Source organism: Pantoea sp. Lij88 (assembly GCF_030062155.1).
Classification (GTDB): Bacteria; Pseudomonadota; Gammaproteobacteria; order Enterobacterales; family Enterobacteriaceae; genus Pantoea.
In genome coordinates this window covers 394,523-450,096 of record NZ_CP118267.1, presented here as the reverse complement: position 1 = coordinate 450,096, position 55,574 = coordinate 394,523, and the positions used below count along the sequence as shown (strand labels likewise).

The following is a 55,574-nucleotide window of genomic DNA, read 5'->3' as shown; positions in this document are numbered from 1 at the left end:
ATAAGTGCCGGGTTGCTGGCCGCCCTCACGGGCAAAATAGTGGAGATCGGCGGCGTTATGCTGGTCGGATGAAAACTCCAGCGCCGCCGGATTAAAGTAGTCATCCGCGCGCGCGCCGCGTAGCGGGCAGAACAGAATCAGCATCAGACCCGGAACGCCAGCCAGCCAGGGAGAGGCATAAAACGGTTTCACGCGCCTGGTCTTTCCCATTTGAGCGTGCTGAGTGACTTTCACTTTTGATATCCCGGATTCAAATCAAAATTAATGACTAGCGCGTACGTTGTTCAGTGATGCCGCCATAATCATTAATGGCCGACCAGGTCACTGCGCCAGACTCCGCGACGTTCCACTGGCGATCTTCGCCTGGGCCAATCATGCCAGGATCTTTGATGTCGTGATGACTCACGCTGAGCGAATAAAATGAGACAAAGTAAGGCGTTGGGTTATGCGCGATCAGCTTATTGTCTTCATGGCGGAACGAGAGTTGTTGCCAGGCCTCAGCAGGATCCCCCGCCAGTCCTTCAGGCCGGTAAAAGAGTTTGAATTTTGATTTAATATTGACCTGCAGCTGATTACTTTTATCGCGCGGGGTGGGTGAAATAGATTTCACATTCAGCCAGAATACCGATTCCCGATCTTTCGGCAGCGGTATCCCCAGATAATTAATCCTTAACAGATTCTCTTTTCCTGCATCAAGACGGAACAGCGGTGGCGTGACAATAAAAGGCACGCGACTGTGGTTATCTGCATTAAAATTCTCTAGCCAGGATTCAATCAGATAGGGAATATTTTTATCCTGATTGGTGACTGAAAGGGTCGCCTCCTTTTTTCCTTCTACAAAAATAATACGCGTCCCTCCCATCACAACACCCGCATGAGCAGCCATGCTCAGCATACACGCAGAGAAAAGCGAAATAAGTTTTATTAACTTAAACATTGTCATTTACGCCGTTGATATTTGAAAGGGAAGCAGAGTTGCCCTTGCTTTGAATCAGTTATAAACCATCACAAAGTTAGACACTGAGTTGGCCTTGCCAACACTAATTTCAGCACCGTCACTTTTATAGCTGGCGAAGAAATTCAGGTCGGCTGAACCGCCTTCAGTGGCCGCAACAACGTTGACCGCTTTAGAGATGGCACCAATCGAAACCGGCGTATGACGGTCAGATTCATAGAGCTTAATGCCCACGCCGGTTGCACCGCCGCTGGCGACTTTCAGCAGCGTATTGTCACTGCTATCTTTATCGCCATCGAACAGGACAGCCACGGCCTTAACCGATGTCGGGCAGTCTTTGACAGAAATAGTGAATGGCGTTTCCGTGGTTTCAGTGCGGCTTTCAAAATATGATTTTGCCCACTTACCTAAATCCACCGTCTGATTTTTACTGGCGGTAGAGACGTTGCAGGAAACATCGGTAATTTCACCGGTAAATTTCACTTCGCCACCGGCACCCTGGGTTCCTGCTGACGTACCCGGATTAGGATTAATAGGGGATGGGCCGTCAGTCGCTGCGGCTAATGCTGTTCCGGAAATCATAAGGCCAGCCAGCGCCACTGGCAGAATACGTTTTTTGATATTCATTAAACCTGTCTCTTTTCAACACATGCAAAGTGGCTGGAATTAGCCACCTGATGGATAGATATGCATTCTTATAAATGCGCCAGCATAACAAACCGGGGTTTATTATGTTGGCGCCATACTAAATCCGCATAACTATATAAAAGCTAAACAGGCCCCGTCGTTTTATACCCAAATAAGACACTGCGCGTTTTCCATGTTCTGCATCAGGTTTTGGTAATTTAAGAAAAGGACTAAAAGCCTGTTAGCTTCACGCATGAAGTGATTTATTCACATTGGAATTGATTTATTTTTACTTTACCTGTTTATAGATTCCGGAATGAGAATATATTTTTTCGATGAAGGGAAAATGGTGCAAAAGTCGGGGCTGATAATAGCCCGCAACGTTCATCCGTGATGATCAGACAGCCAGCTGGTGAGATTGTCCGTAAGCGATGACAGGTGGACCGGTCGGCAGCGTAACTTAAAGCAGATCGTGATCCATCGGGGTGCGAAAAGCGTGGCGTGCAGCAACCATTAACTGACTGGCTGTCACGGTGGTGGGTAATCGCATCAGAATTTTGCTCGCCTGCCAGTAACAGAGCACCATAACCTCGTCCTCCTCCTGTTCAGCCAGTTCATGCAGCCGGGCGCGCAGTGACAACACATTAATGGTCTGTTGCTCATCCAGCATGCCAGAGATCGTCTGGTTGATGACGCGATGGAGGGTTTTCCAGGTAAGATCGGTATGCAAAATTAACCTCTTCTAACGCTTATCGGCTCCGGGCAGACAGGCAGCAGGGAAGTAGCAGAAATGGCTTCGTAAAACAGGAGAGCAAACTCTGCTGATAACTATAGCTGCTCTTCAGCGGCGATGCAGGGCCAGCTGTAGAGACTGCCAAAGCCGATAATTCTAACGACTAATGGCCCTGCCTGTCGCCTGTTACGCGCGGCTCAGCGGCTGATTGCTGATTTTTGTAACAATTACGGTTCATTCTTAACTGGCTGAAGTGATGAGGATTTGCCAGGGTAAACATCCTTCCCGTTCCGTTTATCTTTAAGGAGTTATTGATGAGTCAGCAAGCAGATACACTGGTCTGGGGCCACGGCCCTTCGATCTTTGAAGTCTTTCTGGAACCCACCTGCCCTTTTTCGGTACGCACTTTCAATAAATTAGACGCGTTACTGGCGCACGCCGGGGAAGAGAAGATCACAGTGAAAATCCGCCTGCAGTCCCAGCCGTGGCACCTCTATTCCGGGCTGATTGTGCGCTATATCCTTGCCGCTGCCTGTGAAAGTAAAGAGGCGGCAAAGAAAGTGATGCAGGCGGTGGCCGATCATCGTGAAGAGTTTGAGTTCACCGATCACTGTACCGGCCCGAATCGCGATGCCACGCCAAACCAGATTCTGAACCGTCTGAAAGCGTACAGCGGCGTGGATGCCAGCGCCGCGTTCGATCAGCCTGATCTGCAGACCGCCATTAAATGGCACTGTAAATATGCCCGCCAGAACGGTATCCATGTTTCACCGACCTTTATGGTTAACGGTCTGGTGCAGCCGGAGCTCAGCAGCGGTGATGATATTGAGCGCTGGTCCAGCGTTCTGACGGGTTAGTGTTGTGCGCGGCTGCAATGGGCCGCGCCAGACTCTGCCTCACCTTTGCGATCCGTCACACAGGCGAACTCAATATCCTGATAATTAAGCCTGTTTTCCGGGGAGCAGGCCGGGTAAGCTGTACCGCTATCAGCAGCATTTACACCGCTGCTACATCATCTTAATGGCGCCGCTGGCCTGCAGTTATGCCGGCCAGGCGTTTATTTGATTGAGGATTTGCGGATGACGATGACGCTTGAACAGATACAGGACAAATATCCGGGTGCATTCGCAGATGCATTTGGTGACTCCCCGGCATTAGCCAGCGAGCTTGCAACGCTGGTTATTGCCGGAAAGAAGGTGGCTACCTGCGGTTCGTTACGCAGCTGGCAGGAGCAGGAAGTACTGCCGCAGCCGGGCGGTTACAGCATTGTTCTGAATGGTGAAAAAAAGCCCGTTTGCGTAATCCGGACCACCGGGTTATTCCTGACGCGCTTTGACCGCGTGACGCCCGAGATGGCGATGCTGGAGGGAGAAGGCGATCTCAGCCTCGACCACTGGCGGCAGGAACATCAGCGCTACTTCGAACGTGAAGGCTATTTTCACAGCGAAATGGAGCTGATTTTCGAGACGTTCCAGCTGGTCGAAGTGATTTAAACCGGCATCTTACAGCGTGTTTGCCGCCATCAGCGCCAGCCGCGTGATTCCCCGCGCGGTAAGGTTCTCAGCCGCCTGGGCCGCGCGCATACCGCTGGCGCACACCAGCACCACGCGCCGATCGCATGGCGGCTGCCAGGCCGCTATCTGTTGCGGCAGAATCCGTAATACCTGACTGGCCACACTGACCGCTGCCTCCTCCACGCTGCGCAATTCGACTATGCAATCGTCCCCCGTCAGCATTGGCAGATCGATAAACGGCGTGCCTGGCGCGTCCGGTTCGGGCGCGTCGTCGAAGCGAAACTGCCGCACATGCCAGTCCACAAAGTCGCAGTGAATCATGCAGCCGAGCGGCGATGGCGTCAGCTTCAGTAATACGCTCAGCGCCATCTGCGCCTGCATGGCGCCCAGCGTGGCCACCGCAGGTCCCATCACGCCAGCCGTGTTGCAGTTACCCGACGACGCGGGCAGCTGCGGGAACAGCGCGCGATAGCCGGGCGCACCGCCGCAGAATCCACCGACATAGCCTTTGCGCCCCAGCACCGACGCGCAGATCAGCGGCAGGCCGCGCGGATAGCAGGCGTCCGAGAGCTGATAAGTAATGGCGAAATTATCCGCCGCATCCACCACCAGATCGATTCCCTCCAGCGCCTGCGGCAGCTGACTGGCGCTCAGCGAGTGTGCATGCGCCTCGACGTGGCAGTCAGGATTTCGCTGAGCCAGCGCGCGCTGCGCGCAGATTGCCTTGGGCTGACCCACATCATCGACGCCAAACAGCGTCTGCCGGTGAAGGTTATGCAGCTCGACCCGATCGCCATCGTAAAGACGGATGAACCCGACACCCGCCCCTGCCAGTAACGGCAGCAGCGTTGCGCTAAGGCCGCCCGCGCCCACCACCAGCACCCGCGCCCCGATCAGCCGCTGCTGCCCCGCGTCGCCAATCTCCGGCAACATGGTCTGTCGCTGATAACGCTCCATCGCCACTCCTCAGAACTGTGCCAGACCAAAAATGGGCGTTGAGGCAGACGCCATGTCGCGCTGCTCCATCAATCCCGCCTGAAACGCCTCGTGCCCGCCATGGATTGCCGCAGCAAACGCCCCGGCCATCCGCACCGGATCGCGCGCTTTTGCCACCGCCGTGTTTAGCAGCACGCCGTCGAAACCCATCTCCATCGCCTGCGCCGCCTGGGCTGGCGAGCCGATACCGGCATCGACAATCAGCGGCACATCTTTAAACCACGCACGCATCGTGCGCAGCCCTTCGATATTGCGCAGCCCCTGACCGGAACCAATCGGCGCACCCCAGGGCATCAGGACTTCGCAACCCGCTTCCAGCAGTTTCTCGCCGACAATCAGATCTTCGGTGGTGTAAGGAAACACCTGGAAGCCGTCAGCGCAGAGGATCCTCGCGGCTTCAACCAGCGCAAATGGATCCGGCTGCAGCGTGTCGGCATGACCAATCACCTCAAGCTTAATCCACGGCGTGTCGAACAGTTCGCGCGCCATCTGCGCCGTCGTCACCGCCTCCTTTACCGTGTGGCAGCCTGCGGTATTCGGCAGAATGCGTTTGTTAAGCTGTTGCAGCAGCGTGCGAAAAGCACCGCCCTCACTGCCTTCCCGGCGCAGGCTGACGGTAATGATCTCCGCGCCTGATGCGTCGATCGCCTGATGCAGGATGTCCGGTGAGGGATAGCCGGCGGTACCGAGCAGAAAGCGGGATTGCGGCGTAAAGTGATAGAACATGATTAACCCCCCTGCATCGGTGACAGAATTTCCAGCTGACTGCCCGCCTCAAGCTGCTGGCTGGCATAAAGGCTGCGCGGCACAAACTCACCGTTCAGCGCGGTGGCGACGGTGCGCGGGTCGATCTGCTGCTCCGCCATTAGCTCTGCCAGCGTCTCTGCATCGGTTTCAATCGGGCGTCCATTAAGTTGAACTCGCATGAGTCATCTCCTGAGTAAGTTGCAGCATGAGTTTTTCAGCCATAATCGGTGCCAGTAAAAAGCCGTGACGGTAAAGCCCGTTTAACGAGAAACGGCCATTTTCATAGCGGACTTCAGGCAGGTTCTGTCGGTAAGCGGGACGCAGGCCGGTGCCGCTCTCCACGATCCGCGCTTCGGCCAGCGCCGGATGCAGGCTATAAGCGGCACTGAGCAGCTCCATCATCGCCCTGGCACTGATCGGGCTGCTGTCATGGCTTTCGACCATCGTGGCACCCAGCATGAAGTGCCCGCCTGCGCGCGGCACCAGATAGCAGGGAAAGCGGGGGTGCAGCAGCCGGACAGGACGGGAGAGCTGAACGTCGGACGTCTGCAGGATCAGCATCTCACCCCGCACAGCACGCAAGGCGGGCTGCTGGTCAATGGCATGGATGCCACGACAGTCGATGATTTTGCCGGTGGGGTTACCGCTGTGAAAAGGGACGCCAGCCTGCTGCAGTTTGTCGCGCAGTTGCTGCAGGGCGCGGCGGGGATCGAGATGCGCCTCAGCCGCAAAAAACAGGCCGCGGGCAAAGCGATTTTCCAGCGCCGGTTCGATGTCACCCGGTGCGACCCACTGATGCTTCAGGGTCATGCTGGCGAAGCGCGTCAGCTCGCGGCTGTCACGCGGCGGCGCTACCACCAGCGTGCCCTGCTGCACCACGCCATCAACGCGTTGCGCCCACCAGCCCGCAGCGTGCTGACCCCATTCGATCACCTGCTGAGGCGCGCTTTCCGCTTCGCACCAGGGCGCAAGCATGCCGCCCGCCCAGTGGGAGGCCGCGCGACAGTCTGGCTGCGTAATGATTTCGACAGTTTCTCCGCGCTCCACAAGCAGTGTGGCGACGCACAGCCCGGCCACGCCGCTGCCGAGCACCGACCAGCGGCTCATGGTAGCCACCGGACAGGAACAGAGAGATTCAGGATAAGATATTTCACTTTGGCCTCGTTATCAGTTAACGATGACCCGTGATACAGAGGGAAAAGGCAGAAGCATCGCGAACGCGCTCCTGCGGCAAGTATCTGATGCGATACCCGTCTTCCTACGCCAGTATCAACTGGGTCAGGTTCTAAGGGTCGCTAAGCCGCGCGATGCGCTATTAGCCTCTCAGTCTCTCTGGCGAGACTCCCCTGACGCGTTTAGTTGTAAGTTAAGCGGGCGGCTTCGTCAAGCCGCGGGCGAAGTGCAGCACATGAATATCGGCATTAAAGGGCCGACCCGGACGACCAGTCAGCGGCGGTTGCCAGCGTCACAAAGGGTCCCGCCAGTGTCTGATTATGATGACCAATAATCTTCTCCGCAGAGAGATGCGGATTATCGACGGTGGTATGCGCATCGGAAATCAGCACGACGTTAAAACCCAGTTCCGGTGCGGCGCGACAGGTCGTATCAACACAGAACTCCGTTTTCATCCCGGCTATCACCAGTTGTTTAACGCCTCTTTGCCTGAGCTGATGGTGCAGGCCGGTCTCTCTGAAACAGCTGGGATATCGTTTTGTGAAGACGATATCTGCCTGCGGGTTAACCTGCAATTCCGGGATGAGGCGAGTCAGCGGGCTTTGTTCGTTGAAGGGGGAATGATCAGGCCCGATATGGCGGGCAAAAAAGATGGGCACATCAGACTGCCGTGCTTTGGTGATAAGCAGAGTGATAGTCGACAGAATGCTGTCTGCGGCGAAAGGCGCCGCTGGACCATGAAAAAGGCCCTGCTGCATATCGATGATTAAAAGTGCACTTTCAGATGTCATCATGACCTGGCTCCATTCAGTTTTAAGAACGGAGAACAGGTCCCCGTCCGGTTCGGCGGGGAGTGGGAATCTGTTGTGTCAGGTGCCAGTCACAAAGTCGCCCACGCCGCCGCTGAGCGCGGTGGTGGTGACGGTGGTGAAAGACAGAACTGACATAAACATTTTCTGATCCTGAGTTAAGAATACGGGAAGCGTCACCCTCAACAGGAGGGGGCTGGAATCTACACTATCCTGAATGCTGTCGCTTTTAAAGCGCCTTAAGTGATTGCGTCACCGCACCAGTGATTTCACGAATGCGCGGTTCGGCGCGACGATAATAGGTCCATTTTCCCACTTTGCTGGCTTCGACCAGACCTGCACTGTGAAGGGCTTTCAGGCATAACGATGTGGCGGGCTGTGATAAGCCCGCCTTGTCCTGTATGAGGCTGGCACAGACGCCATACTGATCGAAGGGATAGAGCTGGGTATAGCCCGCAAACGCTTCATCAGGATTTTTAAGCCACTTCAGCACTGCCACTCTGGTCGGGTTGGACAGTAACTTCAGGGCATTTTCGGGGGACATGCCGCCTCACAAAATATCAGGATTGAAAAACAGGATAGTCAGTATAGCCTTTCTCAGTACCGCCATACAGGGAGGCGTTATCGACCTCATTCAGCGGATAGCCTGATTGAATGCGCGCGGGCAGATCGGGATTGGCGATGAATGATCGGCCAAAACCAAACAGATCGCCCCAGCCTTTTTCCAGCACATGCTGCGCTTTTTCTGCCGTATAGCGACCTGAATAGATGATCGGAGACCGGAATGTTTCCCGCAGCGCAACGCGGAAACTCTCTGGCATGTCCGGGCTATTATCCCAGTCCGCTTCAGCAATTGAGAGATAGCCAACTTCAAGTTCATTCAGCAGCTTTGCGGCACGGATGTAGGTCGCGTGGGGATCGCTTTCAACCAGGCCAAGATAGACGCGCTCTTCATCGGTACTGGAAAACAGCGGTGCAAACCGGACGCCCACGCGATGGCTGCCAAACACCGAGCTGACGGCCTCAACGACTTCACGCAGGAAGCGCAGACGATTCTCTGCTGAGCCACCATATTCATCCTTACGGAAGTTGGTATGTTCTGAAATAAACTGGTTAATCAGATAGCCGTTGGCGGAGTGCAGTTCCACGCCGTCGAAACCGGCGGCTTTGGCGTTCTCCGCTGCGCGTTTGTACAGCGCCACAATCTCTTTCACTTCTTCTGTGGTCAGTGCCCGAGGCTCGCTGGGTGCAGTCAGTATCCCCGCGCCTGGCCCGGTTTCAATAAACACCCGGACGTTGTCGGCTGCGATGGCTGAAGGCGCTACCGGTGGCTGCTTGCCTGGCTGAAGTTCATTATGAGATACGCGGCCAACATGCCAGAGCTGGCAGAAAATCGTGGCGCCTTCCTGATGTACCGCCTCCGTGACCTTTTTCCAGCCCGCGATCTGCGCCTCGCTGTGGATCCCCGGCGTCCATGCATAACCCTGCCCGCGAGGCTCAATCTGGGTGCCTTCGGTGACCATCAGTCCCGCGCTGGCACGCTGGCGGTAATACTCCACCATCAACTCGCCGGGAATGTTGCCCGGCTGTTCACTGCGGCAGCGCGTCAGCGGCGGCAGGACAATGCGGTTGCGAAGTTTAAGATCGCCCAGGTTCAGGGGGGTAAAAAGTGACGGCATAACAGTAAGTCCTCTGGTGTTTAAGAGGCGCCATTATATTTACACATTTAAATTTGTAAATGTGTAATCCGTGCTTTCTGTTCGGGGATCGTTTATCAGAGGGGTAATCCTGCAGACGTCACACTCAGGCCAGCTGCAGGATCATCAGAACATTAAGAAGCGTATTTTTCAGTGAACGCCTGCCATTGCTGGCGATAGACATTCAGCTGCTTCAACGCACCATCTATAGACGGTTGTGCAGCATTGCCGGGGTTGGGCGTGGCACGAATGATAGCCGCAAAGGCGCTGAATACAGTATTCATATCACTGCCCGAGTTCATGGCTTTCATCATGCCGTTCAGCTCAACCTGAGGCCGTGCGGTACCGTTTTCAAATGCTTTAAGATTATCACGTGCACTATCCTGCATATCACGGGTGCCATAATTCATCGCCAGCGTCAGCATATCCTGAGCGCCCGACAACATCGCGCTGTTTCGAATAGCCACTTTGACGTTTATCATCTGATCGGTGATGCGAGTCGCCTTTTGCTGATGGGATCCGGAGACATATTTTTCAATCAGAGTATGCAGCTTAGACTGAGTCAGGGTCAGTGACATGGCTTCAGAGGTATCGCTGTTATCGTACTGATTACGCCCCACCTGCCCTTCAGCCAGTACCTGATGTAAGGCAGCGGCGAAGTCATCCATCGAGCTCTGGGTATTGTCAGCCGTCATACTCAGAAGTGGCTTAAATGTGCTGGCATCCCAGCTGGTGTTGGGATCGTTGAACAGGGCATAGCCGAGGTTAACGGACGCCCCCTGATCGGATGACTTTAACTCTGCCAGTGCCTTGAGATTTTTTTCCTGTTGCTCAGCTGAGAGGGGTTCATCCCTGGCCTGTAACAGGCGCGCTCTTGCCTCGGGGGAGATGACCACCACACTGGCGGGTAACGCTTTTTCAGTCAGGCTCTCTTTAATGCTGTCCGATACTGTATTTGGTGTGATGAGCGTGGCTGAATATCCTCTTGCCACGTCTGTGGTAACGCCACTGATTAACCCCATAATGCCCTCTACGGTTTGTTTGGTTGAACAATTAATCGGCAGGATGTAACTCATCTTTACGGGGATAAATTCAATCCGTGATTCAGGCAACTTTTTAAGGTTTAAGGTAGGACGACATGACTTTATTTCATCATGGGTTCAGATATCTTAAGCTGGCCCCCAGCATATCAGCGCATCCTGACAGGGAAATTCAGAGGAAACGTTGTGATTAATGCACTTTCTTTAGACGCGCTCGGACCGCGCATTTGTATTATGGGTCCGTCGAACAGCGGCAAATCGACCTTAGCTGATGCTATTTCCCGCAAAACAGCCTTACCCGCCGTTTATCTGGATACACTTCACCATCTTCCGGGAAGTCAATGGATTCCCAGAGCACCGGCAGAGTTTCTCCGCCTGCACGCTGACGCGGTGAGTCAGGAAAAATGGGTAATGGATGGGAATTACACGAAATGCATTGAAGCGCGACTCGCTCGCGCCACAGGATTGATTCTTTTGGATGTAAAAGTGCCAGTAGCGCTGCTTCGGTATATTCGCAGATGTTACTCATCCACACCGCGAATTGGCGGTCTCGGCAAGCGCAAAGAGCATATGACCCTGGAGATGCTGAAATATATTATCCTCACTGCCCCAAATAATCGGCAGCGCCATAAGAAGCTATACGACCAGGTCACACTGCCAAAAATTCTGCTTCAGTCTTCAGGTGATGTTAAAGCCTGTCTGGAATACTGGGGCCTGGAGCTAAAAAATCAGTAACCCGCGCAACGGCGATTAATCAACGAGCTTTAAGCTCGCCAGAAGATCGTTCAGCGCTCCGACGGGCCCGGCATGATTTGTCTCTGAACGGGTCGTGTCCCAGGGCATGGCGTCATCAGTACAGTAATCCCCGATGCATTGCATATCAGCAGAGTCATTCAATAAACCCACCGGGATCCAGATATAAGGTTTGCCACGTAACAGGTTTGGCACGGTCGAGCCACAGCGGGAACAAAAATCGTTGCGATAACCTGTCGGTTTACGCCACGAAGCGATCTGGCTTTCACCGGATAGCCAGTTAAAGTCAGCCTCCTTCACCAGCGTCGCAAGGTTATAGCCGGTTCCGCTTTGCTTTCTGCAAAGTGAGCAGTGGCAACGATAAAAGCGTTCGGGTGTCACTGCTATTTCAAAAGTCACGGCTTCACACAGACATGCGCCTTTCATTTGATCGCCTTTTAGGGAGGGATTCCGGGATTGCCTGGTCATTTAAAAAATTCAAACAGGAGCGGCTTTCAATCTCAAATAACCGCATTTAGCTGCGGCTGAATAACAGTTTCAGCCCTGCCAGTCCAAAGCAACAGGCTAACAACGCATCGAGTCCGCGACGAATCCGGCGGTAAAAGGCGCTCATCACGGCAGTTGAGAACAGCAGAGCATAACCGCCGAACACAAAGACGCAAATCGCTGCACAGCCACAGAGAATGATCGGTAGCGTCGAAGCCGTTCCCTCTGGCTTCAGCGCAAATGACATAATCGCCACCCAGGTGAGAATCGCTTTGGGATTGCCGATATGCATCAGGATCCCCTGACGGAAAAGCCTGCCATAGGCGACCCGTTCATCGCTGGCGGTAAAGTCACTGGCTTCCGTGCGGCGTAACGCAGATTTGCCCGCTTTAAACGCCAGCCAGAGCAGATATAGCCCTCCACCGATTTTTAACGCAATCAGCAACTGTGCGAAGGTTGCCAGCACGGTCAATACACCGCAGGCGGCCAGCAGCGCCCAAATCATCGACCCACTCACCACACCCGCAGCCAGCGCCAGTGCCGCCCCTCTGCCCTTTTTCATTGCCGTACCCATAATGGCCATATTGCTCGGGCCGGGACTCGCCGTGGCAACAAAATAGGTGGTGAAGATCAGGATTAACTCGTGTGAAAGCGCCATGATTTTCTCTGCGGTGAGGATTATCACTCTGTTATATCGGCAGGCGTATGAATTTACAATTCATTCACACGCTGCCGTTCAGCTGCCTGAGGCTGTTTGCCACCCCAAGCGCATTTACTTACAGGCGCTGATAATCAGGGATGACTGCGGTCATCCAGTCGCAACTGCATAAATGTCAGATCCAGCCAGCGCCCAAATTTATTACCGACCTCTTTCATGGTGCCCGCTTCAGCGAAACCCAGCTTTTTATGCAGCATAATGGATGCCCTGTTTTCCGATTCAATGCCCGCCACCATCACGTGTTTTTTGCCCTCACAGGCAAGCTGGATTAACGTCCGCATCAGAGCATCACCTATGCCTTGTCCGCGCGCGTTTTTATGAACATAGACAGAATGTTCAACGGTGTGACGGTATCCATCCCAGGGGCGCCAGTCACCGTATGAAGCATATCCCAGCACGCTATCTTCATCGTCAGCGGCCACAATCACAGGAAAACCCGCCTGCTGGCGACTGTGTATCCATGCGATGCGATTAGCCACATCGACCTGGCTTTCATTCCAGATGGCCGTGGTGTTAAGCACAGCATCGTTATAAATCTCAGCAATCACATCAGCATCGCTTTCAACAGCCGCACGAATAATCATGGTAGACACCCCTTTGCTCATTCACTAAAGTAGATGAAACGTACACTATGATAGTTATCCATTATGCCAGATGAAATGTCCAGTAAAGAAGACAACCTGAATATCCGGATTGGACAGAAGGTCAAAGAAGAGAGAGAGAAACGCGGCTGGTCACTGACTGAGCTGGCCGATCACTCCGGTGTTTCGCGGGCAATGATTCACAAAATTGAGCGTGGAGAGAGCAGCCCGACGGCGGTCCTGTTAGCGCGCCTCTCGGGATCTTTTGACATGAGCATCTCGCAACTGCTGGCCCAGACCGAGGTGCAAACCGGCACGCTGGTCAGGCATGAAAACCAGCCGGTATGGCAGGATCCTGAAACCGGCTATCTGCGCCGTCACGTTTCACCGGGTGAGATGCCGGTCGATCTGGTCAGTGTCGAGCTGCCGGCCAATACCGCTGTGCCGATGCCAGCGATTTCCTATATTTCAAGACGTCAGCTGATATGGGTACTGGAAGGGTCATTGACGTTTGACGCGGGGTCCATCACGTACGAAATGGCGGCTGGTGACTGTCTGGAACTGGGCGATCCGGCTGATTGTGTCTTCAGAAATAACACCAGTAAGCCGTGTCGATATGCGGTGATCGTCCTGCGACCCGTCTGAGTTATTTAGTGGCATAGATATCCGGCCGCGTAATCGTCCAGATGTAGTTTTCCCGGTTAACGGGTTCATAACCCAGCTTTTCATACAGCCAGGGAGCCGTAGTGGTACACAGCAGGATTCTGCGAAGTTTTATGAAAACCGGATGGTCATGAACAGACTCCATCAGCCATCTGCTCAGCCCCTTCCCCTGATACTCCTCCAGAATATAAACATCACACAGGTAAGCGAAGGTCGCATAATCCGTGATGAGCCGGGCAAACCCTATTTGTGACTCATCATCAAAGACGCCAAACGTCAGGCTGTTCTCTATCGACATGGCGACAGTATTAATATCAATGCCTGACGCCCAGGTTGAACGCGTCAGATACTGATGGATAGCCTTGAGGTCTGTTTTTTCTTTGTCGGTGCTGATGAGATATGAGCCATTGCGCCATTCAAATACGCTGTTCATCTTCGATCCTTCTACCTGATGATTTATTAATAACGTCTGTCGTCAGATTAGCCTGAGCATGCCGGTACATCTCAGATCTCACCTATAACATGGCACAGTTGACAGAAGTACAGGACGGAAGTTTTTTTGAAATGGGGATGGCGGGAAGAATGAATCTAAAGAAGATGAGTCATGGCGCTTTTATCAATGCTGGCAGGTCTCTTTATGCAAGCCAACGTTAAGCACACAAACGAATACTCAGTCCGGCTTTTGATCGCACAACAATCACATCGCCAGCCGGACTGTACCTGCTCAGGAAAAGATTATTTTCCCAGAATCTCTCTGCGGACAATCTCTGCGCCCGCACTCAACGCATGCAGTTTGCCGTTAGCTACCTGACGCGGCAGCGGGATCATGCCGCAGTTGGTCGAAGGATACAGATTTTCAGCATCAACAAACTGCAGCGCTTTGCGCAGCGTGTCTGCCACTGCTTCAGGCGTCTCAATTTCATGAGTTGCCACGTCGATAGCACCCACCATCACTTTTTTACCGCGAATCAGCTCGATCAGGTCCATCGGAACGCGCGAGTTCTGACACTCCAGTGAAACGATATCGATAGCCGAACGCTGCAGTTTTGGGAACACCTCCTCATACTGACGCCACTCTGTACCCAGCGTTTTCTTCCAGTCGGTATTCGCCTTAATGCCGTAGCCATAGCAGATGTGAACGGCGGTTTCACACTTCAGACCTTCGATGGCACGCTCTAACGCAGCAATACCCCAGTCATTCACCTCATCGAAGAAGACGTTAAACGCAGGCTCATCAAACTGAATGATATCCACGCCCGCTGCTTCTAACTCTTTGGCTTCCTGATTCAGGATTTTTGCGAATTCCCAGGCCAGCTTTTCGCGACTTTTGTAGTGATTATCATAAAGGGTATCGATCATGGTCATCGGACCCGGCAACGCCCACTTGATAGGACGATCGGTCAGCTTGCGCAGAATTTTCGCATCTTCAACAAACACGGGCTTCTGACGTGAGACTTCACCCACCACGGTCGGGACGCTTGCGTCGTAACGATTACGGATGCGGACCACTTCACGCTTTTCGAAATCCACGCCGCTGAGGTGTTCAATAAACGTCGTCACGAAGTGCTGACGGGTCTGCTCGCCATCACTGACGATATCAATACCGGCGCGAACCTGATCGTCCAGACACAGACGCAGCGCATCTCTTTTGCCGTCAACTAACTCGTCATCCTGCAATTTCCAGGGTGACCAGAGCACCTCTGGCTGCGCAATCCAGGAAGGTTTAGGCAGGCTGCCAGCAGTGGATGTCGGTAATAAGGTTTTCATAGCAGGTGACCTTCTATTTTTAATTAATCAAAGAACGAATTCAGCAGACCAAAGCGCCAGAAGTGTCTGATTAGGCTTAATGAAATGCGCCTCAGTAAACTTACCCTGCTCGACGGCCAGGCGGCTGCGCTCTTCGCGATCGTAAACAATGCGGGTTAATGAATAATCCTGATGCTGCAGCGTGGGCTGATAGCACTGTCCGGCTGCAGAATTCGCGTTATAAATTTCCGGGCGATAGATCTTCTGGAACGTCTCCATGGTACTGATGGTGCTGATCAGCTCAAGATTGCTGTAATCGCTGAGCAGGTCGCCATGGAAGTAGAAGGCCAGAGGCGCGACACTGCCCTGCGGCATAAAGAAACGCACTTTCAGACCCATTTTTCCGAAGTAAAAGTCAGTCAGTGAAGGCGCATCCTGCTGATATTCGATGCCCAGTACCGGATGATGATTACCGGTGCGCACGTAGGTGTTTTTGCTCGACACGCTCAGGCAGATAACCGGCGATTTACTGAAGCTTTCTTTATAGGCGGCTGAGTTGACGAAGCTTTTAAAAATGTTGCCGTGCAGCTGACCAAAATCATCCGGCAGACTGAATTCTGTCTGGCCTTTATTGTGTTCTGCCAGCACGACGCTGAAATCATAATCACGCACATAGGATGAGAAGTTATTGCCGACAATCCCTTCAATGCGCTGACCGGTTTGATGATCCACGATATGCGTTTTCAGAATTTCAATCGCCGGGAACAGCTCGTCGTTGCTTTCAGGACGAAGATTCAGCTCAGCAGAAATAATCTCAAGTTCAACAGAATAGCGATCGCTTTTTGGATTGTCCCAGTGCGCCAGCGCGTTAAAACGATTGTCGATCATCGCCAGGGCGTTATGCAGATTTTCCTGACGTTTTTCGCCGCGCGCTAAATTAGCGAAGTTAGTCGTCGCCCGCGTATTTTTCGAAGGATTATAGTTTTCGTCGAAACGAATGCGCTTGAGGGTAAAGGCTAAGTTGTTCATCGCTATCGGGTATCCTGGTCGCTGATATAAATGGTTGCTTTAAGGGTTATCCAGTATTGATATCCCTTAACACGCATTCATATGACTCAAAGTTATTAACAATTCTTACTTTATGCCTCAACACCGGGTTGAAAAAAAGTGATTAAATTTCAACGAACATGAAGGAAATTCATGTTGAGGCAGTAAAGTGGGCGTTTTTTCATGAAGAGAGCGAGGCTTTTAACGCCGGGGGTGAGATCCGTACGTTAAAAGCCCCGCTGCAGGCGTGTTTAAGCTGACCGCTAAATTTTATAAAAATTATCGCACATCACTTTGTGTGCGCCTGATTTAATCGAGAGCCTGCTCGCCACCTCTTTCATCAGTTTACCCAACCCACCGTCACACGTTGTCTGCGTCAGACGTGATGCTGGCCCGGTCAGTGCCAGCGCCGCGATCAGTTTGTCATTTTCACCAAACACCGGTACAGAGAACGCCGCGATATGCGGATCGCGCATACCAGACGTAAACAGCGGAAGCTCAGGTGCGGCATCAAACAGAGGTTCGTTCAGCCCCCAGTAGCGAAGCACCTGTCCGATGGCAGAATTATCCAGCGGCAGGAAGGTACCCGGCAGGCGCGTTTCGCGCAATCCTTCCGACGGCTCTGCCCTGAAAAGACAGAGTCGTTGCTCATTTTCAATCACATACCATGAGGCACTTTCGCCCGTCGCGGTCGCCAGAGCATGCAGTTCAGGCTGAACAATACTCGCCAGATGAAAGGACTGCTCATAAAGCTTGCCCAGATAAAGCAGTCTTGGCCCCAGGGTGTAAACGCCATTGTCGCGGCGAATCACATAGTTCATGCGCTCAAGTGAGTTCATCAGGCGATAAACCGTCGTTTTATGATAGCCCGACAGCTGCGCCAGAGCGGTAAGCGTCAGCGACTCCTCGCCGGGTTTGAAACAATCCAGCAGCGCCAGCGCTTTTTCTACGGCAATTACGCCTTCATTCCCCATCGGTACGTCCTCCTGTGTGCGACGGCAGGCAGTTTACCGCGCAATTTGTGATTCACATCGTATTTACATCACAAATGAACGCTTAACACTGGTGCGATCGGAATTAACATAGATATAGTAGTTTTATATTGTACAACACGATTGTACCTGGTAAAACGACAGAGGAATGATCTATGCCCAATGCAGAGAATACCTTCATCAATCGCGACATTATCCGTGTCGCGCCAGAGCTCGTAAAACAGGCAGCTCAGTATCAGGCAGCGATACTCGCTGACGTGGCGGGACGTCGTGGAACGCTGCATGGCCGCATTAAACCGGTCTCCTCCACAATGAAAGTCGCTGGCCCTGCTATCACCGTTGAAGTCCGGCCGGGTGATAACCTGGCTATTCACGTTGCGCTGGCGATTGCTAAACCTGGCGATGTGATTGTGGTCGATGGCAAAGGCGATATCAGCTGTGCATTGATTGGTGAGATCATGGCGACTCAGGCTGCCGCCTCCGGTATCGCCGGTATCATCATTGATGGCGCTGTGCGTGACGCCGATTCACTGAGCGCAAACGGCTTCCCGGTGTTTTCAGCGGGTCTGAACCCCTGCGGCCCCACCAAGTCTGTTGCGGGACGCGTTAACTTCCCAGTTTCTGTCGCGGGTGCTGCCATTCAGCCAGGCGATCTTGTCATCGGTGATATTGATGGCGTGGTGATTCTGCCGCGTGAAGAGGTGCCTGCGCTGATCGAACTGGCGCAGAAAAAACTGGATTTCGAGATCGGCCGCATTGCCGCCATTCGTGATGGCGACCTGCGCGCGCCGTGGTTAGAGAAAGCCCTGCATACCGCCGGCATGCTGGCTGATGGGGAGACACTCTGATGACAACTTCACGTCCCGTTATTCTGGTCACGGCTGCTGATCTGGCGCCGCAGGCGGTCAGCCTGCTGCATGCGTTCAACGTGGTATATGCCGGCAAACAGCCTGACGAAGAGACCCTGTTCCGGCTCTGCCAGCAGCACAACCCGGTGGCGATTATCGTCCGCTACGGAAAAATCAACGCCCGCATTATGGATGCCGCGCCTGCTCTGCGCGTGATTTCCAAACACGGCAGCGGCATCGACGTGATCGATCAAAAAGCCGCGGCGGAACGTCATATCAGTGTGCAGTCTGCGCCGGGTGCTAATGCAGCGGCCGTGTCCGAGCATACCTGGGCGCTGATTCTTGCCTGCGCCAAATCGGTGATAACGCTGGATCAGCGTATGCGCCAGGGATACTGGGACAAATCCATCCATAAATCCGTCGAGCTGGAAGGCAGAACGCTGGGACTGGTCGGGCTGGGGGCAATTGGTGGTCGCGTTGCCCGCATTGGCCGGGCTTTTGGCATGAAGGTGCTCGCCTATGATCCCTTTGCCAAAACCTTCCCTGATGAGTGTGAATCCTCCTCACTTGACGATCTGCTGCAGCATTCAGATGTCATTTCGCTGCACTGCCCGCTGACCGAACAGACGCGGCAGATGATTAACGCGGAAAAACTGGCGTTGTTTAAAAAAGGCGCCATTCTGGTGAACACCGCACGCGGCGGTCTCATTGATGATGATGCGCTGTTAGCAGCACTCAATAATGGCACCGTGGCCTGGGCCGCACTGGACAGCTTCCCCACAGAACCGCTGACGGCCCCGCATATCTGGCAGAGTGTGGAGAACGTGATACTGTCGCCACACATTGGCGGTGTCAGCGATAACTCCTACGTGAAGATGGGTACCGTTGCGGCGAGTAACATCCTGAACGTACTCGCGGAACCGCAAAAAAAAGAAACGCCGGTAGCCTGATCAGCTTTTATCCAGAAGCCGACTCAACACGCTAACGTGTGATTGAGTCGGCTTATTTATGCGTTAAAACCACGACATTATTAATACACACTAAATACATCGGGCTTCAGACTCGCTCACTATCCATTTCTTTTCGTTTTTATCCTGGCTTAAGCTCAGTCGCTTTTTATAAATCGGTATATCGCCCTTTTATCGCTTTATGTCGCGTTATAACTGAGGCCGAATCAATAGCGGTTTATCTCTTCGTAACAATATGCCAGGGAGAAAAAAGGGTAAACAGTTCTGTTTATCAAGCCTTTAAAGACAGAAACGAAATTGCTAAAATCGTCCAGATTATTATTAATGATTCGCTGCAATACCTTCCAGAACCTGCGCTACAAAAAGTCTATGACAAACTCATAGGTAGTGCAGCGTCTATGACCAGTCGTACAGCAACCCAGCTGTCACTTTCCTCCTGGCTGGGCTCCAAAGTCATAAGTGGTGTTATGCTGTCATTTATTTCGCGTGTGGCATTACGTGGACTTACTGGCGGACTCACTGGCGGCGTTATTGCTCAGGGAGTAATTTCACGAGCTTGTGAAGCATCACGAAGATTACAGATGCAAAATCCTGATTTATGGAGAAAGCTGCGAGTTAACGATTACGACATGCTTTATTTTATGTTTGAAGAACCTCTTCAGAACTTCATTAAAATGGGTGAAATGCTCTGTAGAAACCCCTCTGCAACCAGAGAGTTTATCCATGCTATCGAAAATTATTAGGATGATCCGTAAGCTTATTGCCGAAGTATCAGGAGGTTTCGTCCTGATGGCCATGGTGGTTGGCATTTTTCTGGCAGCCACGCTTAATGAAGGAGCAATGCGCATTATCGTTCCCTTACTTTTGCTTATAGTCGGACTGGTTATTTATGGACTTACCTATCTGATTGCAGACAAAAACGATCGGCGTTAACAGGCAAGAACAAGTTCAGGCCTGCATAACAAAGCGGGGAATGGCATTATGCATGGATGTAATACAGGTCTGCTACGGACCCTGAATCAGCTTACTTTCGCAGCATCGAGAAGATAACCTGGAAGGACTCGCCTGCTGACTTCAGTCTGCAGGCGAGGTGAGATTACTTACTGACTACCGAAGCGTTATTTTCCACTTCGATGCTCAACTCTTTTTTACGACCCATCACCAGCACCGCGATACCCCCGACACCACAGAGAGCAGCCAGTGGAAGCATGGCCAGCGTATGGCTGCCGGTTGCCTGATTGATGATGCCGTAAACGTTAACCATCAATCCACCACCGATCAGGTTTGCCATCGCGCCGATAGCCGCCAGACCTGCGGCCGCCGTAGTGGATGACATCCATCCCGATGCCAGCGCCCAGAATGGCCCTTTCATTGAGTATGCACCAATCAATACCAGCGACAGGATCACAACGCTGCCGGTCAGACTGTTAGTGATAAAGGCGGAAAGCAGACCACCCGCAATCAGGAACAGCGTTAACGCGGTGTGCCAGCGACGCTCGCCGCTGCGGTCAGAACTTCTGCCCCAGACAATCATCAGAATCGATGCCAGACCATATGGAATGGCATTGACCAGACCGGTAGTCAGGTTATCCAGACCGAACGATTTAAGCAGCTGTGGAGACCAGACGCTCAGCGTTGAGCCAGCCGCAGACGCACCTGCATAGATCAGCGCCATCACCCAGATATGTTTGTGACGCAGCAGCTGCCAGAGAGAGATGTGACCAATCGCTTTCTTCTTCGCATTTTCAGCTTCAAGCGTGCCGTTCAGCCACGCTTTTTGTTCCTCATTTAACCAGCTGGCATTAGAAGGACGATTGCTTAATACGAAGAAGGCCGCAATCCCCAGAATCACCGCCGGAACACCTTCCAGGATGAATAACCAGTGCCAGCCACGCATGCCCAGCCAGCCATCCAGTGACAGAATCAGACCTGAAATGGGCGATCCAACAAAGTTCGCTGCCGGGATAGCCACCATGAAGGTCGCAATAACACGTGCACGGTATTTACCGGGGATCCAGTACGTCAGATAAAGAATCACGCCAGGGAAAAATCCTGCCTCAGCTGCACCCAGTAAAAAGCGCAGGACATAGAGTGTATTGGCGCTCTCAACAAAGGCGGTACAGACCGAGATGATGCCCCACGACACCATGATGCGAGAGATCCAGATTTTTGCGCCAATTTTCTGCATGGCAAGGTTGCTGGGAACTTCGAACAGGAAGTAACCGACGAAAAACAGACTGCTCGCAAAACCAAATACCGCTTTCGATAACCCCAGATCTTCGTTCATCTGCAACGAAGCCATACCAATGTTGCCGCGATCGATAATGGCAATCAGATAACAAACAATCAGGAAGGGCAAAATGCGCCAGACCACCTTCTTAACGGTCTGCTGCTCGATATCGGCAGAGAAAGTCGTGATGTGCTGTTTTTCAGACATGATGATCCTCACAATTTTGTCATCACTTCACGCGCTAAACGCAAAGCGTATTGTTGTACCCTGTAAAACATCAATGTACTCAGTAAAACCATTATCACGATAAAAAAGCTTCCCCGCCCGAAGATGTAATCAGGTTGTGTTATTTGTCACAGAAAAGTATTCATCAGTTTTATTTTATGTGACGGGCATGTCGTTAACGGGGTTGAGTTCAGCGCTTTTTTTCTGAAGTGACGATGAGGGATTGGGACTGCGTGGGAAGAAATGGGCGTATTTTGAGATTCAGTGACTGATGAAGGCAACATCTGTAACGACCTAAGGTTCATACCAGGCATTCCCCTGACCGAAAACGGCGAGTGACGCCTGAGGGTATTCGATAACGTAATGACTCACAGTGTATCGATGACAACCACAGGGGATATGATGAACTACAAAATTTCCGGCCTGAAAGCCGAGCCGTTTGCTCATCTTTTTGGACAGAGCGAAAGCTATCTGAACAAACACAATGCCATACGACAAACGGTAGCGTGCTATCCGGGTTATCCCGACCGTATCTCCTTGTGCGATATCCCCGTCGGCGAAACCGCTCTCCTGATCAATCACATCTATCAGCCTGCAGCCACACCTTATTTTGGCACGCATGCGATTTATATCCGGGAGGGATGTACCCGACAGGGCATATATCTCAATGAATTGCCTGAAGTCATGCAGGGCAGAATTCTTTCACTGCGGGCCTTTGACGAGAAACACTTTCTGATAGAGGCGGATATCGTTGAGGGGAAATCTGCTGAAAGCCTCATTGCGCAGTTTTTTAACGATCCACAGGTGAGTTATATCCAGATACATAATGCGAAACGGGGATGCTATTCCTGTTTTGCAGAGCGTTGTGAATGATGTTTAAACATGGGTGCAACCATTGCACCCCCTGAACCTATTCTGACCAGCAAGAGTTGGCATTCACAAAGTCTTTATCACCATTCCAAACGCGACAAGCATCATAATGGAACCGGCTGAACGGAAAAGGAGCCGTTGCGCTTTTTCGCTGGTGAGAAGGTGGCGTATTCTGAGCGCAGCAAGAATAAAGATTGCGCCAACACTTAGAAGGACGACTACTGTAAGCGGCACCAGAATCCCTCCCCACATCTGTAGTGAGACATTATCCAGAGAGATAACCAGAGGCAGTATTACCAGATAGAACGCGATGGTTTTAGGATTCCCTGGCGTGATGGTCAGCCCTGAAAACCAGGCTGATGCCAGTTCTCGTTTTGACGCTTTCTGGTCAACGTTTATAGCCTGAAGCTGGTGGCACCAGAATTGCCATGCCAGCACACACAGGTAGATTGAGGCAGCCCAGTTAATCAGCGTGAAAATCTCTGAATAAAGATCAGTTCAGGCTTTTCGCAAAGCACACCGCCTCTTTGCGATTGACGTAGGGTCCATAATTCTCAATGCGCTCATAACCCTTTCTCAGATAGAAATTTACGGCCTTATGATTCACCGAGCGCGTTTCAAGCCAGATTTGGCTATATCCCACATTCAAGGCGGCGCTTTCCAGGTAAGTGAGTAACGCACTACCAATAGCCGGAGAGCTGCGATCTGAATACATCCTTTTGAGTTCAGCAATATCGCCGGTTAAGGGTCTGATTGCGCCGCATCCTACTGCATCGCCCTTGTCGTTTCTGGCGAGTACCCAGAGCGATCGCTCGTCATCCAAACAATCCATGGTGAAGTTACTTTTGCCACTATTACCGGTAATCGCCGCGAGTTCTTCTGACAATCTGGTTATCAGAAGCTGAGACTCTGCTGAACGAGGATCGGCTTTTTCTACTGTTATCATGCTCATACCCTTTTTGATGATATTCGTCAGGATAAAAGGAGAGGAAGCTAAATGCATCAACAGCATTCTGCGAACTCCGATACCTAACGCAACCACGGCCAACCCCGCACTTCGCATCTATAATTCAGTGACTCAGTCCCAGGATGATGCCTGCCGGGTTAAGACGCTCATCATTAACAGAATTAAGGAAGCCTCATGATCTTTTCTCTCAAAAATCAGGTTGCGCTGGTTACCGGTGCCAGCTCAGGTCTCGGCTATGGCTGCGCAGAAGCACTCGCTAAAGAAGGTGCCTGTGTGGTGGTTAACTACCACAGCCAGGCGGAACCTGCCGAGGAGCTGGTTGAAAAAATCCGCGCAGACGGTGGCCGGGCCATCGCAGTGAAGGGCGACGTATCCAAAGAGGCAGACGTTGAAAATCTCTTTGACCAGACGATCGCTGAATTTGGCAGACTGGATATCCTGATCGCGAATTCAGGACTGCAGAAAGATGCTCCTTCCATTGAGATGACGCTTGAGGACTGGAATACCGTTCTGGACGTGAACCTGACCGGACAGTTCCTTTGCGCGCGTGCTGCGTTGCGTCAGTTCCGTAGCCAGGAACATCGCCCCGAACTCAGCAGAGCGGTGGGTAAGATTATTCATATGAGCTCGGTGCATCAGCTCATTCCATGGGCCGGACACGTCAACTATGCGGCATCTAAAGGCGGCGTCGATATGCTGATGAAAAGCCTGGCGCAGGAAGTGGGTGAGGATCGGATTCGTGTCAATGCAGTGGCACCTGGCGCTATCGCGACCGCGATTAACAAGGAAAGCACCTCAGGTGAGGCGGGCAAAGAGCTGTTAAAACTCATCCCGTATGGCCGCATCGGGGCGGCTGAAGATGTAGCGAATGCCGTCGTCTGGCTTGCCAGTGATCTGTCTGACTACGTTCACGGCACCACGCTGTTCATCGATGGCGGAATGAGCCTCTATCCCGGTTTTCGCGATAACGGCTGAGTCATCCCTCACGCTGTGAAATTTCAAGGCGGAGAGCGAGCTTTTCTTTCCGCCTTATGCTGCCTTTACGCCAGCCGCAGATTCAGATGCGGACCAGACACCTTCCCCTCCCGTCACCGCCGTTATCCGCACTGTGCTAATGTTGACGTAAAACACCCTCCGCTCTGAGGATTACAACATGTCTCCCTTTTATCAACTCACGGCCACCAGCCTGAAAGGCCAGCCTGTCCCGATGGTCGACTACGCTGGCAAGGTGGTGCTGGTCGTTAACACCGCCAGTCATTGTGGATTCACGCCACAATATGCAGGCCTTGAAACACTCTATAAAAAGTATGCCGCCCAGGGGCTGGTGGTACTGGGTTTTCCCTGCAACCAGTTCGGTAAGCAGGAACCCGGCGGAGCCGATGAGATCGCGCAGACCTGCCACATCAACTACGGGGTGAGTTTTCCGATGTTCGGGAAAGTGGACGTCAATGGCACCTCAACGCACCCGATTTTTCATTACCTGAAAGATGAATTACCCGGCATTTTGGGTGGTCGTATCAAGTGGAACTTCACTAAGTTCCTGATCGGGCGTGACGGCAAACCGATTAAACGATTTGCCCCGACCACCACTCCGGAAAAAATGGAGACCGCCATTCTTGCTGCCCTTTGAGAGTGTGGCTGTGGGTGGTAACCATCAATCAAGAGGATGAATTAACGATGTTCAGGATCCGACATTTATTATCCCTCGTACCCTTCTCGCTCGGGATATGTTGCCTGCCGGTATCAGCGACGACTCAAACCGTGCTCACGCCGCAACTTGCTGCCTGCGAAAGCCAGAATGGTCTGGATGGACGAAGCGGTTCCCCGGATGGTCAGAATGGCAGAGATGGCGTAGCTGGCACCGATTGCCTGAATGGCGGAAACGGTGGCAACGGCGCATCGAATGGAGGCCGGGGCGGGAATGGAGGTAATGGCGCGAATGGCGGGAATGGAGGTAAGGCCAGAATGGGTGGAAGAGGCGCCAATGGAGGCAACGGCGGGGCTGGAGGTCAGGGTGGCAATGGCGGCCAAAACGGGATTCCGGGGATGAGTAGCGCATAGAGTCAAACTTACCTGGATCTATCCGCTTTGCGCTCAAAGCGGATAATTATCTCTTCATTCAGCATTACGCGTGAGACAACGCCTGTGATACACCATCACATAGCCAGCCTGAGTTTATCTTCCAGTTTCTGCAGCACGAAATCTGCAGCACCATCGAACCCTTCATTCTGTGCCACCACCTGCAGGCCTTCCAGGATGAGCGTTATCTCCTTCGCAAGCGTCTGTGGATCGGTAATACCTGCTGCGCCGCAGAGCGAAACCAGCCTGTTAAACTGCTTCTTCTTGTGAGCAAAGATCAGCTCCCTGATTTCAGGAAATTGACCTGTGGTTTCTGCCAGAGTGTTTGTGAAGGGACATCCTCGCTGTAATGTTCCCGCCAGATTTTCCTTCAGATAACGGGCAAAACCCATAATCTGCGCACCTGGTTGCTGTTCGTATTGTGCCGCCAGCGCCTCCCATACCCGGTTGTAGTCCTCAATCAGTAACGTGATCCACACCTGTACCAGAGCCTCTTTGGACGCGAAATGCCGATATAAGGTCATTTTGGTCGACTCCGCTTTCGCTGCGATTGCATCCACGGTCACCCGGGTTATGCCTTCCTGATAAAACAGACTTTCCGCCGCCTGCAGGATGCGTTCACGAGGTGGCAGTCGGGGTTGTGATGTTCTCTGCATGAGTTTTCCCAGTTGCAACGATACTAACTAGTATCGTACGATACCGATCAGTATCAAAAGATACTACCCAGTATACTTTAAGCGTGCCTTTAAAGCACAAGCAACCCTAAGCGGAAACCATGAAACTGACAGAATATACTTCGTTCGACGGCACCGGCCTGGCTGAACTCATATCCCTGGGCGAGGTAACAGCGCAGGAAGTCAGAGATGCTGCCATCAACGCCATCACGAAAGTGAATGATGAAATTAACGCCGTCATTGAGGTCTGGGATGATGAGTGTGGCCTGAGTTCAGGCGTGCTTCAGGGCGTTCCCATGCTGCTCAAGGACCTGGGAATAGCGGTAAAAAACCGTCGAAATGAACTGGGAAGCCGACTGGCAGCCGGATACGTTTCGTCACAGGATTCAAACCTGACCCGCAAAATGCGGGAGGCAGGGCTTGTACTTTTGGGACGAACAACAACACCCGAACTGGCTGCGAGCACGACCACGGAGCCACGCTTTAACGGTGGCACGCGCAACCCGTGGAATACAGATTACAGTGCCGGAGGTTCCAGTGGCGGTTCAGCTGCCGCGGTCGCGTCAGGCATGGTGCCAGCCGCGCATGCTACTGATGGCGGCGGGTCAATCCGGGTGCCTGCTTCAGCGAATGGTTTGTTCGGACTGAAGCCAAGCCGCGGACGTATCAGCATGGGACCTGATGTCGATGAAGTCTGGTCAGGTCTTGCCGTGCATGGATTTGTCAGCCGAACCGTTCGTGACACCGCTGCGCTACTGAACGCCGTTCAGGGTAATGAGGTAGGTGATCCTTTTATCGTTGCTGCATCCCATCCAAATCTGAATGACTGCGGATCTCAGAATCCGGGTTCACTGAAAATCGGTGTCATGACGCATCCGCTGAACGGTCAGCGCAGCCAGCCAGAAGTCGTCGAAGCGCTCAATAAAACTATCGGACAGCTTATCGCGCTGGGTCATCAGGTGGAGGACGCCACGCCCCAAATCGGCAGTTGGGACAATTTTGTTGAACTGAACACACGCTTCTGGGCAGCTAATACCGCAGCCTGGATCGATGGGCTGGCGTCAGCAACCAGCAATCCCGTTAATAATGAGATGCTGGAACCGGCAAGCCTCGCTCTGTGGAAACTTGGCCATTCTCTTACGGCTACTGAGCTGGTCGGTGCAATGCATATGCGAAACACCGTCACGCAAGCGATGGGGCAATTTTATCAGGCATACGATATTCTGCTGACACCCACTCTTCCCGCTCTGCCAGGTCTGCTCGGTGATTACAATCGTCATCAGCACGACGCAGATGGGCGCGGCTGGATGCATCACGTTTTCAATCAGTCACCGTTTACTGCGCTGGCGAACGTATGCGGAACTCCCGCGATGTCAGTTCCTCTGGGCTTCCATTATTCCCTTAACCTGCCGATTGGCATGCAGTTTTGTGCAGGATTTAATCAGGAGAATTTATTGCTGGCACTGGCGGGTCAGCTTGAAAACGCCTGTCCGTGGCAGACAAGAAAACCGGCGGTTTGTGCTGGTCGCTAAAGACCCGTTCAGGCGCATCGCATAAGGCTTTTTCCAGAAGGTGAAAGCGACGACTTCCTCCCTGCTATTTTTTGTCTTTAAAATAGCGGGGAGAAGCGGAAAAACGGAAAACATTGATTCCGATGGTTTTAACTATTGAAATCTCAACCCTGGGCTGAAAATCAAGGAGCTCAATATGCAGTCAGTAAATCTCATGGGTGAGGGATATGAGCCTCATGTCACGCAGGAGGAGGGGAAACTGATCTACTCGCTGCCAGTTGATTCTGGTTTTATGAGCTATGAATTTGCCTTTGAGATCAGCCGGGACGATCTGGATATTCTGCTTTCCGATGATTACAGACGTGCTGTTCTCGAAATTACGGCGCATACCCTGCTTCAGCGTTCGACGCTTAAAGGGTATGAACGCTTAACCCAGAAAGACTTCGACAAACTGGTCATGAACACTCTCCACTCAACATCAGATTTCCTGCGGACATTTATTTCTGAGATAAACCGTGAACACCACATCGGTATTGAGCATTACGTGAAAGAGATCATGGACCGACGTTCTGCCTCACAATAAAAAACTTGCCCCAGAACAAATCCAGGGCAAGCAAATATCAGTGTTAAAAGTGTTCCTGGCGGGAACAGCATGGGGGAGCGTCTTAATGAGTCAAATCCTCCCCCGCCATTCCCTCGCCCTATCCCCCAACGCCCGGCGCTAACCCCTATGCCGTCATGCCGCCATCAATCACCAGTTCGGTGCCGCTAACGTAACTGCTTTCATCAGAGGCCAGAAACAGTGCGGCGGCCGCCACTTCATCAGGATTGCCGAGCCGCTTTGCCGGGATCCGTGCGCTTAGCGTCTGCCTGATTTCATCGCTGGCCTGGCTAAACATCGGTGTGTCAGTGGGGCCAGGGCTGAGTGTGTTAACTCTGATGCCGCGCGGTGCCAGCTCGCTGTTCCAGGTGCGGGCATAGGACCGTACTGCGGCCTTGCTGGCGGAATAGGCAGCATAGCCGGGATTGGCGATGCTCCCCGCAATCGAACCCACCAGCACGATGCTGCTGCCCTCGTCCATAAGCCGCACCGCGTGCTGAACCGTCAACACCATGGCGCGTACATTCAGATTAAAGATGCGATCAAGGTGCTGCTCGGTGGTCTCTTCCAGGCTCGCAGGCTCTGACACGCCAGACGAATTAACGAGGATGTCGAGCCGGCCAGCCCTGGTTTTGAGCGTTTCAAACAGACGTTCTAGGTCGCCTGTGCGGGTGATGTCACCGGCAATCGCCTCAACCTCTCCGCCAATCAGCGCAACAGCCTCAGCCAGCTGAGCTTCACGTCGGCCCGTTATAAAAACCCGTGCACCTTCCTGAACAAAACGACGGGCAACAGCGAGGCCAATACCGCTATTACCACCCGTGACCAGGGCGATCTTTCCACTTAGTTTCATTATTACTGCTCCGGATAGAGATTAGACACCCGATGGTATATTTATTATATTTAGTGTCAATTACGCACCTGATGTACACCAGATATCCTCAAGGAAACCTCATGACCACTGATATCACCGTTGTGCTGGCCGAGATCAACAGCACGCGCCCTATTCTGGAACAGGTGGCAAACAAATGGTCAGTATTGATTCTGACCGTGTTGTGCTCCCAGCCGTCACGTTTTAACGCCATTAAGCGCAGGCTCGATCCCATTACCCATAAGTCTCTGACGGAGGCACTGCGGCGACTGGAACGAAATGGACTGGTGAGCCGCCGTGTGATCGCCTCCTCCCCCGTGGCGGTCGAATATTCGATTACGCCGCTGGGCCGGACTTTACAGGATCCGTTTATCGCGCTGGTGAGCTGGGCGAAGCAACATGGGGGAGCGATGGAACAGGCGCAGGCGGTTTATGATGATGGGCGGGATGGGGAAGAATCGATATAAACCTTAGCCCGGACGCTGCTGCGGCATGGCGATAGCGTCAGGTTGATGAGCGGAGAAGTTCAGTAAAAGCCCTGCAGGGCCGCAAACGAAACACGCAATCCTGGGCGTCAACTAATCCGCTGCGGACTCAAAAAACTGATAAGAGCCATCGCGCCGTGCTTTGGCCTGGTACATCGCCTTGTCCGCGTTTTCGAATAACATTTTGGCCGATGCCGTACCGAAACGGGCCAGGCTGATCCCAATCGCCGCGCCGATGCGCACATCCCTGTTATCAATGGCGAATGGCTCGTGCAGACTGTCGATAATCCGCCGGGCAATGGCGGAAGCGGCTTCGCGGTTGCTGCACTTCGCTGCCACGACAAACTCATCTCCACCCAGCCGCGCCACCGAGTCGCCCGGACGCATGCAGCGTTGCAGCCGTTCACTGAACTGTTGCAATAAAGCATCACCTGTCGCGTGGCCCATCAGATCGTTCACCGCCTTAAACCCATTCAAATCGATAAACATCACGGTGGTGAAAGCCTGATCGTCTGTCTGCGACAGCATGCAGCCCACCTTCTCGATGATCCAGGCACGATTATGCAGTCCGGTCAGCGTGTCCAGGGTCGCCAGCTTCTCAAGATCGCGCATCCGTTCTTTGTCTCGCGTGATGTCGCGTGAAACCAGCACGGCACCAATATTTTTGCCGGAATTAGGGTTGATGACGCCACAGGCTTTTGTGCCCAGATTGATGTAATGGCCGTCACGATGCAGTTTACGCACCTCAACCACATCCGGCAGCACGCCCCCGCTGAAGATACAGCCCAGCGCTTCAGTGGCTAATCCGCGATCGTCGGGATGCAGGAAATCCACCACCATCTGGCCGACGACTTCTTCGGCAGTCCAGCCAATCATTTCGCTATAAGAAGGCGAGATGGAAACGTAACGGCCTTCCGCGTCGCAATGGGCAATCAGATCGGTGCTGTTTTCAATTAACAAACGATATTCTGCTGCGGTGCGCAGTGCATCTTCCAGCGCCTTACGCTGTCCGGTCACATCAAGAATGAAGCCGTTATATTGCAGGTGAGATGTACCAGGCTGGGCGTCCGGTAAGCCGGACAAAAGCACACGGCGCGTCTTGCCATCCAGACAGTGGATCGGCACTTCGATATGAAAAGGGGTCAGCATTTCCAGCGCGGCAGTCAGTTTCAGCGCGATTTTCGCATCGTCATCAGCCTGCGCCAGCCTCAGCCATGAACTCAGCGTCACGCCCTTCAGTTCAGGCATCAGACCCGCCGGGCTTGCCTGACTGGCGACGCAGATACCCTGGGCGTCTGTAGACCAGACAGCGGTAAAAGAGGGTTTGATCATTGTGTTCATGGCGGCCGACTCCGATGTCGCTGACGATATTAAATAAGCTCAATACCCGTCGCTACAGACCTGATTATAACCGTTATTGCCCGCCTGAAGCTGAAGGCGGCTCCGGGGGCAGGTTCATCATTGCAGGAATAACCACCATCAAACGCTGGCTGAAACCGGAACCTCTGCGGCTGCAGTTTCTGAGATGCCATTTCCCTATGGTTCTTCGCAAAACGTCTATGACAGTATGCAGTGTCAGAAGTATGAGCCTGAGGTTATCGGCTCATCTGGCCTCAATCTTTAATGACAGCGTGATATCTCAGCGATGAGGAAACGTAGTGTTTTCAGCTTGTCTGAGTCCCTGTACGTCACCGGCGATTTCTGTTTCATCCTTCTTCATCTGTCGGGAGCAACTGGCTAAACCCGAAAAGAATGCACAGTCACCTTATAATTCTTTAATTTTATTTCTTTTAGCGACCTGTCAGCCAGAAGCGTGTTGTAGCGCACCTCAGATAACCCGTCACAGGCCAGGTTCACTTATTCCCTGCTGGAACACATAAATTAACATTGAATACAGCGTGATATGTGCTTCCCGTCTGAACCGTGTTTGACCTCCGAGTATTTTCACCGCGACCAGAACGCCGTGAAAACATTTTGAATAAACCCTCAACCCATTCCTGCAGCTTAATCTTTCCTTAAGATTAATCCTATAACCTCTCCACTGTATTAGCCCATGTTGGGCTTTTCCGGAGTATCACCCTATGCAAAATAACAACACAGCCTCTCACGCTCTGAGTAAAGTTCCGGCCGTTACCGCGGCTTTCTGGTTAACCAAAATCGCTGCAACTACCCTGGGTGAAACCGGCGGCGATGCGGTGACTATGTCGATGAATCTGGGGTACCTGACCGGAACACTGATTTTCGCCATCATCTTTCTGATCGCGGTGGTCGTGCAGATCAACCGTCACAGCTTCAACAAATGGATTTACTGGTTTACCGTGGTTGCCACCACTACGGTCGGCACAACGATGGCAGATTTTGCCGATCGCTCACTGAACATTGGTTATCTGGGTGGCACCCTGCTGCTGAGCACACTGCTCATCCTCTCGCTCTTCCTCTGGAAAATCACCTGCGGTACGGTCGCAGTGAGTTCGGTGAACAACGCGGTTACCGAGAGCTTTTACTGGGTCACTATTATGTTTTCCCAGACGCTGGGCACGGCGTTAGGTGACTGGACAGCAGACACAGAAGGTCTGGGCTACGATGGCGGGATACTGCTGTTTGTTGGCGCGCTGGTGATCATCTGGGCGGCCAGTCGCTTTACCTCACTTTCACGCACTGCGCTTTTCTGGGCGGCCTTTATCCTGACCCGACCTCTGGGTGCCGTTGTCGGCGATTTCCTGGATAAACCCCTTGCCTCAGGCGGACTGGCGCTGAGTCGCTACGGTGCCTCGCTGACGCTGGCACTGATCATCATCGCCTGCCTGGTGGTGCTGCCACAGCGCCCGGCCATGAAAACGGCAGCGGCCAATTAAAACAGCGCGACCGCCAGACCGACAGGCAACGCATTCATACGCGCTATCAGGGCCGCCAGCAATGGCGGCTTTTTTAATCTCTGTTGCATCGTAACCCAAAGATTGCCAAATCAGACTGGACGTTCAAAGGAGATGAAATGGCTATCGGGCGCGGCGGAAAGTACCGGAAGACGCTCTGCAGGCTCCTGCAGATTCACCCGAAAGGCGGTGTTACTGGCATCAAGGCAGACGGTTCTCAGATGCCGGTTACAGATAAACCATATTTCATCGCGGTCATTTGAAAGAATGTAGTAGGCATCTGAAGTTTCAGAGGGGTTAAAACATCCCAGCGCGCGATATGCCGTCTGCGGGGTAAAGCCACTGGAAAGCGGCAGCGGCCTGGGGCCATGCGCTAACTCTTCAATCCTGAGGTAAAGTCCCTGTTCGAGCCACAACATAATGTCACTCCCTGAAGCCAGAGAAAGCGGGCTGAATGTATCGGTAGCCTTACCGCGCATCAGTATGCACGTCGCTACAGCATCAGACGACCAGGTAAGTTGTCCGACATTCAGAATAATTGTCCTGATCTGAGCATAGCAGCGGTGCGTTCATGTGCTTTTTTTATCTTCATGGATTGCCGTACTACTCAAGCTTGCTTGCGAGCAGCCGTAGCTGTTCGGCTATCTGCTTTAAATCGCGCTGCTGCTGCCCGGCGCTGCCGGTCGAACTGCGCACCACCAGCTTTGCGGGCAGAATCGAGGAGGAGCGCTGCTCATCCTGCTCACTGGCTAACAACAGACGCGCAACCGCCTCCTTGCCCTGCAAATCCAGATCCAGCGACACCGTCGTCAGCGCCGGATGGAAGAAGGCGCTTTCATAGGTGTCATCATAGCCAATCACCGAAATCTGACCCGGCACCGCCACGCCGCGCTGATGCAGCGCGCTCAGCACACCCAGCGCCATCTGATCGTTACCCACCAGCAGCGCACTAAACTCCGGCGCTTCCCGCAACAGTTGCAGCACGCCGTTATACCCACTCTGGGCATCCCAGTTGCCGTGACTGACACTGACGGGCTTCAGCCGGTAACTTTCCAGCGTATCCAGCCAGCTCTTTAACCGCAGATTGGCGGAGACGGACTGCTCAGGCCCGGCCAGCAGCGCAAATTCGCGATGCCCCTGTTCATAGAGATATTTAACGCTGGCGCGGGTGCCATCAGCCGGGTTAAACGAAACGTTAAACACCGAGCTGTAGGGATCCACATCCAGGAACAGGCAGAGGATGTCTTCGTTCTCCTGCACAATCTTTTCAGCGTCGCTGCTCTCCAGCGGGACGTTGATGATGACCTTATCCACCCGCTGAGACTTCAGCTCATTGATACAATTCTGCAGACTTTGATTGACGTTCTCATCAATCATGGCAATCAGCACCTGATAGTCCGCTGCGTTGGCATAACGTTTCACCGCAGCGGCCACCTGTGATGGCGCATGTAAAGCCAGCGATGTGGTCACCAGACCCAGCGTCGTACTCTGCTTCCCCACCAGCTGCTGCGCCAGTCGGTTAGGCACGTAGCGCAGGGTCTCAATTGACTGTTCCACCTTGCGCCGCGTTGATTCCGAGACATTTGCCGACTTATTCAGAACCCTTGATACCGTCTGATACGACACGCCAGCATGACGGGCGACGTCCTCTAAGGTGGCATTTTTTGATTTCATAATTCGCATCTCTGATGACCGATAGCGGAATGGTATCACAGGCAGTAGTTAAGCCAGACTGTCGCAGTCACATTGCGCGAATAAAAAATAAAAGTAATACCTTCACATAGTAAAATTTGGTGATCTGATTCACTAATCGTTACAAATACCGCCACTTTATTTGCAGTGCATCACACATTATCGCGATTTTGTTTGTCACCAATCTGACAAAAGGCGTTTACTGCCGCTGTCATGTGAACGTATTACAAATAAAATTGAGGATAACATGGAAACAAGGTTACGTACTGCTGCTGTGGCGCTTGCTGCGGCCCTGACCTCCCCGACGCTCTATGCCGCTATCGACAACATTGATTTCCATGGCTATCTGCGTGGTGGCGTGGGCGTATCGCAGGATGGCGGTATTGAAGAGTATCAAAAGAACAAGGTGGGCCGTCTGGGCAACGAAGCCGACACCTATGGCGAGGTTGAACTTGGCAGCGAGGTCTACAAAAAGGATGATGTCAGTTTCTACGTCGACACCATGGTCAGCATGTTCTCCGACGGCTCTAACGATAACGAAACCACCTTCGGCGACGACGCACAGTTTGGTTTACGTCAGCTGAACCTGCAGATTAAAGGGCTGGTGCCGGGTGACAAGGATGCGGTGATCTGGGGCGGTAAGCGCTACTACCAGCGTCACGATCTGCACATCATTGATACCAAATACTGGAATATCTCCGGCTCGGGCGCCGGTATCGAAAACTACACGCTGGGTCCGGGCGCTATTTCATTTGCGTGGATTCGTGGCGATGCGAATGACGTGGATTACCGCGTCGATGGCGATAACGACGTCAACATCAACTACCTCGATCTGCGCTATGCCGGCTGGACACCCTGGAGCGGCGCGTGGACGGAGTTCGGTATTGATTACGCGATGCCGAACACCACCAACAAACAGAAAGAATATGGTGGCCTGTATGACGCGGATAACGGCGTTATGGTCACCAGTGAAATCAGTCAGGACGTGTGGGGCGGCTATCAGAAACTGGTGTTCCAGTACGCCAACAAAGGCCTGGCGCAGAACATGATTTCGCAGGGCGGCGGCTGGTATGACATGTGGAACGATACCCAAAACGCCACCGGCTACCGCGTGATCAACACCGGCCTGCTGCCGATTACCGACAAGTTCTCCATTAATCAGGTCTTCACCTGGGGTTCAGCGGATGATGTGACCGCGCAGACCAGCAAAAGTACCCTGCTGTCGCTGGTGGGCCGGGGACAGTATCAGTTCACCCAGTATGTTCGCGGCATTGGCGAGGTCGGCAGCTTTTGGCAGAAAGATGAGAACAAAGTGGGCAGCGACTACAGACAGGCGGGTCAGAAATATACGCTGGCGCTGGGCCTGGCAGCCGGTCCCGAGTTTATGTCACGTCCGGAACTGCGTCTGTTTGCCTCTTACCTGAATGACTCAGAAGATGGACATAGCTTCAAAGACAACACCAGTAACAACACCTGGAACTTCGGCGTACAGGTCGAAGCCTGGTGGTAACCACGCAGTCTCCTCATTGTGATCATTGTTAAGCTCTTATGCAGGGGCTTATTTGGATAACCGGCGACGGTTATCCATTTTTTTTACTTCGTATTTTACAGCGGCGTGTTATTCCGGCCTGAAGAAACGGGCTTCGAGAAGCTGACGCAGCTGGTCAGACTGCTTACCAAAGATCGCATGAACCTCATGCCCCAGAATCACTACGCCAATCGCTCCGGCTTTCTGCAATCCCGCCGTATCCACCGCCTTCAGCGACCTCACCTTCACGCGAAGCCGCGTTAAACAGGCGTCTACCTGCTCAATATTCTCACGTCCGCCAAAGCAGTTCACCAGACGCTCCAGGAGCTCACTGTCTACTTCAAGCTCTTCCACCGTCAGCGGCTGCCGACTGAAATATTGCTTAAACGATTTCAGACTCACCATGTTGTTCTCCTTCAGATAATAAAAAGGCGGGCTGCTGCCCGCCACTCATGACTGATAACCGAAAACGAGGGGTACAGGCTCGGGACCGCTCACAGAATATACACGCTTCGTGCACCCATCCTGCAATCAGGCTCTAAAAAACCTGCCCTACATCAAGAGTAAAACCCAGCTATTCCTACAGACAATGCCCGGTCTCAAAAGCGATGGGGCATATGCCTGTAGCAAAGCATCACGGGCCAGGGACGGCCCGTGCTGAGCGGGCAGGGATGCCGTCTTTTGCATCTTTGCGGAAGGCATATGCCCTCTGAGCCGGTAAGCAGACTGCCAGCAATCGCCAACAAACCTGCCCCTGAGCCTGAGTAGCCCTACACCAGTGGCACACTCAAAACTCTGCACCCCCACGGCCCCAGCGTCAGCGATTCCCCAACACCTGCGCCATCAACCAAATCCGTCAGCCCGGCAGGCAATGACACCTGCTGCACCTGCGCCGTAAAGTTCTGCACAAACAGAAACGCCTGCTCGCCATCCGTTCGGCGTTGCACCACCACGCCCGGCGGCAAATCACTCGCCAGCGCACGCGGCAACCCCAGCTGCTTAATCAGCGCAGCATAAAAATCCCGATGGAACGGCAGATCATTACGCGACGCGATATACCAGGCTTTCCCCTGACCGACACGGTTCACCGTCACCGCCGGGGTGCCGGCATAAAAATCACTCTCGTAAGTGGCCAGCGCAGTCGCGCCCTCCAGATGGATATGCTCGCAAAGCTCCCGTGCCTGATACGGCCCGCTCAACCCCAGCTCATTGCCGCGCACACCGCGCACGCCGTTAAACTCCTCATCGGTCAGACTGTCGATCTCTTCTGACCAGATGCCGAGCAGCGGCCGCAGCGGCCCAGGGAACCCGCCGGAATAACAAAGATCGCTCTCATTCACGATGCCGCTCCAGTAGCTGGCCACGAAATGCCCGCCCCGCTCAACATGCGCTTCTGCTCGCGCCGCAAAACCGTCGCGCACCATATACAGCATCGGCGCAATCACCAGATCGTAACCGCTGAAATCGCTGTCGCCGTTAATCACATCGACCGCAACGCCCTGTTCCCAGAACGCCCGATAATGCTCGTTTACCGTGCGCTCATAATGCAGGCCGAGATTGCGCGGTCCCTGCGCGTTATCCATCGCCCAGCGACTCTCCCAGTCAAAAATAATCGCCACCCGGGCCTCAACCCGACTGCCCATTACCGGCGTCATCGCGGCCAGCATCCGGCCCAGTTCAATCACTTCACGACCGGTGCGCGTATCCAGATGACCGACATGATCGACGACGGCGCCATGAAACTTCTCGACCGAACCCCGGCTCTTGCGCCACTGGAAATACTGTACCGCGTCCGCACCATGCGCCACCGCCTGCAGTGACGACAGAATATGCATCCCCGGTTTCTTTAACTTGCTGGTCGGCTGCCAGTTCGTCGCGCCCGGCGTCGACTCCATCAGCACGAACGGCTTGCCCTGCTTCAGCGTGCGCATCAAATCGTGATACATCGCGGTATAACAGGCGAGCGTGGTCTCATCCTTCTCGTTGTGCCACATCGGGTAGCTGTCCCACGAGATAAAATCGAGCGCCGAAGCCAGCGTCCAGTAATCGTAGTCGTAGAAATACTCCATGAAATTGGTGGTGGCAGGCAGATCGGGATTGGCCTGCTTCAGCGGTTTAATCTCCTCCCGGCAGAAGTCCGTCACCTGCGCGGTCATAAATCGTCGCCAGTCCAGATTCAGGCCATGAATCGACATCTCACCCTGTGGCGCAGGCGAGACAATCTGAGACCAGTCGCTATACGTGTGACTCCAGAAATCGCTCCACCAGGCGAAATTCAGCCTCTCCAGCGTCTCATAGCGCCGCTGCAGCCAGCCGCGAAACGCCTCCTGACAGCGATCGCAGTGACACTCGCCGCCATACTCGTTGGAAATATGCCAGCCGATCACCGCCGGATGATGCGCATAGCGCGCCGCCAGCCGGCTGTTCATCGCCTGCACTTTCTGGCGATAGACCGGCGAAGTCATACAGTGATTATGACGGCCGCCATGCAGGGCGGGTACGCGATCGCGCCCCACGCGTAACACCTCCGGATACGCCTGCGACATCCAGGCCGGACGCGCCCCGCTCGGGGTCGCAAGAAACACAGAAATTCCCTGCAGCCACAGCGTATCGATCACCTCATCCAGCCAGCCAAACTCATAGCGTCCCTCTTCCGGCTCCAGCTTCGCCCAGCTGAAAATACCCACCGACATAACGTTACAGTTTGCCTGCTTCATCATTGCCACGTCGTCATCAATAATGCCCGGCTGGTGCACCCACTGTTCCGGATTGTAGTCAGCACCATGCAGCAGCCGGTTAACCCGGGCGCTGAGCGGGGGAAATTTATTCATACCTGTTCCTCAGAGGAAGACATCAGCGTTAGCGCTAATAATTAATGAAAAACCTGTAGCGAAGGCAGCGCCTTGCCGTGACAGTCAAACAGCGCCTGGTTTTCGCGGGCGTTACCCTGTTTCCATTCGTCGTGGATATATTTCATGCCAGCAGGAGTCGCCCAGGTATTGCCGGGCGCGGGGATCCACGCCGGTTCCCAGTAAACCACGCCCTTGCCGCGATGGTCCGGCACTGCCATCACCGCTTTGATCAGGTCATGCAGATAGGCCGCCTGACCCTGAACCGTGCCGGGATAGCCGCCCGCTTTTTCTTCTTTAGCCTGGAAACTGTTCTCAGCGTTGTCACAGTTTTCCAGCGTGTAGCCGTAGGCCGCTTCCACCACCATCACATCCTTGTCATAGCGCCGGGAGATATCATCCATGTTGGCTTTCAGGGCGCTGATGGGTCCGTTCCAGTAGGTGTACATCGACAGGCCAATCACATCGAACGGCACATCACGCTTAACGATTTCGTCAAACCACCAGCGGAACATGTCGTTTTTCGTGCCCTCGGCCAGATGCAGCATGATCTTCACCTGATGCGGATCGCTGAGGTTTTCGCGCAGCCCGCTGATGCCGGCTTTCAGCAGACCGGCCAGACGATCGAACTCGCCGCCGTTCTGGCCCCAGCTCTTGCCTTCCGGCCAGAGCATGCCGCCATTCAGCTCATTGCCAATCTGCACGATATCCGGCATCACGCCTTCCGCTTTAAAGCGGGCGATGGTGTCGCGCGTATAGTCATGCACCTGCGTTTCCAGCTGCGGAAAGGTCAGCGACTGCCAGGCTTTGGGCTTGAACTGCTTGCCGGGATCGGTCCAGAAATCGCTGTAATGGATATCCAGCAGCAGCTTCAGGCCCGCCGCTTTCACGCGCTTCGCCAGCGCCAGCGTGGTCGCCAGATCGTTGCCGCCACCGCCGTAGGTGTGACCGCTGTCGTCGGTGGGATCGACCCACAGCCGCAGCCGGATGGTGTTAATACCGCTGGCTTTCAGGATGGCGATGGCATCCTGCTGCTGGTTGTCCGCGTTGTAGAATTTCGCGCCCTGCTTCTCCAGCTCAGCCAGCGAGGAGATATCCGCACCTTTGATAAAATCGGCGGGCCACGGCCCGGCAGAGGCGATGACAGGCTGATCGGCGGCGAGCAGCGGTGTCGCCCAGGCCAGCGCCAGGGCGAGAATCAATGTTTTTGGCGTCATGATTTATCCTTTAGTACTGCCTGAGGCCAGGCCGGAAACGAAGTACTTCTGCAGGGCCAGATAGAACACCGCTACCGGCACGGCGATCAGCACGGCACCGGCCGCGTAGGTGGTGTAGCTGGCGCCCATTTTTTGCGACACCAGGTTATAGAGGCCAATCGGCAGCGTGAACTGCTCCGGCGTGCGTAAGATGGTGCTGGAGAGAATGAAATCGCCCAGCGGCCCGGTGAAGGAGAACAGCGCCACGACTGCCAGAATCGGTTTCGACAGCGGCATGATGATCTCCACAAAGATGCGGAAATTGCCTGCCCCGTCCATGCGCGCCGACTCATCCAGATCTTTGGGAATCGAGTCGAGGTAGCCCTTCATCAGATAGGTGTTCATCGGGATCATCCCGCCGACGTAGATCAGCACCAGCGCCAGGTGGCTGTTGATTAATCCCAGCAGCTGCGACAGCACAAAAATCGCTATCAGCGCCGAAAACTGCGGAATCATCTGCAGCAGCAGAAACAGCATCAGGCCGTTCTGACGCCCTTTGAACCGAAAACGGGAAAAGGCGTAGGCGGTACAGCTGACGCTGATGAGCGTCAGTACCATGGTCAGGAAACTGATTTTCATCGAGTTCCAGTACCACGTCATATAAGGCACCGTGCCGTTGAACAGGTCGCGGTAGTGCTGCAGCGACGCATTCTCCGGGATGATCGAACTGCTGAGCAGGCTGTTACCTGCATTCAGTGATGCCCCAACCGTCCAGACCAGTGGATAGATGATGATGGTCGAGACGGCCAGCACCACCAGCCAGGTCAGCGACAGGCGTATCCACCTTTCGCGTTTAATACTGCCGGACTTCGCCATAACTGCTCCCTTACGCCATCTCATCTTGTTTAAACGACCGGGTCGCGCGGAACTGCCACAGCGCCAGACCGACCACGAAAATCGACAGCAGAATGGTGATGGTGGCCGCGATAGCGTATTGCGACGACGACATGGTGAGCTTGTAGATCCACGACACCAGGATATCGGTTCCTCCGGCATTCGATCCCGCCACGGCCGGGCCGCCGTTGTTAAACAGATAGATGATGTTGAAATTATTAAAGTTGAAGGTGTATTGCGTGATGATGATCGGCGCAATGGCGTAGAGCACCAGCGGCAGCGTGATGGTTTTCAGCCGCGTCCAGGCGCTGGCGCCATCCATGATTGCCGCCTCATAGAGGTCGTCCGGGATCGCCTGCAGCACACCGGTGGTCATCGCGAAGACAAACGGGAAACCCAGCCAGGTCTGCATCATGATCAGTGCCGTTTTGGTCCAGAACGGATCGGTCATCCAGGCTTTCGGCGCGATGCCAAAGAAGTCGAGAATCGCGTTGTTGATCACCCCAAAGCTGTCGTTGAACATCCCGGCAAACACCAGAATGGTCACAAAGCCCGGCACCGCCCACGGCAGGATAAAGATGGTCCGGATTAGCGGTTTAAAGCGCAGGTCTTTCTGATTCACCAGAATCGCCAGCATCACGCCCACCGTGCACTGCAGCGTGGTCGCCAGCAGCGTCCAGACCACCGTCCATTGCAGCACGTCAAAGAAGGTGGAGCGCCAGATCGACAGCGTGAAAATGTTGATGAAGTTTTTGAACCCCACCCAGTCCACCAGCTTCGCCGGGGGCGTGTGATAGAGGTTGTAGTTGGTGAAGGCGATGGCGAAACCAAACAGAATCGGAAACACCACCACAAACACCAGCAGAATAAAGCCCGGCGAAATCATCAGATACGGGAAGCCGTCGCGCAGCAGTAACTGATACTGCTGACGCACGCTGTTAAGCTGCTGGCCTTTATCGCGTTTAACGCCGTTGACCCACGCGTCGCGCACCGACACACCCCAGACCGCCACGCCGAAGGCGGCGATCAGCACGCTGATAATCCCCACTGCCAGCAGGAAAATGGAGTTATCACGCGGCACCGATTCACCCAGCGTATACAGCCCCCAGAATCCCTCACGCAGAAAATCGTGAAAGACGCCAGTAAAACTGCTGAGCAGGATCAGAAAGCACAGCCCTTTCGCCCACTGGCGGTGGTAAAACTGGCCGAAGCCAGGCAGCAGTGCCAGCAGCGCACCGGTCGTCGCATGACGACGCGGTCGCTTAGCCGTCACCAGATGTTCATCGGAAGATATCGCCACACTCTGATCCTTATCCTGTACGGTTATCCCGCGAACCGGCATTACTGATTGCTGGCCTGCATCGCTTCAATCTGCATGGTGATCTGCTTCACTGCGTTATCCAGCGCCGCTTTTGGCTCCTGCTTACCGGAAACGCTCAGCTCCAGTGCTGCATTAGCGGGACCCCACACTTCCTGCATCTCCGGCACACCCGGCATGGCTGACGCCCGCGCCGCCTGCACCGCAACCGCGTTGGCCTTTTCATCGTTTTTAATAATCGGATCGTTCATTAGTGCAGTAACCGGTGGGATCTCCTGGGTTTTCTGATAGCGCTCTTTCACATACTGCGGCTGGTTGATAAAGGTCAGGAACTTCTGCGCCAGCGCCTGATCTTTACTCCAGGTCGATACCACATAGCCTTTCACACCCAGGAAGGAACTCATCGGTTTGCCGTTAGGCAGCAATGGCAGGGGTGCCACGCCGTAGTTGATGCCGGCAGCCTGATAGGGCTGGAACGCCCACGGCCCGTTGATTACCGCCGCCGCTTTCTTCTCGGTAAACAGCGAGTCGATGGCATTCAGACCGTTGTCGCCCATGATGCCGCCCGGCAGTAATCCTTCACTGAAGAAGCGCCTGAGATACGTCACCGCCTCCACGCTGCCCGGCGTGTTCAGCCCGATATCTTTGGTGTTAATCGCGCCTTTAGCGTCTTTGCCAAAGATGTAAGAGCCCATCGGCGCCATCACGCCCCAGCTGTAGTAAATCTGGTCAAACTTAGCGAGCAGCCCATACTGCTTCGCCTCGCGCTGCTTCTGCGAGAAAGCGCGGTACTCATCCAGGGTTTTCAGCGGCGCTGGCAGGAGATCTTTGTTGTAGATCAGCACCAGGGTTTCCACCGCCTTCGGTACGCCATAGACCACGTTATTCTGCGTGAACGCCGCCATCGCCGACGGGGTAAAGACGCTCTGCTCCGCCGCGTCGATCTTCAGCGGTGCCAGCAAACCCTGCACCACCGCGCTGCCGAGCTGGTCGTTGGGGATCACCAGTACATCCGGGCCGATTCCCGCCGGGCCATCCAGACGCAGTTTCTCGATCTGCTGTGCAAACGGCATCTCCTGCACTTTCACTTCAACGCCGAACTGTTTCTGAAAATCGGCGACTGCCGTTTTGATGCCGTCTGATTTCTTAATGTCTTCCCAGACGGTGAGTTGCTGAGCGGCCCAGACGGATTGATTAAGCATCAATGCTGACAGGAGTAGCGTAACGCTGATTTTGATTTTCATTACCGGCCTCGTGTGAAGGTATGACATTTTAAGCTGTCATTTGCTGTTGTTCTTTTTTCAGACACATGTTCAACAGGGATTAACAGGACATGTGGTGAGTGATTAACGTATCGCATTTTCGCCATACGCTACGCGGAACAGGTGCTGCGCTCCAGCCCGTTTGCACCAATGTGTGATCGGTATTACAGAAATCAAAAACAGCGATAGGGCGCACTCTGGCGGAACGTTATAGTCAGCGCAGGCACCATCAGGGCTGACGTGATAATCGACTGACTGTTATACGTCATACATTTTAGCCGCAAAATTTCCTGCCATGAGGATCAGCATGTCCAGTATCAGATTGAGAAACGTCACTAAACGCTTTGGTAAAACAGAAACGCTGAAAAATATCGCGCTTGATATCGAGGCCGGGGAATTTGCGGTGTTCGTCGGTCCGTCAGGCTGCGGTAAATCCACGCTGCTGCGGCTGATTGCCGGGCTGGAAGAGATCAGTGAAGGCGAGATTCTGATTGGCGATGAGGTGATGAATGATGTGGCGCCTTCGCATCGCGGCGTGGCGATGGTGTTCCAGAGTTATGCACTCTATCCACACATGACGGTGGCGGAGAATATCGGCTATGGCCTGAAGGTCAACGGGCTGCCGAAAGCGCAGATTCAGCATCAGGTAGAGATGGTGGCGAAAACGCTGCAGCTGGGGCAATTGCTGGATCGCAAACCCAAACAGCTTTCCGGCGGACAGCGTCAGCGGGTCGCCATCGGTCGCGCGATTGTGCGTAATCCGCGGGTGTTTATGTTTGATGAGCCACTGTCGAACCTGGATGCAGAGCTGCGTGTCGATATGCGGCTGCACATTGCTAAACTGCATCAGGAGCTGAAAACCACCATGGTTTATGTCACACACGATCAGACGGAAGCGATGACGCTCGCCGATAAGATTGTGGTGATGAATTACGGCAAGGTGGAACAGGTCGGCTCTCCAATGGAGCTCTATTACAATCCGATCAACCGCTTTGTCGCGGGCTTTATCGGCTCACCAAAGATGAACTTCCTGCCCGCGCGCGTGGAGCAGTGTGGCCCTGCCGGGCTGGTTGCCCTGATTAATGACGGCGAACACCGGCTGCAACTCCCCTCGCCCATCCGCCCGCTGCAGCCGGGTGATGAGATCACCCTGGGTATCCGGCCGGAGCAGTTGCAAATCAACGGCGATGCCCCTCTGAATATCGACTTTCACTGCGAGGTGGTTGAGCGACTCGGCAATAATACCTGTCTGTTTGGTCAGAGCCACGGCCACGACGGCTTCAAGATGCTGCTGCCTGGCGATGTGCATTTCCGCCCCTATCAGACGCTGCGTCCTGCTTTTCATCCGCACCACTGCATGGTGTTTGATGCCAATGGCGCACGTATCAGCGCGGATATCGAGATGCCGCAGGTGCGCGCGGCCTGAAGTGAGCAACTGAGGGAGAGGTAACGAGAGGCCGGAAACGGCCTCAGACTGCTGACAGACTTAAATAAGGCTGAGTCTGACAGCAATCAATAACGTATTCGCGCAGGGAACACGGGCAGATCGGCTTATTTACCCAGAATATTGTTAACCGCTTTCAGGTGACCAGCCTTGTCTTTGTGATTTGAAATCACCTGAATAACGGTGAATTTCTTGTTGGCGACCGCCAGCAGCGTCGCCTGCTGCACATCGTTGCCGCCCATTTTGTTAGTAGCTTCAATATGATAAACCGGCAGACCATGGGCATTTTCAGTTTTCTCACTGATCACCGTATAAGAAGGTGATGCCTGCTTCTGCTTGTCTTTGATAGACTTCCCGCCTTCAAGAAAATCAGCGTCACTGCCACCGCGCGCAATGACCGGGATCTCTTCTTCGCCAATAATCATTACGCGTTTTTCCTGCTTGTTCACATACATAGTACCCGGACCGCCGCCCGGAACAGGCTGCTGCTCATAACCCTGCAGTTTGAAAGTCTGTTTGCCATCCAGCAAAGAGATCGTCTGCGTCTGCGGATTTGCGGCTTGCGCTGTTTTCGCTTCGGCAGCCGATGCGATCATCGGGGTGCTGCCAAGGGCAGCGGTCAGGCAGAGGGCACCCATAATGTTTAATGATTGACGTAATTTCACCGTGAACTCCTTCGTGTAGTGGATATTTCCATTTCACTGACACCCCATCGGGTGTCGGCGAGGCAGAGGCGTTATCGGGTCAGGTCGTAAATACAGATCCCTGAACCGAGCAGTAACAGAATAATCGGCCAGTAGAGAACGGGGATAAAAAAGAAGTTGTGGGTTTTTTCGGGGGCCATCATCGGCTCACTTTTAGTGGCGGTGGCGATGGAATCCAGCCATTTTTCCTGCCGGAGTGCCCAGACGAAGAGCGCACAAAAAAGGGCTGCAACGATGAGTGCCGCCCCTGTTGCCCATAAATGTGCGATAAAGAAACCGTCGTAGTAATAAAAATCCAGCACCCATTTACACAGCAGATAGGCAGCGCAAATTAATAGCGCGACAAAAAGCCCGACTCCGCTCCACGCGATCATCTTTATATCCTTTAACAGGGTGAAGAACGAGGAATGATTTTCAGAAAATTAACATATTTTTATCATTGTGGCGATATTTTCTTTGGTGCTAATATTCCCCCTGGCCCGTTCAGGGCGTATCGGCCTGTTTCATTATAAAGCGCCAGATGCTGGCAGGGTTATTTCCTGAGGATGTTGCTTACCCGAACCCGGCGTTCTGTCAATATTACGCACCGGGCGCGACAGGGCTATTTGTTGCGCTGCGATATTATTTGCGTGTGAATGAATCGCGGCTGCGGCATCACTGTTTTTAAAATTCGCATCGGCTGTTTCGACACGCGGAATTTATGCCGCTGTCATCCGTTTGAAACAGTTGGCTGCCCGACAGATATTCGCCTAAGGCATGGAGGTTAACATGGAACAACTCACTGAAAATAATCGCAAAGAGAATACGTCTAAAAAGTACAGTGCGAAGTGGCAGGCCCGCTTTGATTTTTTTGACCGTTATGGTGCGCCCAGTTCACCCGGCTTCAGAGAGGCACTGAAATCACTGACTTTCAGACAAAAATTCAGGGTGAACATGAACTTAATTGCCTTCCTTTTCGGGCCGATTTATCTGTTTGTACTCGGCCTGTGGAAGAAGAACATCATGCTGATTTTAATTATGATGGCTGTTTATACTGCTGTAATCATCGCCTTAGCGATAGTGGGCATGGAATTTCCACGGTATCTTCAGGTTGGTCTGGGCTATGGCTTTAACGCCCTGTATGGCATGACGACGAATTACAATTATTACCTGAAAGAGCGAAAAGGTGACAACAGCTGGAATCCCTTTAAAGGGATACGCTGGTAATTTCTTTCAGCGCGGCTGGCAAAATATAAAATCAGGTGTAGCGAAGGCAGACAGGCAGGTTTTTAAACTTTATGGCGGAGGCTGAGCAAAATAAATAATGAACATTAACTCAAATTTCTGGTGTCATGCCAGGAAAAAGTCAGGCCGGGCAGAATGGCTGGAATAATTTTCCGGGCCTTTTCAAAACGGGTTCAGGCTGGCTTATAATCCCCTGCAATAATTATAATAGCGCTTACATGTCCCGCACAGCATAGCCGGGGCCAGGGTATTCTTTTAAAGAACGTCCTGAAAAAGCGCGTTCCCTTTCACTGACATACAGGATGTTATTATTTTGAAATCATTAACGGAATTGAAAAAGGGTTATCTGAAGGTATTTCTCTGGCTGCTGTTCACACTGTTCCTGATACCCGTTATTACCCTGGTTTTTGCTGAATATGGCAACTCGCAACTCGATCAGCAGTACACCCAGTTCTTCATGAACGATGCGCAGGAGCAACATCAGGATACCGGCAAACTGCAGGCATTTTTGCAGCAGAATCCGCCGTCCAGCGTCTGTGGCCCGGTTGATGAAAATCTGCAGGATTACAAAAACGCCGTCTGCGCACCGCAATCGGAGCTGTGGCAGTTCTACATGATGGATAAAGTGGCCATCTGGACCCTGATCGGCAGTGGCGTTGTCCTGCTGATGGTGCTGCTGTTCAGCGCCCTGGCCTTTAAAAGCCGCCGGGGACAGGTCATCAGTCTGGCGCTGGCCCGCAAATTTCTGATGCTGGCCTGTTCTCTGGAGGTCATGGTTCAGGGCGTCATGCTGGTCTGGCTCTCCTTCTGGAGCACGGCTTTCTTCACGCAGACCTACTATCCAAAACTGGTGATGGCGGTAGCTCTGCTGGTGCTGGCTGCCATGTACTACATGATTAAAGGCATCTTCAAAAAACTCCCGCCGGAAGAGAGTATCGAAGGCGAAGTGGTGACCCGCGAAGCCGCCCCGGCACTCTGGTCGCAGATTGATATGCTGGCCGCCAGAGTGGGCACCACGCCACCCGATCATATCGTGGCGGGTATCGACACCAACTTCTACGTGACGGAAGCGCCGCTGAGCGTAAACGGACACCCGCTCACCGGTCGTAAGCTCTATGTCAGTATTCCCCTGCTGCGTCAGCTCACCGTGGCGCAGGCGGATGGGGTGATGGTCCATGAGCTGACACACCTTCATGAAGGCGACACCGCCTCCGGCGCATTGCTGGGACCGAAGCTGCACCGCTTTGACCTCTACATGCAGCTGATGGGTGAGAATCTGGCCACGCTGATCGTCTACTACCCGCTCTATCTCTATCGCATGCTGTTTGAGCTGGCATGGCAGCGCAACAGCCGTGAACGTGAGTTTGTGGCGGACCGCAATGCCTCAGCGCTGGTCTCCCCGGCCGCGATTATCGAATCACTCATCAAAGTGTCGGCCTATGCCAGCTACCGCAGTGAAGTTGAGCGCAACTTCTTTAATAACCGGACGCTGCACGAAAACGAACTGGGCATCAGCAAAGCTATCGCTGCCGGTCTGCCTGAGCATGTCGCCTCTCCGGACTTTATCAGCATTGTCCGCGAACAGAATGTGCCGCACCCGTTTGATTCACACCCGCCGCTGGCAGAAAGGATGCGCAACGTCGGCTATAACATTGATGAAGCTGACTATGCAGCGGTCGCCGCCGATTTCCCGGCCGGGAGCTGGGTCGATCTGATGCCGGTTGCCAACGAGATCGAACAGCAGCTGTGGCAGAAATATGAACGCGACTTCTCCTCAGTGCATGAGGAGAGCCTGGCCTGGCGCTATCAGCCTGAAGGTGAGATAGAAACCGCGCTGGTGCTGAAGCATTTCCCCAATGTGCCTTACACGCTGAAAGATGGCTCGCAGATTGTGATCACCTGGCAGGGCATCGTCTCGCCGAAAACCGGCGAACTGCTGGATTGGGATAACGTTAAAAACATCAACGTCATTCGTAATTTCGGCCGGGATAAGCTCTACGTGCAGCATGTGCAGCCGAACACCAGGGGCAAAAAGCGCAGTGAAATCCCCCTGCCGGGCCTGAAGAAGGAGATTGAAGCCTTCAAAAATACCCTCGGCCTTTACTGGCATCGTCATCAGACAGTCCGGGCGTTACTGAAAGAAGAAGCAGAGGCGGCGGCGCACAGCGCCTGATCGACAGCGCATCACCTGATCAGAATCTGAGTTTCTGACACCCTGAATTAAGGAGCGATTGTGTTTAAAAGAGCAATATTACCCGGCATGCTGGTGACCGCCCTCGTACTGCCACTGGCGGCATGCGACAACAGTGACAAAGCGGACGCAAAACCGGCTCCGCAGAGCCAGCCTCAGGCCGCTGCAGCGGATCCGACGGCGCAACTCACCACAAAATTAAACGCCTATGTGGGATGCTTTAACACCGCCGATGGCTCGGTTCGTGACAGTGCGCTTCGTTACGTGAGCTGGATTGCGAATGTAGAAAAGGGACCCACCGGCAAGGAGCGCAACGTAAACCTGCTGGGGGATATCACGCCTTACGAACTGGATAAATGCACTAAAGCTATCAATGAGGCATCGAAGGCCAGCCCTGAAATGCCGGCGCTGGATGCCGCGGCCACACAGTATCTGGCCGATTTAACGGCGCTGCAGCCACTGGTTTCAGAGGCTCACCTTTACTACAGTCAGGACGATTACAAGGATGATGGCTTTGCAAAAGGCAAGCAGATGCATCAGCCGCTCATGCAGGCATTTGACCGCTTTATGAAATCCAGCGACCAGTTCGGTGCTGAAGTTGAGAAAGAGAACAATGCCCTCACCGCTGCGCAACTCGTTGAGATTGAAAAGTCTGAGGGCCGCCATAGTCGCTATTACCGCCTGGCGTTAGTCACTCAGGCCAAACAGCTGGCGACCGTGTTTACCGCGCCCGCACCCGATGTGGCTGAGATGACAAAAGCGATTGATGCTTACAGTGCGCTGCTGGCGGAGGCAGGAAAGGCCACGGCCAGCGAAGCGGGCAAGCCATTATCCTGGTCCATCTTCCAGGAGAATGCCGGAACCTTCCTGAAAGACTGCAAAGATCGCATGCGTCGGGTCCGCGATAAAACCCCTTACAGCACGGGTGATCAGATGCTGCTGAAAGGAAGCGGCAATTCGGGCTGGATGGTATCGGGTTCTCCGATGCGCGTTTTAAAATCCTATAACGAACTGGTCGAGGCCAGTAACCGCCTGTAAGCTGGCTGCCCGCCCCATGAGATTCCGGGGCGGGCTGGCGCAGCCCGTTAGCCTGCTGCGATATTCTGACCGTAAATTTTATCCTGAGAGGAGCGAGCGTGCAGGCAAACGTCGGCGATATTTACAGCGTGTTTTCACCGCAGTTGCAGCAGTACGTCGCCTGCCAGGTCACACACCTCCAGCAGCCTGCTCATCCCAAAGGCAAAGCTCTTGCAGCCATTCTGCAACTCGACTGGGCGGGTAATCGTCTGCCTGATAAAACCGAAGCAAGCCGAATGCAGCCTTTGCGCTGCAGTTACTATTTTCTCAAAGAGAGCCTTGATCAGGGTTATGTGCCCGCGAGTGTGCCACCGGGGCACGTGCTGATTGCTAACCTGCCGCCACTGGCAGACAACGACGTCAGCACCTATAAATTCGGCTGGGATGTGGGAGACAGTCTGGCGCTTCAGCGCAGCTGGGAGAAAATCGACCCGGTCCGGCGTGCGCAGTTTAAGGCCGCCTCAGGCACGCGCCACGTCATCGTCGGGGGTCAGACCCTTCGTGAGAACACCACCCGCGTCAATGACAGCCTCCTGCAAACCCTGACTGATTTCTCTGAACTGGATCGACTGCCTTGCCTGATGACCCTTGAGACCGCACAGGGCACGGCCGGGCTGATGGCGTATATCCGGCAGCATCCCTTTATCAATGAGCTGCACTGGCAGTCCGACGTGGTCAGCGCGATCGATGTCGCGGCGACCCGCCTGTCGCGCCTTATTCTGAACCCGCAAGGCGTGAGCCGTGTGCGGCTTAACCCTGATCTCGCCCTGCTGTCGCTCACCGCAGTGCCCTTGTCAGATTTACAGGTAGAGGCGCATCAGGAAGGACGTCACCTCTGTCTGCAATGTTCACAGGATTTGCCGTCACTCCAGGGGCTCGATCGACTCGGGGCCTTATCACTGACGGGCGTTAAAGCGATCGATCTGGCCCCTGTGGTGGCGCGTTTTCCCTGTCTGACTGCGCTGCGCATCTGGGGGAACCCCGGCGTGGTCAGCCATATGCAGAGTATTGCCGCACTGCCACAGTTACAGATGCTGACCCTTTCCGACATTTTTGGCTTTAGCGCGGCCGACTTCCCCCGGCCCGAACAGTTGCCGAATCTCTCCAGCCTGTGGATGACCAGCGTTCCGTCTGATGTGGTGAGTTTCATCAGAACCGCTTATAAGCAGGCGGCAGCGCTGGGGCTGGACCTCTCGTTGAGTAAAGCCCGCAAGCCGGAGTGGCTGGCTGAGAATCTGCATAATCCGTTCCGCGACTGGGATGGCCGCGAAAATATTTCGGCCACGCATGCCCGTAAAGCGGCGCTGGCTTACAAAAACCTGCGGGCTGCGACGCATAATATTGAGAGCAGCATGGATGTGGCAGCCCTGCTGACCGCCGCCGTGACCGCCTACACCGAAGCCTTTAATCTCATCGACCGGCGTTCAAAGGCCATTGAGACGGTGGAGCGTGAAGAAATCTATCGTGTGCTGTTCGACGTCCTGAGTCCGCTGGTGCAGAAGCTGGGCGAGCAAGGCGCTTCACTCGTGGATCAGCCGCGTCTATACCAGCTATTCGACCGGTTACGCGAATTCTGAGGTTTAAGGCTTCTACCGCAGGGTCACGAAGCCGCTTCCTGACCCTGACCTTTGCGCACACCTTTCAGCAGTGCCTGCGTCACGTCAGAAGCCTTTCCTGAGGGCGAACAGACCAGCCCGAATTCACGGTGTATAGCAGGGGTTACCGGCAACACAGAGAGGCCGCGAAGATCCGCTGGCAGGGTTGATTCCGGTACCAGTGCAACGCCCATCCCCTCTCGTACCAGCAGGCTGGCGCTGATCCAGTCGCGGACTTTTACCCGCACGTCGGAAAGCTGAAATCCCGCCTGTTCGATCAGGCTTTTGCCATTTACCACGCATCCGCCTGTTGCAAGCACAAAGGGCTGATCTGCCAGTGCCTGCAGGGTGATGCCGTTCGCCCCGCTCAGCGGGGAGCTGGCTGGCAAAACCACGACCCAGGCGTCCCGTCCTAAAATCACAGCATCACGTCCGGGCGCCGGGTTCATCACCACCCCCAGCTCAACGGTATCTGCTGCCAGCCACTCCTCAACTTCCTCGTCTGTTCCTTCAAGCACCACAACCTCCATGCCGGGATGCAGACGCTTAAAGCTCCGCAGCAGGCCAGGCAGGAGTGTGGATGTCACCGAGGGAAAGCTGGCAAGCCGGATACATCCACCCTTCAAACCCCGACTCTCATCAGCCAACTCACGAATCGCATTGAGCTGCACCAGCATCATTCGCGCATGTTCAATCACCTGCTCACCCAGCGCCGTGACGCCGATGTGCCGACGCTCTCGTACAAACACCGGGAACCCTAGTGACGACTCCAGCTGCGCGATCGCCTGGCTGGCTGCGGACTGGGTCATGCCTGTCGCTTCTGCGCCCCGCGAGATATTGCTGGCATCCGCCACCGCCACCAACAGACGCCAGTGTTGAAGATTCATCATGATTATCAGTAGCTCAGCGAATAGTTAGTTTATAGAGCATTAATTTTACAGCAGCAGGCAGATTCAGCACAGTGCAAACAGGCACGACAATCTCAATTCGTTTTAATTTCTCAGGAGGACAGATGAAACTTTACTACGCCCCGGATACCTGTTCGCTTTCGCCTCACATCGTATTGCGTGAACTGGCACTGCCGTTTGATCTGGTTAAGGTGGACAACAGGAGCAAGCTCACCGCGGACGGACGCGATTTCCGCCTAATCAATCCCAAAGGCTATGTCGCTGCGCTGGAGCTGGATAACGGGCAGATACTCACCGAAGGCCCGGCAATTGTGCAGTATCTCGCCGACCTGAAGCCGGAAAGCGGACTGGCACCGCCAGCAGGAAGCTGGGAGCGGGTTCGACTGCAGGAGTGGCTGAACTTTATCACCAGTGAAATTCATGCGGGGTCAGCGCTGCTGTTCAATAAGTCACTGCCGGATGATGTCCTGGCGATCTTTCGTAAGAAGCTGTTCCGCCGGTTCGACTATCTGCAGACTGGTCTGGCCGAAAATAGCTTTCTGATGGGGGCGTCATTCAGCGTTGCTGATGCCTACCTGTTCACCGTACTGGGCTGGTGTAAGTTCTTTAATATTGAACTGGATCGCTGGCCTGCGCTGGTGGCGTACTGTGCAAGCATCAGCGCGCGTCCTGCTGTTCAGGCGGCCTTACTGGCAGAGGCGCCACAGTAAACACGGCAAGGCTGGCAGTCCGGACCCTAAAGGGGGTAAAGTCTTATCGTTTAACCCGCAACGGGTTAATCTCTCCGGACTGACGTTTTAGCAGGGAGTCGGCTGTATGAATAACAACGCGAAGGTGGAAACCGCTCTTCTCAGTCATGCCGGTAAGGATTTCGAGGTCACGCTATTGAGAGCGAAGGAGGCCAGACGCTGCATTCTTTTCGCGGCCGGTGCTGGCGGGAGTCCACAGCGTCATCTGGCGCTTTTGCAGACCTTTAGCCGCAATGGCATTTCAGTGGTTGCACCGCATTTCGACCGGTTACTCTCACCCCTCCCTTCAAAGGCTGACCTGCTGGAACACAGCCAGCGGCTTGCCCTGGCCCAACATGAGTTTGGTCAACATTATGCGTCGATAACCGGTGTCGGGCATTCCCTCGGCACCGTGATTCTGCTGATGCATGCCGGGGCGACGGCCTGGACCCGCACCAGAGAGAAAGCGAATTATTCCGGCCATCAGTATTTGAATCAGCTGATGCTATTAGCCCCACCCGCAGATTTTTTCAGAGCACCTTCGGCACTCGCATCCGTGCAGGTGCCGGTGAAGATCTGGACAGGCGAGAAGGACACGCTGACACCGCCATCGCAGGCGCAGTTCATCCAATCAGAACTAGATATTCGAACGGCGACCGATGTTTGCGTGGTTAAAGATGCAGGCCATTTTACCTTTATGAACACGCTGCCGCCGCATGTCACAGACCCCCACCCTTCACGCGAATCGTTTCTGCTCAGTCTGGGAGAGGAGATATCCCGGTTGGTCATGGGTGATCAGGCTTGATCCGATAAAAATCACCCTGATTAAACCGATCCCTCTTTTTCTATGACCAGAACGCGGGCGACGCCCTGTGGCCGCGCAATGTGCTCTGTCCCTTCACTGGCGTAAAAAATGTCACCCGCTTTGAGAACCCGGCTTTTAACGTCGCCCTCCTCCTTGTATTGCATTTCAACACACCCATCCATGACCGCAAACACCTCCTGACCGTCGTTGATGTGCCACTTATAAGGCTGATCGGTCCAGTGAAGTTTCACGCTGACATCACCGAAGCTGGCAATATGCTGTGAGTCCCATGCCCTTGAGCCGGTAAATGCCTTACTGCTGTAAAAATTCATCTTTTCTCCCTCAACAAACGTGCTTTAGCGTCATCAATAGCAGAGAGCGTGGAGGGATTCCATACGTCCGCCTTGTGTTGTCCTGATCTGTCCCGTCGTTGTCCGTTTAAGGGCACTCAATCACTTAAGGATTAATCGAATAGCTTAAAATTCCGGGCAGAAATAAAATGGAAAAAGCCTGTTTTCCTGCCCATTCCAGAAGGTCTGTCATGTCATCGATGAGTCTGCAAAACCTGTATCGTTCAACAAACGAAAACACCGCCGCCATCTGGGCGGAAAATGCAGGAATCGGGGAAATTAAAAGGGGAAACTACTACGATCCGGTAAGGCTGGCTCTTGCCTCGGGCATACAGCCACAGGTTTCCTCTGAAGTCTCACGTCTTATTGGCGGATTACAGCAGCTCATTAAAGATGATCCCCTTGCCGATGTTCTGCCAGAAGAGGGTTTTCATTTTACCTTCCTGCCTCTGACCCCGCCGCTGTTTAACGAAAACGAGCCACTGCCACAAAAAGTGGAAGAACTGACGAAGATCTGGACCGGATTTGATGCAGAGAGAATCGTTATCAGAGATCTTCGCCTGGTTGCATTGCCCAGCCAGTTGCTGCTTGCGGGAATCCCTGACAGTCCGGCAATAGCCATGCGCCAGTCATTCTGCGAACAGGTTCTGGATTCTCACTGGAAAGCTGAGTTGCAGACGCGGCATAGCGGCAGCCCGTTACCCGCCCCTTTCTGGCACAGCACTCTTCTGCGCTATGGTGCCGATTTTTTACCTGCATCCGTGCGGCAGTTTATTATCGAGCGTCTGGCTGTAAATTTTGGCGATGTTGCAGGGGAATTGAAACTGGCGAGGGTGAATTACAACTGGACGGCTTGTTATCCATTGAGCTGATTCGCATACGCGCTAAGCAGCGTCCGTTTATCGCTCATTACCAAACGGGTTGGAATTGTCCGCTCTGTGCCAGGAGCGGACGTTTAATGACGTGCAGTGCTGTCATTGCAGAGCAGGCCAACTCATAGTTGGGTCGACTGGAAAGTCTGCTGGAAAAATGGTGCGAAACTTTTTGCGGCCATTACCTTTATTATCCCAGTCGAAAACAGCATACGGCCACATTTTCGAAGCTTATTGAAGCCATAAGATATAAAAACTGATCGCTGCTCATCAGCCCGGTTGGAATATATGGCTGGTTTCACCGCCGTAACCGGTTACGCGCAACGTATCCCCTTCGATTTCCACCACCGCAAAGGGCACCGTGTCGGCACCATCCAGCATGCCTTTCAGGGTGTAAAAGCCGGTTTCGCCAATACGGGCATAGCCACCGCGATGATCGTGCCCCGAAAAACAGGCTT

The 55,574-nt window shown here is 53.7% G+C and carries 62 protein-coding genes, 2 pseudogenes and 1 riboswitch (2 of these 65 running past the window's edge); of the genes and pseudogenes, 25 read left to right on the top strand and 39 right to left on the bottom strand.

Annotated features, from left to right (window positions below):
• The 4 genes from PU624_RS02390 to PU624_RS02375 all read right to left on the bottom strand — a co-directional run.
• Positions 1-210 carry the 5' portion of a fimbria/pilus outer membrane usher protein gene (locus PU624_RS02390; RefSeq protein ID WP_502921554.1) on the bottom strand. It extends 2,322 nt beyond the left edge of the window, so the window shows 210 of its 2,532 coding nt (coding positions 1-210); it begins with the start codon at positions 208-210; its stop codon lies off the left edge, out of view.
• A 58-nt stretch (positions 211-268) separates the two neighbouring features.
• Entirely contained in the window at positions 269-937 is a 669-nt protein-coding gene (locus tag PU624_RS02385) for a fimbrial biogenesis chaperone (RefSeq protein ID WP_283544697.1), read from the bottom strand.
• A gap of 54 nt (positions 938-991) precedes the next feature.
• Positions 992-1,582 (bottom strand): fimbrial protein, encoded by a 591-nt coding sequence (locus PU624_RS02380; protein ID WP_283544696.1) that lies wholly within the window; start codon positions 1,580-1,582, stop codon positions 992-994.
• 460 nt (positions 1,583-2,042) lie between these two features.
• Positions 2,043-2,312, bottom strand: coding sequence for a hypothetical protein (locus PU624_RS02375; protein ID WP_283544695.1), 270 nt, complete (start codon positions 2,310-2,312; stop codon positions 2,043-2,045).
• 317 nt (positions 2,313-2,629) lie between these two features.
• Here PU624_RS02375 and PU624_RS02370 point away from each other — a divergent pair, with 317 nt between their 5' ends.
• Both PU624_RS02370 and PU624_RS02365 read left to right on the top strand, forming a co-directional pair.
• Positions 2,630-3,172 carry a DsbA family protein gene (locus PU624_RS02370; RefSeq protein ID WP_283544694.1) on the top strand — a complete coding sequence of 181 codons (543 nt, stop codon included), beginning with the start codon at positions 2,630-2,632 and terminating at the stop codon, positions 3,170-3,172.
• Positions 3,173-3,394: 222 nt separating this feature from the next.
• Positions 3,395-3,808 carry an ASCH domain-containing protein gene (locus PU624_RS02365; protein ID WP_283544693.1) on the top strand — a complete coding sequence of 138 codons (414 nt, stop codon included), beginning with the start codon at positions 3,395-3,397 and terminating at the stop codon, positions 3,806-3,808.
• Between the two features lie 9 nt (positions 3,809-3,817).
• On the opposite strand, the gene PU624_RS02360 is transcribed toward PU624_RS02365, so the two are convergent.
• The 8 genes from PU624_RS02360 to PU624_RS02325 all read right to left on the bottom strand — a co-directional run bounded on the left by PU624_RS02360 (position 3,818) and on the right by PU624_RS02325 (position 10,273).
• On the bottom strand, positions 3,818-4,786 hold the full coding sequence (locus tag PU624_RS02360) for a HesA/MoeB/ThiF family protein (protein ID WP_283544692.1): 969 nt from the start codon (positions 4,784-4,786) through the stop codon (positions 3,818-3,820).
• Positions 4,787-4,795: 9 nt separating this feature from the next.
• The gene (locus tag PU624_RS02355) at positions 4,796-5,551 is read right to left on the bottom strand and encodes a thiazole synthase (protein ID WP_283544691.1); all 756 of its coding nucleotides are present in this window, start codon (positions 5,549-5,551) and stop codon (positions 4,796-4,798) included.
• Positions 5,552-5,553: 2 nt separating this feature from the next.
• Positions 5,554-5,751, bottom strand: coding sequence for a sulfur carrier protein ThiS (gene thiS / locus PU624_RS02350; protein ID WP_283544690.1), 198 nt, complete (start codon positions 5,749-5,751; stop codon positions 5,554-5,556).
• Complete coding sequence (locus PU624_RS02345) at positions 5,735-6,679, bottom strand: FAD-dependent oxidoreductase (protein WP_283544689.1); 945 nt, start codon at positions 6,677-6,679, stop codon at positions 5,735-5,737. Before PU624_RS02345 ends, thiS begins: the two co-directional genes overlap by 17 nt.
• Positions 6,680-6,810: 131 nt before the next feature.
• A riboswitch (TPP riboswitch) is annotated at positions 6,811-6,930 on the bottom strand.
• Between the two features lie 63 nt (positions 6,931-6,993).
• Positions 6,994-7,539, bottom strand: coding sequence for a cysteine hydrolase family protein (locus PU624_RS02340; protein ID WP_283544688.1), 546 nt, complete (start codon positions 7,537-7,539; stop codon positions 6,994-6,996).
• Positions 7,540-7,783: 244 nt separating this feature from the next.
• Positions 7,784-8,098 (bottom strand): ArsR/SmtB family transcription factor, encoded by a 315-nt coding sequence (locus tag PU624_RS02335; protein ID WP_283544687.1) that lies wholly within the window; start codon positions 8,096-8,098, stop codon positions 7,784-7,786.
• Between the two features lie 16 nt (positions 8,099-8,114).
• Positions 8,115-9,233 (bottom strand): alkene reductase, encoded by a 1,119-nt coding sequence (locus tag PU624_RS02330; protein ID WP_283544686.1) that lies wholly within the window; start codon positions 9,231-9,233, stop codon positions 8,115-8,117.
• A gap of 152 nt (positions 9,234-9,385) precedes the next feature.
• The gene (locus PU624_RS02325) at positions 9,386-10,273 is read right to left on the bottom strand and encodes a hypothetical protein (protein ID WP_283544685.1); all 888 of its coding nucleotides are present in this window, start codon (positions 10,271-10,273) and stop codon (positions 9,386-9,388) included.
• Positions 10,274-10,480: 207 nt separating this feature from the next.
• Between PU624_RS02325 and PU624_RS02320 the strand changes: the two genes are divergently transcribed.
• Positions 10,481-11,026: a P-loop NTPase family protein gene (locus PU624_RS02320; protein WP_283545153.1), complete on the top strand. Its 546-nt coding sequence runs from the start codon at positions 10,481-10,483 to the stop codon at positions 11,024-11,026.
• A gap of 15 nt (positions 11,027-11,041) precedes the next feature.
• Here the strand turns inward: PU624_RS02320 and PU624_RS02315 are convergent, their stop codons facing one another.
• From PU624_RS02315 to PU624_RS02305, 3 genes are all read right to left on the bottom strand, one after another.
• Positions 11,042-11,470 carry a GFA family protein gene (locus PU624_RS02315; protein ID WP_283544684.1) on the bottom strand — a complete coding sequence of 143 codons (429 nt, stop codon included), beginning with the start codon at positions 11,468-11,470 and terminating at the stop codon, positions 11,042-11,044.
• 88 nt (positions 11,471-11,558) lie between these two features.
• Positions 11,559-12,188 (bottom strand): LysE family translocator, encoded by a 630-nt coding sequence (locus PU624_RS02310; protein WP_283544683.1) that lies wholly within the window; start codon positions 12,186-12,188, stop codon positions 11,559-11,561.
• Between the two features lie 134 nt (positions 12,189-12,322).
• Positions 12,323-12,832, bottom strand: coding sequence for a GNAT family N-acetyltransferase (locus PU624_RS02305; RefSeq protein WP_283545152.1), 510 nt, complete (start codon positions 12,830-12,832; stop codon positions 12,323-12,325).
• 63 nt (positions 12,833-12,895) lie between these two features.
• Here PU624_RS02305 and PU624_RS02300 point away from each other — a divergent pair, with 63 nt between their 5' ends.
• Positions 12,896-13,474: a helix-turn-helix domain-containing protein gene (locus PU624_RS02300; protein WP_283544682.1), complete on the top strand. Its 579-nt coding sequence runs from the start codon at positions 12,896-12,898 to the stop codon at positions 13,472-13,474.
• Between the two features lies 1 nt (position 13,475).
• Here PU624_RS02300 and PU624_RS02295 read toward each other — a convergent pair whose 3' ends face one another.
• From PU624_RS02295 to PU624_RS02280, 4 genes are all read right to left on the bottom strand, one after another.
• Positions 13,476-13,925 carry a GNAT family N-acetyltransferase gene (locus PU624_RS02295; RefSeq protein WP_283544681.1) on the bottom strand — a complete coding sequence of 150 codons (450 nt, stop codon included), beginning with the start codon at positions 13,923-13,925 and terminating at the stop codon, positions 13,476-13,478.
• A gap of 302 nt (positions 13,926-14,227) precedes the next feature.
• Entirely contained in the window at positions 14,228-15,259 is a 1,032-nt protein-coding gene (locus PU624_RS02290; RefSeq protein ID WP_283544680.1) for a methionine synthase, read from the bottom strand.
• Positions 15,260-15,286: 27 nt separating this feature from the next.
• Positions 15,287-16,267 (bottom strand): DUF1852 domain-containing protein, encoded by a 981-nt coding sequence (locus PU624_RS02285; protein WP_283544679.1) that lies wholly within the window; start codon positions 16,265-16,267, stop codon positions 15,287-15,289.
• Positions 16,268-16,548: 281 nt separating this feature from the next.
• A complete protein-coding gene (locus tag PU624_RS02280) occupies positions 16,549-17,259 on the bottom strand; it encodes an IclR family transcriptional regulator (RefSeq protein ID WP_283544678.1) in 711 nt (236 codons plus the stop codon).
• A gap of 173 nt (positions 17,260-17,432) precedes the next feature.
• On the opposite strand from PU624_RS02280, the gene PU624_RS02275 reads away from it, so the two are divergent.
• The 4 genes from PU624_RS02275 to PU624_RS02260 are packed head-to-tail and all read left to right on the top strand — an operon-like array spanning position 17,433 to position 20,026.
• Complete coding sequence (locus tag PU624_RS02275; RefSeq protein WP_283544677.1) at positions 17,433-18,125, top strand: RraA family protein; 693 nt, start codon at positions 17,433-17,435, stop codon at positions 18,123-18,125.
• Positions 18,125-19,075 carry a hydroxyacid dehydrogenase gene (locus PU624_RS02270; protein WP_283544676.1) on the top strand — a complete coding sequence of 317 codons (951 nt, stop codon included), beginning with the start codon at positions 18,125-18,127 and terminating at the stop codon, positions 19,073-19,075. Before PU624_RS02275 ends, PU624_RS02270 begins: the two co-directional genes overlap by 1 nt.
• Before the next feature lie 38 nt (positions 19,076-19,113).
• On the top strand, positions 19,114-19,836 hold the full coding sequence (locus PU624_RS02265) for an Ssp6 family T6SS pore-forming effector (RefSeq protein WP_283544675.1): 723 nt from the start codon (positions 19,114-19,116) through the stop codon (positions 19,834-19,836).
• 46 nt (positions 19,837-19,882) lie between these two features.
• Complete coding sequence (locus PU624_RS02260; RefSeq protein ID WP_283544674.1) at positions 19,883-20,026, top strand: hypothetical protein; 144 nt, start codon at positions 19,883-19,885, stop codon at positions 20,024-20,026.
• A gap of 163 nt (positions 20,027-20,189) precedes the next feature.
• Here PU624_RS02260 and PU624_RS02255 read toward each other — a convergent pair whose 3' ends face one another.
• Positions 20,190-21,530 carry an MFS transporter gene (locus tag PU624_RS02255; RefSeq protein WP_283544673.1) on the bottom strand — a complete coding sequence of 447 codons (1,341 nt, stop codon included), beginning with the start codon at positions 21,528-21,530 and terminating at the stop codon, positions 20,190-20,192.
• Positions 21,531-21,950: 420 nt separating this feature from the next.
• Here PU624_RS02255 and PU624_RS02250 point away from each other — a divergent pair, with 420 nt between their 5' ends.
• Entirely contained in the window at positions 21,951-22,421 is a 471-nt protein-coding gene (locus PU624_RS02250) for a DUF1203 domain-containing protein (RefSeq protein WP_283545151.1), read from the top strand.
• A 63-nt stretch (positions 22,422-22,484) separates the two neighbouring features.
• Here the strand turns inward: PU624_RS02250 and PU624_RS02245 are convergent.
• Both PU624_RS02245 and PU624_RS02240 read right to left on the bottom strand, forming a co-directional pair.
• Positions 22,485-22,907: pseudogene (locus tag PU624_RS02245) on the bottom strand (LysE family translocator); the annotation flags it as partial.
• Positions 22,908-22,911: 4 nt separating this feature from the next.
• A complete protein-coding gene (locus PU624_RS02240; RefSeq protein ID WP_502921566.1) occupies positions 22,912-23,364 on the bottom strand; it encodes a GNAT family N-acetyltransferase in 453 nt (150 codons plus the stop codon).
• Between the two features lie 195 nt (positions 23,365-23,559).
• Between PU624_RS02240 and PU624_RS02235 the strand changes: the two genes are divergently transcribed.
• Positions 23,560-24,360: an SDR family oxidoreductase gene (locus tag PU624_RS02235; RefSeq protein ID WP_283544672.1), complete on the top strand. Its 801-nt coding sequence runs from the start codon at positions 23,560-23,562 to the stop codon at positions 24,358-24,360.
• 178 nt (positions 24,361-24,538) lie between these two features.
• On the top strand, positions 24,539-25,015 hold the full coding sequence (locus PU624_RS02230) for a glutathione peroxidase (RefSeq protein ID WP_283544671.1): 477 nt from the start codon (positions 24,539-24,541) through the stop codon (positions 25,013-25,015).
• Positions 25,016-25,128: 113 nt separating this feature from the next.
• Here PU624_RS02230 and PU624_RS02225 read toward each other — a convergent pair whose 3' ends face one another.
• Complete coding sequence (locus PU624_RS02225; RefSeq protein ID WP_283544670.1) at positions 25,129-25,416, bottom strand: hypothetical protein; 288 nt, start codon at positions 25,414-25,416, stop codon at positions 25,129-25,131.
• A 125-nt stretch (positions 25,417-25,541) separates the two neighbouring features.
• Positions 25,542-26,138 (bottom strand): TetR/AcrR family transcriptional regulator, encoded by a 597-nt coding sequence (locus PU624_RS02220; RefSeq protein ID WP_283544669.1) that lies wholly within the window; start codon positions 26,136-26,138, stop codon positions 25,542-25,544.
• A gap of 101 nt (positions 26,139-26,239) precedes the next feature.
• On the opposite strand from PU624_RS02220, the gene PU624_RS02215 reads away from it, so the two are divergent.
• Positions 26,240-27,670: an amidase gene (locus tag PU624_RS02215; RefSeq protein WP_283544668.1), complete on the top strand. Its 1,431-nt coding sequence runs from the start codon at positions 26,240-26,242 to the stop codon at positions 27,668-27,670.
• A 175-nt stretch (positions 27,671-27,845) separates the two neighbouring features.
• Entirely contained in the window at positions 27,846-28,232 is a 387-nt protein-coding gene (locus PU624_RS02210) for a hypothetical protein (RefSeq protein ID WP_283544667.1), read from the top strand.
• 145 nt (positions 28,233-28,377) lie between these two features.
• Here PU624_RS02210 and PU624_RS02205 read toward each other — a convergent pair whose 3' ends face one another.
• Positions 28,378-29,106, bottom strand: coding sequence for an SDR family NAD(P)-dependent oxidoreductase (locus tag PU624_RS02205; protein ID WP_283545149.1), 729 nt, complete (start codon positions 29,104-29,106; stop codon positions 28,378-28,380).
• A gap of 98 nt (positions 29,107-29,204) precedes the next feature.
• Between PU624_RS02205 and PU624_RS02200 the strand changes: the two genes are divergently transcribed.
• Complete coding sequence (locus PU624_RS02200) at positions 29,205-29,588, top strand: winged helix-turn-helix transcriptional regulator (protein WP_283544666.1); 384 nt, start codon at positions 29,205-29,207, stop codon at positions 29,586-29,588.
• 111 nt (positions 29,589-29,699) lie between these two features.
• Here PU624_RS02200 and PU624_RS02195 read toward each other — a convergent pair whose 3' ends face one another.
• Positions 29,700-30,947 carry a sensor domain-containing diguanylate cyclase gene (locus PU624_RS02195; protein WP_283544665.1) on the bottom strand — a complete coding sequence of 416 codons (1,248 nt, stop codon included), beginning with the start codon at positions 30,945-30,947 and terminating at the stop codon, positions 29,700-29,702.
• 740 nt (positions 30,948-31,687) lie between these two features.
• Here PU624_RS02195 and PU624_RS02190 point away from each other — a divergent pair.
• A complete protein-coding gene (locus tag PU624_RS02190) occupies positions 31,688-32,461 on the top strand; it encodes a COG4705 family protein (RefSeq protein WP_283544664.1) in 774 nt (257 codons plus the stop codon).
• 110 nt (positions 32,462-32,571) lie between these two features.
• Here the strand turns inward: PU624_RS02190 and PU624_RS02185 are convergent, their stop codons facing one another.
• Complete coding sequence (locus PU624_RS02185) at positions 32,572-32,898, bottom strand: hypothetical protein (RefSeq protein WP_283544663.1); 327 nt, start codon at positions 32,896-32,898, stop codon at positions 32,572-32,574.
• 184 nt (positions 32,899-33,082) lie between these two features.
• Positions 33,083-34,153 carry a LacI family DNA-binding transcriptional regulator gene (locus PU624_RS02180; protein WP_283544662.1) on the bottom strand — a complete coding sequence of 357 codons (1,071 nt, stop codon included), beginning with the start codon at positions 34,151-34,153 and terminating at the stop codon, positions 33,083-33,085.
• Positions 34,154-34,418: 265 nt separating this feature from the next.
• Here PU624_RS02180 and PU624_RS02175 point away from each other — a divergent pair, with 265 nt between their 5' ends.
• Positions 34,419-35,681, top strand: coding sequence for a maltoporin (locus PU624_RS02175; protein WP_283544661.1), 1,263 nt, complete (start codon positions 34,419-34,421; stop codon positions 35,679-35,681).
• 108 nt (positions 35,682-35,789) lie between these two features.
• Here the strand turns inward: PU624_RS02175 and PU624_RS02170 are convergent, their stop codons facing one another.
• The 6 genes from PU624_RS02170 to PU624_RS02145 all read right to left on the bottom strand — a co-directional run bounded on the left by PU624_RS02170 (position 35,790) and on the right by PU624_RS02145 (position 43,200).
• Positions 35,790-36,104, bottom strand: coding sequence for a PTS sugar transporter subunit IIB (locus tag PU624_RS02170; protein WP_283544660.1), 315 nt, complete (start codon positions 36,102-36,104; stop codon positions 35,790-35,792).
• 365 nt (positions 36,105-36,469) lie between these two features.
• The gene (locus PU624_RS02165; protein WP_283544659.1) at positions 36,470-38,530 is read right to left on the bottom strand and encodes a beta-galactosidase; all 2,061 of its coding nucleotides are present in this window, start codon (positions 38,528-38,530) and stop codon (positions 36,470-36,472) included.
• A 41-nt stretch (positions 38,531-38,571) separates the two neighbouring features.
• Positions 38,572-39,765, bottom strand: coding sequence for a glycoside hydrolase family 53 protein (locus PU624_RS02160; RefSeq protein WP_283544658.1), 1,194 nt, complete (start codon positions 39,763-39,765; stop codon positions 38,572-38,574).
• Positions 39,766-39,768: 3 nt separating this feature from the next.
• The gene (locus PU624_RS02155; protein ID WP_003851665.1) at positions 39,769-40,620 is read right to left on the bottom strand and encodes a sugar ABC transporter permease; all 852 of its coding nucleotides are present in this window, start codon (positions 40,618-40,620) and stop codon (positions 39,769-39,771) included.
• A 10-nt stretch (positions 40,621-40,630) separates the two neighbouring features.
• Positions 40,631-41,980, bottom strand: coding sequence for a carbohydrate ABC transporter permease (locus PU624_RS02150; RefSeq protein ID WP_502921553.1), 1,350 nt, complete (start codon positions 41,978-41,980; stop codon positions 40,631-40,633).
• Complete coding sequence (locus PU624_RS02145; RefSeq protein ID WP_283544656.1) at positions 41,980-43,200, bottom strand: extracellular solute-binding protein; 1,221 nt, start codon at positions 43,198-43,200, stop codon at positions 41,980-41,982. Before PU624_RS02145 ends, PU624_RS02150 begins: the two co-directional genes overlap by 1 nt.
• A 313-nt stretch (positions 43,201-43,513) precedes the next feature.
• On the opposite strand from PU624_RS02145, the gene PU624_RS02140 reads away from it, so the two are divergent.
• Positions 43,514-44,644, top strand: coding sequence for an ABC transporter ATP-binding protein (locus PU624_RS02140; protein WP_502921552.1), 1,131 nt, complete (start codon positions 43,514-43,516; stop codon positions 44,642-44,644).
• 125 nt (positions 44,645-44,769) lie between these two features.
• On the opposite strand, the gene PU624_RS02135 is transcribed toward PU624_RS02140, so the two are convergent.
• Together PU624_RS02135 and PU624_RS02130 are read right to left on the bottom strand one after the other, a co-directional pair.
• Positions 44,770-45,327: a hypothetical protein gene (locus PU624_RS02135; RefSeq protein ID WP_283544654.1), complete on the bottom strand. Its 558-nt coding sequence runs from the start codon at positions 45,325-45,327 to the stop codon at positions 44,770-44,772.
• 71 nt (positions 45,328-45,398) lie between these two features.
• Positions 45,399-45,740 carry a hypothetical protein gene (locus PU624_RS02130; protein ID WP_283544653.1) on the bottom strand — a complete coding sequence of 114 codons (342 nt, stop codon included), beginning with the start codon at positions 45,738-45,740 and terminating at the stop codon, positions 45,399-45,401.
• 394 nt (positions 45,741-46,134) lie between these two features.
• Here PU624_RS02130 and PU624_RS02125 point away from each other — a divergent pair, with 394 nt between their 5' ends.
• The 4 genes from PU624_RS02125 to PU624_RS02110 all read left to right on the top strand — a co-directional run bounded on the left by PU624_RS02125 (position 46,135) and on the right by PU624_RS02110 (position 51,435).
• Positions 46,135-46,572 (top strand): DUF2628 domain-containing protein, encoded by a 438-nt coding sequence (locus tag PU624_RS02125; protein WP_283544652.1) that lies wholly within the window; start codon positions 46,135-46,137, stop codon positions 46,570-46,572.
• A gap of 331 nt (positions 46,573-46,903) precedes the next feature.
• The gene (locus PU624_RS02120) at positions 46,904-48,763 is read left to right on the top strand and encodes a M48 family metallopeptidase (protein ID WP_502921551.1); all 1,860 of its coding nucleotides are present in this window, start codon (positions 46,904-46,906) and stop codon (positions 48,761-48,763) included.
• Between the two features lie 60 nt (positions 48,764-48,823).
• Entirely contained in the window at positions 48,824-49,819 is a 996-nt protein-coding gene (locus tag PU624_RS02115; protein WP_283544651.1) for a YiiG family protein, read from the top strand.
• A 98-nt stretch (positions 49,820-49,917) separates the two neighbouring features.
• Positions 49,918-51,435 carry a leucine-rich repeat domain-containing protein gene (locus tag PU624_RS02110; protein ID WP_283544650.1) on the top strand — a complete coding sequence of 506 codons (1,518 nt, stop codon included), beginning with the start codon at positions 49,918-49,920 and terminating at the stop codon, positions 51,433-51,435.
• Positions 51,436-51,458: 23 nt separating this feature from the next.
• On the opposite strand, the gene PU624_RS02105 is transcribed toward PU624_RS02110, so the two are convergent.
• A complete protein-coding gene (locus PU624_RS02105) occupies positions 51,459-52,343 on the bottom strand; it encodes a LysR family transcriptional regulator (RefSeq protein ID WP_283544649.1) in 885 nt (294 codons plus the stop codon).
• A gap of 122 nt (positions 52,344-52,465) precedes the next feature.
• Between PU624_RS02105 and gstA the strand changes: the two genes are divergently transcribed.
• Entirely contained in the window at positions 52,466-53,071 is a 606-nt protein-coding gene (gstA, locus tag PU624_RS02100; protein ID WP_283544648.1) for a glutathione transferase GstA, read from the top strand.
• Between the two features lie 106 nt (positions 53,072-53,177).
• Positions 53,178-53,894, top strand: coding sequence for an alpha/beta hydrolase (locus PU624_RS02095; protein WP_283544647.1), 717 nt, complete (start codon positions 53,178-53,180; stop codon positions 53,892-53,894).
• A gap of 20 nt (positions 53,895-53,914) precedes the next feature.
• On the opposite strand, the gene PU624_RS02090 is transcribed toward PU624_RS02095, so the two are convergent.
• Entirely contained in the window at positions 53,915-54,226 is a 312-nt protein-coding gene (locus tag PU624_RS02090) for a cupin domain-containing protein (RefSeq protein ID WP_283544646.1), read from the bottom strand.
• A gap of 209 nt (positions 54,227-54,435) precedes the next feature.
• Here PU624_RS02090 and PU624_RS02085 point away from each other — a divergent pair, with 209 nt between their 5' ends.
• Together PU624_RS02085 and PU624_RS02080 are read left to right on the top strand one after the other, a co-directional pair.
• Entirely contained in the window at positions 54,436-55,116 is a 681-nt protein-coding gene (locus PU624_RS02085) for a hypothetical protein (protein ID WP_283544645.1), read from the top strand.
• Positions 55,117-55,247: 131 nt separating this feature from the next.
• Positions 55,248-55,376 (top strand): annotated as a pseudogene (locus tag PU624_RS02080) (LysR family transcriptional regulator); the annotation flags it as partial.
• A gap of 10 nt (positions 55,377-55,386) precedes the next feature.
• Here PU624_RS02080 and PU624_RS02075 read toward each other — a convergent pair.
• Positions 55,387-55,574 carry the 3' end of a metallophosphoesterase gene (locus tag PU624_RS02075; RefSeq protein WP_283544644.1) on the bottom strand. Its footprint extends 730 nt past the window's final position, so 188 of the gene's 918 nt are visible here — the last part of the coding sequence; its start codon lies off the right edge, out of view — the gene reads right to left on this strand; it ends in the stop codon at positions 55,387-55,389.

What these genes read in the sequence shown, in the direction of transcription:
- PU624_RS02145 (WP_283544656.1), bottom strand. Translation starts at nt 43,200, where the DNA reads ATGAAAATCAAAATCAGCGTTACGCTACTCCTGTCAGCATTGATGCTT.
- PU624_RS02255 (WP_283544673.1), bottom strand. Translation starts at nt 21,530, where the DNA reads ATGTCTGAAAAACAGCACATCACGACTTTCTCTGCCGATATCGAGCAG.
- PU624_RS02105 (WP_283544649.1), bottom strand. Translation starts at nt 52,343, where the DNA reads ATGATGAATCTTCAACACTGGCGTCTGTTGGTGGCGGTGGCGGATGCC.
- PU624_RS02170 (WP_283544660.1), bottom strand. Translation starts at nt 36,104, where the DNA reads ATGGTGAGTCTGAAATCGTTTAAGCAATATTTCAGTCGGCAGCCGCTG.
- PU624_RS02190 (WP_283544664.1), top strand. Translation starts at nt 31,688, where the DNA reads ATGCAAAATAACAACACAGCCTCTCACGCTCTGAGTAAAGTTCCGGCC.
- PU624_RS02085 (WP_283544645.1), top strand. Translation starts at nt 54,436, where the DNA reads ATGTCATCGATGAGTCTGCAAAACCTGTATCGTTCAACAAACGAAAAC.
- PU624_RS02335 (WP_283544687.1), bottom strand. Translation starts at nt 8,098, where the DNA reads ATGTCCCCCGAAAATGCCCTGAAGTTACTGTCCAACCCGACCAGAGTG.
- PU624_RS02380 (WP_283544696.1), bottom strand. Translation starts at nt 1,582, where the DNA reads ATGAATATCAAAAAACGTATTCTGCCAGTGGCGCTGGCTGGCCTTATG.
- PU624_RS02130 (WP_283544653.1), bottom strand. Translation starts at nt 45,740, where the DNA reads ATGATCGCGTGGAGCGGAGTCGGGCTTTTTGTCGCGCTATTAATTTGC.
- PU624_RS02125 (WP_283544652.1), top strand. Translation starts at nt 46,135, where the DNA reads ATGGAACAACTCACTGAAAATAATCGCAAAGAGAATACGTCTAAAAAG.
- PU624_RS02230 (WP_283544671.1), top strand. Translation starts at nt 24,539, where the DNA reads ATGTCTCCCTTTTATCAACTCACGGCCACCAGCCTGAAAGGCCAGCCT.
- PU624_RS02200 (WP_283544666.1), top strand. Translation starts at nt 29,205, where the DNA reads ATGACCACTGATATCACCGTTGTGCTGGCCGAGATCAACAGCACGCGC.
- PU624_RS02275 (WP_283544677.1), top strand. Translation starts at nt 17,433, where the DNA reads ATGCCCAATGCAGAGAATACCTTCATCAATCGCGACATTATCCGTGTC.
- PU624_RS02280 (WP_283544678.1), bottom strand. Translation starts at nt 17,259, where the DNA reads ATGGGGAATGAAGGCGTAATTGCCGTAGAAAAAGCGCTGGCGCTGCTG.
- PU624_RS02250 (WP_283545151.1), top strand. Translation starts at nt 21,951, where the DNA reads ATGAACTACAAAATTTCCGGCCTGAAAGCCGAGCCGTTTGCTCATCTT.
- PU624_RS02325 (WP_283544685.1), bottom strand. Translation starts at nt 10,273, where the DNA reads ATGGGGTTAATCAGTGGCGTTACCACAGACGTGGCAAGAGGATATTCA.
- PU624_RS02165 (WP_283544659.1), bottom strand. Translation starts at nt 38,530, where the DNA reads ATGAATAAATTTCCCCCGCTCAGCGCCCGGGTTAACCGGCTGCTGCAT.
- thiS (WP_283544690.1), bottom strand. Translation starts at nt 5,751, where the DNA reads ATGCGAGTTCAACTTAATGGACGCCCGATTGAAACCGATGCAGAGACG.
- PU624_RS02365 (WP_283544693.1), top strand. Translation starts at nt 3,395, where the DNA reads ATGACGATGACGCTTGAACAGATACAGGACAAATATCCGGGTGCATTC.
- PU624_RS02215 (WP_283544668.1), top strand. Translation starts at nt 26,240, where the DNA reads ATGAAACTGACAGAATATACTTCGTTCGACGGCACCGGCCTGGCTGAA.
- PU624_RS02330 (WP_283544686.1), bottom strand. Translation starts at nt 9,233, where the DNA reads ATGCCGTCACTTTTTACCCCCCTGAACCTGGGCGATCTTAAACTTCGC.
- PU624_RS02270 (WP_283544676.1), top strand. Translation starts at nt 18,125, where the DNA reads ATGACAACTTCACGTCCCGTTATTCTGGTCACGGCTGCTGATCTGGCG.
- PU624_RS02345 (WP_283544689.1), bottom strand. Translation starts at nt 6,679, where the DNA reads ATGAGCCGCTGGTCGGTGCTCGGCAGCGGCGTGGCCGGGCTGTGCGTC.
- PU624_RS02235 (WP_283544672.1), top strand. Translation starts at nt 23,560, where the DNA reads ATGATCTTTTCTCTCAAAAATCAGGTTGCGCTGGTTACCGGTGCCAGC.
- PU624_RS02140 (WP_502921552.1), top strand. Translation starts at nt 43,514, where the DNA reads ATGAGGATCAGCATGTCCAGTATCAGATTGAGAAACGTCACTAAACGC.
- PU624_RS02385 (WP_283544697.1), bottom strand. Translation starts at nt 937, where the DNA reads ATGTTTAAGTTAATAAAACTTATTTCGCTTTTCTCTGCGTGTATGCTG.
- PU624_RS02195 (WP_283544665.1), bottom strand. Translation starts at nt 30,947, where the DNA reads ATGAACACAATGATCAAACCCTCTTTTACCGCTGTCTGGTCTACAGAC.
- PU624_RS02160 (WP_283544658.1), bottom strand. Translation starts at nt 39,765, where the DNA reads ATGACGCCAAAAACATTGATTCTCGCCCTGGCGCTGGCCTGGGCGACA.
- PU624_RS02095 (WP_283544647.1), top strand. Translation starts at nt 53,178, where the DNA reads ATGAATAACAACGCGAAGGTGGAAACCGCTCTTCTCAGTCATGCCGGT.
- PU624_RS02180 (WP_283544662.1), bottom strand. Translation starts at nt 34,153, where the DNA reads ATGAAATCAAAAAATGCCACCTTAGAGGACGTCGCCCGTCATGCTGGC.
- PU624_RS02355 (WP_283544691.1), bottom strand. Translation starts at nt 5,551, where the DNA reads ATGTTCTATCACTTTACGCCGCAATCCCGCTTTCTGCTCGGTACCGCC.
- PU624_RS02360 (WP_283544692.1), bottom strand. Translation starts at nt 4,786, where the DNA reads ATGGAGCGTTATCAGCGACAGACCATGTTGCCGGAGATTGGCGACGCG.
- PU624_RS02090 (WP_283544646.1), bottom strand. Translation starts at nt 54,226, where the DNA reads ATGAATTTTTACAGCAGTAAGGCATTTACCGGCTCAAGGGCATGGGAC.
- PU624_RS02315 (WP_283544684.1), bottom strand. Translation starts at nt 11,470, where the DNA reads ATGAAAGGCGCATGTCTGTGTGAAGCCGTGACTTTTGAAATAGCAGTG.
- PU624_RS02210 (WP_283544667.1), top strand. Translation starts at nt 27,846, where the DNA reads ATGCAGTCAGTAAATCTCATGGGTGAGGGATATGAGCCTCATGTCACG.
- PU624_RS02290 (WP_283544680.1), bottom strand. Translation starts at nt 15,259, where the DNA reads ATGAAAACCTTATTACCGACATCCACTGCTGGCAGCCTGCCTAAACCT.
- PU624_RS02150 (WP_502921553.1), bottom strand. Translation starts at nt 41,980, where the DNA reads ATGCCGGTTCGCGGGATAACCGTACAGGATAAGGATCAGAGTGTGGCG.
- gstA (WP_283544648.1), top strand. Translation starts at nt 52,466, where the DNA reads ATGAAACTTTACTACGCCCCGGATACCTGTTCGCTTTCGCCTCACATC.
- PU624_RS02310 (WP_283544683.1), bottom strand. Translation starts at nt 12,188, where the DNA reads ATGGCGCTTTCACACGAGTTAATCCTGATCTTCACCACCTATTTTGTT.
- PU624_RS02155 (WP_003851665.1), bottom strand. Translation starts at nt 40,620, where the DNA reads ATGGCGAAGTCCGGCAGTATTAAACGCGAAAGGTGGATACGCCTGTCG.
- PU624_RS02175 (WP_283544661.1), top strand. Translation starts at nt 34,419, where the DNA reads ATGGAAACAAGGTTACGTACTGCTGCTGTGGCGCTTGCTGCGGCCCTG.
- PU624_RS02285 (WP_283544679.1), bottom strand. Translation starts at nt 16,267, where the DNA reads ATGAACAACTTAGCCTTTACCCTCAAGCGCATTCGTTTCGACGAAAAC.
- PU624_RS02300 (WP_283544682.1), top strand. Translation starts at nt 12,896, where the DNA reads ATGCCAGATGAAATGTCCAGTAAAGAAGACAACCTGAATATCCGGATT.
- PU624_RS02295 (WP_283544681.1), bottom strand. Translation starts at nt 13,925, where the DNA reads ATGAACAGCGTATTTGAATGGCGCAATGGCTCATATCTCATCAGCACC.
- PU624_RS02370 (WP_283544694.1), top strand. Translation starts at nt 2,630, where the DNA reads ATGAGTCAGCAAGCAGATACACTGGTCTGGGGCCACGGCCCTTCGATC.
- PU624_RS02340 (WP_283544688.1), bottom strand. Translation starts at nt 7,539, where the DNA reads ATGATGACATCTGAAAGTGCACTTTTAATCATCGATATGCAGCAGGGC.
- PU624_RS02185 (WP_283544663.1), bottom strand. Translation starts at nt 32,898, where the DNA reads ATGTTGTGGCTCGAACAGGGACTTTACCTCAGGATTGAAGAGTTAGCG.
- PU624_RS02260 (WP_283544674.1), top strand. Translation starts at nt 19,883, where the DNA reads ATGGCCATGGTGGTTGGCATTTTTCTGGCAGCCACGCTTAATGAAGGA.
- PU624_RS02240 (WP_502921566.1), bottom strand. Translation starts at nt 23,364, where the DNA reads ATGATAACAGTAGAAAAAGCCGATCCTCGTTCAGCAGAGTCTCAGCTT.
- PU624_RS02305 (WP_283545152.1), bottom strand. Translation starts at nt 12,832, where the DNA reads ATGATTATTCGTGCGGCTGTTGAAAGCGATGCTGATGTGATTGCTGAG.